The following is a 56,344-nucleotide window of genomic DNA, read 5'->3' on the forward strand; positions in this document are numbered from 1 at the left end:
CGCTAAGCGTGGGGCTCGGCTCCGGCCTATCCAGAGCAACCCCCGAATTCAGCTTACCGCGGGGGCGGCCACCTTCACCCCACGAACATACGGTCTAGTGGCAGCGAGAGGTCTCCGCGCAGCCGATGTTGCCGCTATGGAGAACCTAACCGAAGTGCATCATGTATCATCTGGATTGTGCGCTGCGGCCGATCCTTGAGAATGTGCCGTTTCATCGCGCCGTACTTTCGCGAACCTGAAGCTCGAAGCCCAAGTCGACGATCGGCGATTCAATTGGCCGGCCGGCAAGTCGATCCAGCACCATCTGCACCGAGCGCCGGCCGATTTCATAGCGCGGCGTGCGTACGCTGGTGAGCGACGGATAGGCGACGTGCATCATGTCGAGATCGTTGAAGCCGCAGATTGCCATGCTGTGCGGCACGGCGATACCCGCCCGCTGGCATTCGAACAGCACGCCCATGGCAAGGTCATCATTGTTGCAGAAGACCGCATCAAGATCGGCGACCTTGGCAAGCGCATCGGCCAGGAGCGGCGCACCGAGCGATACGCGTGAAGGCGTCAGCGTGGTGGTTACCAGCTTGGGATCAAAGAGCTGAGCGGTCTCCAGAGCCGAGCGGTAACCGGCGAGGCGACGCTGCGAGCGAGGATCCATTCGCGCGCCGATGAAGCCTATACGGCGATATCCAGCCTCGATCAGATGGTTGGTCGCCGCCTTACCGCCATCGAAGTGGGAGAACCCGACCAGCATATCGACCGGATCGTCGCCATACTCCATGATCTGCACGATAGGGCAATCCGCGCTCTCGAGCAGTTTGCGGGTCGTTTCGGTCTGGTCGATGCCGGACACGATCAGCGCCGATGGCCGCTGGCTCAAAAACATCCGCATCAGCCGTTCCTCTTCCCGGGGCGAATAGTGGGTATTGCCCATCTGTATCTGCAACGGACCGTCGCCGAGCTCGTCATAGATGCCTCTCACCGTGTCGGCGAAGACGATGTTTGTCAGTGACGGCACGAGAACACCGATCACATCGGCTCGGGAGGAGGCGAGCGCGCGCGCATTGGGGTCGGGCGCATAGCCGAGCTGGACCACCGCCGTATCGATCTCCGCGCGCAGTTCGGCCGAAACCAGCGACGGATCGCGTAGCGCGCGCGACACGGTAATCGCGGCAACCCCTGCCAGCTTTGCGACGTCGGCTATGGTTGGCCTCCCACTGCCGCGTCGGCTTGCCTTCCGGCTCTGGTCTTTGGAAGTGATGTCGTCCTTCACGTCGGCTCCTGCTGGCTGCGTGAGCGCAGGGTCCCGACATCGATGCGGCCGACATACCAGTTCCCTGCGTCCACCTCATCGAAGACGACGGAGATTTCGCGCTCGGATAATCCGGTTGCCTCGGCAATCGCGGCAGTGACCTGGCTGCTGATTGCCGCCTTCTTGGCCGCAGGATCGTCGGCGAGGGTCTCGCCCACGATGGTGATCCGCACGAACGGCATGGCTGGCCTCCTGCCTCAGTCGAGTCTTGCGCCGTTGACCATCAGCCGAACGGCATAAAGCGAGCTGGTGGCGCAGATGTAGAGGATGTTTCGCTTAGGCCCGCCGAACACGCAATTGGCGGTGTTTTCCGGCACTCTCACCTTGCCGAGCAAGGTGCCGTCCGGGTGGTAGCAATGGATGCCGTCGCGGGCGCTTGTCCAGATCCGCCCTTCGTCGTCCAGGCGGAACCCGTCAAAGAGGCCTACGGTGCAATCGGCAAAGACCCGCCCGCCCGATATCGCGCCCGGCTCGTTCACATCGAAGACGCGCATATGCGCAGGAAGGTCGGGCCCATGCGTCCGGCCGGTGTCGACGACGTAGAGCTCTTTTTCGTCAAGCGAAAAGGCGAGGCCATTCGGCCGCACCATGTCGGTAATGACGGCCGCAACCGCGCCCGTCGCCGGGTCGACACGATAGACGTGGCAGGCGCCGATTTCACTTTCGGCCTTGTGGCCCTCGTAATCGGACTCGATGCCGTAGGCGGGATCGGTGAACCAGATCGACCCGTCTGATCGCACGACGACGTCGTTCGGCGAGTTGAGCCGCTTGCCGTTCCAGCGATCGGCGACGGTGGTGATGCTCCCGTCATGTTCGGTGCGGCTGACACGGCGGCCACCGTGCTCACAGGTCACCAGACGGCCATGCCGGTCGGTGGTATTGCCGTTCGCGAAGTTCGACGGTTGGCGAAAGATGCTCACATGCCCGTCGGTTTCGTCATAACGCAGCATCCGGTCATTGGGGATATCCGACCACACCAGATAGCGCCCGGCGGCGAAATAGGCCGGCCCTTCGGCCCAGCGACACCCCGTGTAGAGCTGTTCCACTCGGGCGCTGTGGTTGACCAGGCTGGCAAAGCGCTGGTCTACGATCTCGAAATCCTCGGCCATGGGTACCCTCATGCGGCAACGATCGCACTCTGACCGCTGCATGATAGCGCTAACATCACGGAAGTGAATAGCCTTCCTCGATCGGTGTCGACCGTCGCCGAAATTCAACTGAAAATTGGGAAGTTCGGTTCTCGGTAATCCGCAAATGTTACTTTACAATTTTTTGTGGTAGCGCTACCTAATTAAGAGACAGCGGTGTTTTCGGGAGGAGACCAGAGCGCCTCGTCAATGGTTGAAAGCAGGCATCCAGCGTGCCGGTGCCAGAGAAGTTCGTGCCGTTCCGGGGGAAGGAGTTCCCTCTCGAACCGGAGAACAAAATCAGCGGCGCGCCAATGGGAGGAAATGTCGATGGTGAAGTCACTCGCTGGCGGCATCGTTGCTGCCACTGCCTTTTTCATGTTGGGATCGGCCGCCTACGCAGAGCCGGAAGTGGTTTCAGGGCCCGCGGCGGAGCCGGAATGTTTCGCGCCCTGGTCGGCAGACACCAAATTCTTCAAGTTTCCGAAAAAGGACGGCCCATACCGCATCGCTCTTGCGAACGGCTACATTGCCAACACCTGGCGTATCCAGATGGTGCAGACAGCCAAGGCCTATGCCGCTCAGCCCGACGTCGCGGCCAAGCTGAAGGAGTTCAAGGTCGTATCGACGGGTGAGGACGTGCCCGCCCAAATCTCGGCGATCAACAACTTCATCGATTCCGGCTATGACGCCATCGTCGTCAACGCCCAGAACCCGACGGCATTCGCGCCCGTCATCAAGCGGGCGAAGGAAGCCGGCGTGGTGCTGGTTGCCTTCGATAACATCCTCGACACCGAGGACGCGATTAACGTGAACGTCGACCAGAAGGGGCTCGGCGGACTGTGGGGCGAATGGCTCGTCAAACATCTGCCGAATGGCGGCAAGGTACTCGAGGTGCGCGGTGTGGCCGGAACTTCGGTCGACACCGACCGTCACGATGGGATCCATGAGAAACTCCAGGCATCGGGCAAGAAATTCGAAGTCGTCGAGGTCATGGGAAAGTGGGATGACGCGGTGGCCCAGAAGGTGACGGCGGATGCGATCGCCACCAGCGGTCCCTTTGACGGCATTACCGGTCAGGGTGGCGATACCGGCATCGTCCAGGCGATGATCGACGCCAAACATCCGTTCGTGCCGTTTGGCGGCGAAACCGAAAACGGGTTTCGCAAGTTCTGCGCAGCACATGCCGCCGACGGCCTGAAATGCTCGTCGGCTGGAACCGGACCTGCACAGGTGGCCGTTGCCATCAAGACGGCGATCGCCGCGCTCGAGGGACAGGTGGTGCCGCAGTCGGTCAAGTTGCCGTTGGCCATTGTCGAAGATCCGAATTTCAAGGAGGGCCAAGATTACTTCCAGTCCGAATCCGACAATTTCTTCGTCGGTAATTCCTTCCCTACCTGCGGGATTAATTTCTCCGCCCAGGAGATCATGAAGCAGAGCAAGGAAAACAAGTAGGTCGATCAGGAACGGGCACCGCACAGCTAGCCGTGCGGTGCCCGTCGTCCGTAACGGTTTCCCGGAGAGCGCAATGGAAAATGGCGGACCGCTCTTTTGCATGGAGGGGATATCGAAGCGCTATGGTGGGGTTCGCGCGCTTGAAAATGCCGCGCTGTCGGTCAGGGCAGGGGCCATCCACGCCGTACTCGGCGAGAACGGCGCCGGAAAGTCGACGCTCATCAAGATCATGGCCGGCGTCGTGGCTGCGGACGAGGGCCAGATGACGCTCGATGGACAGCCGGTGAAATTCGCTTCGCCGGCTGCCGCCAACGCCGCCGGGATCGTCTGCGTTTTCCAGGAGTTGTCGTTGATCCCAGAACTCAGCGTTGCCGACAATATCGTCATTTCCAATCCGCCGACGCGGTTCGGCATGATCGACCGCAAGGCCCAGAGGCGCCTGGCAGAGGAGGCGCTGGCGCGCGCCGGTGCCGTCGACATCCATCCTCTGGCTCTGGTCAAGGATCTGCCGCTGTCGCGCAAGCAGATCGTCGAGATTGCCAAGGCGCTAGCCCGCAAGCCGCGCATCCTCATCCTCGACGAGGCGACATCGGCGCTGACTGCGGCCGACGTTTCGAAGGTTTTTGCAGTGCTGAAGCGATTGCGTGCGGAAGGGCTGGCGCTTATCTACATCTCGCATCGAATGAACGAGATTGCGGAACTTGCGGACGACTGCACGGTGTTTCGCAACGGCAGCAAGGTCGCGAGCTACGCGGCGGGCTCCAAGAGTGACGGCGAAGTCATCGAGATGATGATCGGCCGTGAGTATCACAGCGTCTACCCTCCTAAACCGGGCCGGCTTGCACAAACTGCGCCAGTGCTTGAAACACGAAATCTGTCCTGGGCGGACCGGCTCCACGACATCTCGTTTTCGCTCCGCTCGGGCGAAATCGTCGGTCTTGGCGGGTTGGACGGGCAGGGGCAGCGTGATCTCCTTCTAGCGCTGTTCGGGGTCCTGCGCGGGCCGCGCGGCACGGTCCTCGTCGACGGCAGCCCGATCAGCATCAGCAGCCCCGCGCAGGCGCGCCGGCACGGTATCGGCATGGCGCTCATCCCGGAGGACCGTAAGACCGAGGGGCTGATGCTGCCGATGACGGTGCGCGACAATCTCTCGCTTGCGTCGCTCGACCGGCTGACGCGCGGCGGGATCATCGACAGCGCGAAAGAGGAGAACGCCATCAATCAGATGATGACGCTGCTCGCCATCAAGGCGGGGAATATTGATGCGCCCGTTGGAGCACTTTCGGGCGGCAACCAGCAGAAGGTCGTCATCGCGAAATGGCTGATGCGGCAGCCACGCATCGTCCTCCTCAACGATCCGACACGCGGCATCGACGTTGGAACCAAGCAGGAGATCTATCTGCTCTTGCGGCGCCTTGCTGACGCGGGCGCGGGCATCCTGTTCTATTCGACCGACTATGCCGAGCTCATCGGCTGCTGCGACCGGGTCCTCGTGCTTTATGACGGGGCGGTGAAGCGGGAACTGGTGGGAGCTGAGATAACGGAGCGCGCCCTAATCGCGAGCGCGCTTAACATCGCGTCCGCGGAACCATTCCATCAGGAGCCCGCGCAATGAACGACTGGCAGTATCGACTGGCCGAGCATCGGGGCACGCTGACTGCGGTTGCGATCTTCGTGGTGATGTTCATCATCTACACAGCGAACCATCCGGCTGGTTTCACAGCCAACGTTATTCAGACGGCTGCCAACAAGGGGGTGCTGCTCGCCTTTGTCGCGATGGCCCAAACCATGGTGGTGATAACCGCGGGCATTGACCTCTCCGTGGGCATGATCTTCCTTCTCACCAACTGCCTGGCCTCATGGTTGGTTGTGGGCTCGCCGCTCGAAACGACCTTCGGCGTCGTTATCGTCCTGGCCGTCGGGGCTGTGTGCGGCGCGATCAATGGAGCCATCGTCATATATGGGCGGCTGCAGCCGATCGTGGCGACGATTGCGACGGGGGCGATCTATTTCGGTGTCGCCCTGTTGCTACGACCTTTTCCGGGAGGTTCCGTTAACGAGGGTCTGGCGGACGCCCTGACGGGACGGATATTCGGAGTCGTCCCGGCGAGCCTCGCGGCACTCGCGGCGGTGGTTGTGCTGATATGGGTGCCCTTCAGCCGGTCGGTCTATGGCCGGGCCGCCTATGCTGTCGGTTCATCCGAAACGGCGGCCTACATGTCTGGCATGCCGATCCGGCGCGGCAAGCTGCTTGCCTATACGCTTTCGGGCCTGGTGGCCGCCCTCGGCGGGCTGTTTCTCACTTTTTTCACGTATACCGGTGACGCGGCTTTCGCCAGCGGTAACGCCTACACGCTGTTCTCGATTGCCGCAGTGGTGCTGGGGGGCGTTTCGCTGTTCGGCGGCAAGGGCAGCGCCATCGGTGCCGTCTTTGGTGCGCTGGCGTTCCGCACGATCGGCGACCTTTTGTTCGTTTTCGATCTCGACCCGCTCTGGCAACCGCTTTTCCAGGGACTGATCCTGCTTGCGGCCATCAGCCTCGGCGCTCTGGCCCTTTTCCGGGTGCGCAATAGATTGGAGTGGTTCCTGTGAGCGAGACGGCGATGACGCACGTAAACGGACGCAAGCCGAACTTCCTGCGCAAACTCGATCCGGCGGTGGTCACCGCGTTCGGCTGCATCCTGCTGCTGCTTGTCCTTGGCAGCTTCTATTCGCGCAGTTTCCTGTCACCGGAGTATCTGCTGCAGCAATTGAAGGTGGCATCCTTCCTCGGCATCATCGCCACCGGCATGATGCTTGTCATCCTGCTCGGGCAGATCGACCTTTCCGTACCGTGGACCGTTGCAACGGGCGCCATGATGGCCTGCGCGGCTGCCGCCTACGGTCCGGTCGGCACTGCTCTTGCCATCCCTTTCGGAATCCTTTGCGGGATCGGCATCGGGCTCGTCAACGGCGTCGGGGTGGCATATCTGCGCATACCCTCGATGATCGTGACGCTGGCGACGAATGCCGTCGCTCAAGGGGTGATGGTGGTCTACACAGGCGGGTTCTCGCCGCAGGATTCCGCCACCGCGGCCATGCGCTATCTCTCCACCGGCGCCTTGATCCCCGGCATCCCGAATGTCGTCTTCATCTGGGGGCTGGTCGGCACGGCGATGGTCTTCCTGCTGCGCCGGACGAGCTTCGGGCGGGCCGTCTACGGCATAGGCAATCGCGAACGGGCGGCCTATCTTTCAGGGATCAATACCCGCCGCATCGTGATGATCGCCTTCGCCGCCTCGGGCGGGCTCTCGGCCTTCGGCGGCGTCCTGCTGGCAGGCTATGCTTCCAAGGCCTCGCAATCGATGGGCGATGCCTATCTGCTTCCTGCCATAGCGGCTGTTGTTCTTGGCGGAACCTCGATCCTGGGCGGCCGGGGATCCTATCTCGGCACTGTCGCCGGCGTAATCCTCATCACACTCCTGCAGTCAATCCTCTCCGTCACGCAGATGCCAGAGGCCGGGCGCCAGATCATCTACGGCGTGATGATCATACTCATGCTTCTGCTCTATGGTCGTGCGCCAGCCAGCCGTTAAGCTTGCTGAGAACAGAGGAAGCGCCACACGCATCCATCTGGCTTCTCGCCAGGACGGCAGTCGATCCGGCAATGGGCTCGAAAGGCCAACCCGCGGGTTGGATGATACATGGGCCGTCAAGGCCTATCGCCAGTCCTCACCTCGCTCTAGTTCGGATCGTACGGACCTGCCGTCCGCCAGGCCGCGGCAGAAAAGTCACGGAAGGATCTACCCTCGGCGATCTGTCCTCGTGGGTCGTGCCGCAAACGATTGACACGCGCGACGACGGGTATCCGTTGGAAGAGCAACTGTGAAGGCCGCAGAAGGATGGAGGCGCTGTCGCTGGTCTCGGCCGGTCTTGGCATCGGCTGTGCGCCGGACGCTGGATCTACCCAACCGCAATTTGGACCTCAGGAAGGTGAGCGGTGTCGACTTCCGCATCGGGCCTGGGGTCGCCGGGAGCAAGGATGATCCGACAGCCGCTCGCGACGACATCCTCGATATCGCCCGGTCGTTGGTCAGGTCGGGTGAGGGATTGGTTCTGGTTCCTGACACTCTGCAGACAGCACATTCAATCCTGAAACACCGAGTGGCGCATGACTTCCTCTACGAAATCGGAAACGATACGAGAGGGTTGCCGATTGGGTGGCAAGAGTAGCAACGTCCTGAAATAGACCGCAGGCTCGAAGGGACGCAAGGAAAGGCCGCGACCCACATAGGGCTCGGCGGTCATGGGATTGACCATTCCAATTCCCATCCCAGCCTGGACCATTGCGCAGATCGTGGTCGAGTAGGGCGTCTCAAGAACCATCTTCGGCTTGATGTTTTCGTTGAAGAAAATTGTCTCTGCCGATCGCCGTGTCGTGTCTTCTGGCGACAGCGCTATGAACGCTTCGCCATCGATATCTTGGGGTCGAATGACGTCGGCTGACTCCAGCCGATGCCCTGAAGGCACGGCGATCGATACCCGATAGCGCGCAAAGGGGCGTACGTCGACGCCTGCAATATCGATCTCATCTGCCGCAAGCCCGACATCGAACTGACCGCTCGCAACGAGGTCTTTCACCACGGAAGACATCTGTGCCTGGAACGTAATTGCGACGTTCGGGTGTTTTTTTTGGAAACCGCTCAACGCGCGTGGCAGCACGTTGGTGCTCAGAGCCGAAAGGCTGGCCACCCGGATTTCACCGGATCCGAAATCGCGGATACGGGCCGCTGCACTCTTGAGGTGGACCAGGCCTGAGAACGAGCCTTCCACCTCTCGGAAGAACATCTGTCCTTCGGAGGTGGGAAACATCCTGCCTTTCTCCCGGCGAAAAAGAGCAAAACCTATATCGCGCTCGAGCTCCTGGATCGCCTTGCTGACCGCAGGCTGCGAGATGCGAAGCACTTCGGCTGCGCGTGACGCGGTGCCGTTGGTCATCACTGCGTAAAAGACCTCGATCTGTCGGATGTTCATCGTACGCAACCTTATAACCAGGAAGAATAAGGTATCACCGTATTGATATTGGACGGAATGGGAATGCCCATGTTTAATCCGATCAAAGAAATCTCTCGGGAAGAAGGCAAGATGAAAGATCTCACCCAGTGCGTGATCACGCCGGACGTTGATATGGACGGTTTTGAAACGCTTGGCGCGGCGACCTATCGCGGCTCCACGATCGTGTTCAAGAACGCTGAAGCCTACAGGACGCGCGGCGAGCGGGGGCATCAGGGCTACACCTATGGTCTGTATGGCACACCCACGACGCGGACCCTGGAAGCAAAACTGACGGCGCTCGAGATGGGCGTGCGAACGTTCCTGGTCCCATCCGGGCAAGCTTCGAACTCGGTCGCCATGCTGTCGTTCTTGAGTACTGGCGATAGGATCCTGATTGCCGACAACTCTTATCCTCCGGTTCGCGACTTCGCCAACCGCGACCTCGCACGCTTCGGAATTGAGGTCGCCTACTATGATCCGGTGGCGATCGACGATCTCGAGCGGCAAATCGATGGCCGCACCAAGATTGTCTGGTGCGAGTCCCCTGGCTCCACGACGATGGAAATCCAGGACCTTCCGAGGATCGCGCAAATTGCCCATCGCCATGGCGCACTCGTCGGCTGCGACAATACCTGGGCAACGCCGCTCAACTACAAACCCCTCACGCTCGGCGCCGACATCGTCACCGAGGCCCTAACCAAATACGTCTCTGGCCACTCCGATGTGTTGATGGGCTCGATTACGGTGCGCGCAGAGGAGCACATCGTTCCCCTTCGCGCGACTCTCGGTCGCCTCGGCATCGGTGTTTCGCCCGATGATGCAACGCTTGTACTGCGAGGAATGGAAACACTTGGGGTGCGCCTCAGGCATGCCGCGGAAGGAGCTGCCGAGATCATTGCCCTGATTCAGCATCATCCCTTGGTCGAACAGGTACTTTACCCCTCGCTGCTGGATTTTCCGGGGCATGACATCTGGAAGCGTGACTTCCTCGGCGTGAGCGGGGTCTTCAGCGTGGTGCTGAAGCCTGAAGCGAGCAAACACGCTGCTGCGGCCCTCGACGTCCTGCGCACCTTTGCCATTGGTGCGTCATGGGGAGGAACGCGCAGCCTCATCGCACCCATGCCGGTCAAACAGAATCGTAGTGCCAGCCAATGGCATGGGGAGGATCTGGTTCTGAGGGTCAGCATCGGCTTGGAAGATCTGGATGACCTCAAAGCCGACATCGAAGCATTCCTCGCCGACATCGCCGAACGATCTGCGCCAGCGAAGGTCTCCAAGGCGAGCTGAAGACGTCTTCCAAAATTCTCACAACCAAAAAAATGGGGAACCAAAATGATACTGAAACTAATGAGCATGACCGCGATCTTCGTCTCTAGTCTAATCGTCGGGTCACCTTCGGCGTCCGCGCAAACGACACTTGCCAGCGTCAAGGCGCGCGGCTTTCTGAAATGCGCCGCGAGCCAAGGTACCGTTGGCTTCGGAGCTCCCGATGAAAAGGGTTATTGGCGCGGCCTTGACGTTGACACCTGCAGAGCGGTGGCGGTCGCAGTCTTCAACGACAAGGACAAGGTGGAGTTCGTGCCCCTGAGTGGCCAGCAACGGGTGCCTGCTCTGCAAACCGGCGAAATCGACATCCTTCCGCGGACGTTCACCTGGACTCTGCGCCGCGATGCGAATGGACTCAACTTCACGACTCCGAACTACTATGAGTTCACCGGCTTCATGATGCCGAAGTCGCTCGGGGTGACGAAAGTCGAGGAGATGGAGGGCGCCTCGGTGTGCGTCCAGACCGGATCGACGACAGAGGTCGTCGCAAACGACGTCTCGAAAGAGCACAATCTTGGGCTTACGCCGGTCGTGTTCGAAAACAGTTCCGCATTGAGCCAAGCCTTCTTCTCCGGCAGGTGTGACGCGCTTATTACCGATGCCGCAGCGCTCGCATCGATCAGAGCCACAAAGGCCGAAAATGCCGACGACTATGTAATCTTTCCCGCTACCAAGTTCATGGACGCGCTCACGCCGGCGGTTCGTCACGGCGACGACCAGTGGCTCGACATTGTCAATTGGTCGATCCAGGCCCTGATCACCGGTGAACAGCTTGGGATCACGCAGAAAAATGTCGCTGAGATGGAAAAGTCGGAAGATCCGCGCGTCAAACGCTTCCTCGGGGTCGAGCCCGGAAATGGCGCCGCAATCGGTCTCGACGAAAAGTTCGCCGGCAACATCATCGCGAAGCTGGGCAACTACGGGGAGATGTTCGATCGCAACCTCGGCAAGGACAGTCCGCTGAAGCTGGATCGCGGTGCCAACCGGCTCTTTAGCGATGGCGGGTTGATGTTCCCGTTGGCGTTCCAGTAACCTTGGAGGCTGGCATGTTCTCGACACTGTTGGACAATCGCCATGCTCGGAGCACCGCTCTCCAGGTCCTGTTGCTCGTGGGCTTTGCCAGTCTTCTTTACTGGCTGTGGTCGAATACCGCGAGCAACCTGGCTGAACGCGGCATTCGCGTAGGATTCGATTACCTGCATCGGCAGGCGAACTTCCCCATCTCGGAAGGCATTCTGCCCTACGATCCATCCGACACCTTCGGCTGGGCCTACCTCGTGGGCCTGGCAAACACAGCCGCTATCGCGGTCCTTGCCATCGTCGCCTCGACCATTTTTGGTCTCTTAATTGCCCTGGTTCGCCTGGCCAACAATCCGATCTCCTCCAAAATGGCCGTCGTTTTTGTCGGTGGTGTGCGCAACATGCCGCTGATCGTTCAACTGCTGTTCTGGTACGCACTCGCGACCACGCTTCTCCCGTCCCCGAGACTTGCGTTTAATCCAATCTCGGGCATCTACCTGTCGCTGCGCGGACTTTACCTCCCGTCGCTTTCTCTCGGACGGCACGGCGTCGCTTTGGTCCTCGCCTTCGCGGCAATCACGATGGTTCTCTGGTGTTTGATGAGGGGCCGTTCCCCGCTCGAGAGAAGAATCTCACTTGGCGGCGTTCTCGTGGCAGCGATCATATTCGGGACAATCGCCATAGAGCCCTCGGTCAGCTTTCCGGAACTCAAGGGTTTCAATTTCGTCGGCGGTATGCGGCTCTCGCCGGAATTTGCGGCGCTGATGGTCGGCCTCGTCATTTACACATCAGTCTTCATCAGCGAGGTAATCCGCGGTGGGATTGAGGCTGTCTCCCGCGGTCAATGGGAGGCCGGCCGAGCCTTGGGTTTGTCAGAGCGGCAGACGGTGTTCCGGATCATCATTCCCCAGGCGCTCCGCATCATCATCCCCCCGATGACCTCTCAGTACCTCTCGACCGTAAAAAACACGACGCTGGCACTAGCCGTCGGGTATCCGGAACTCGGCCTCGTGGTGGGGACCGTGATCAATCAGACGGGCCAGGCCATCGAAAGCATCGCCATCCTGTTGGCAGTCTTCCTCACGATCAGCATCGCGGTATCGCTGTTCATGAATTGGTACAACTCACATGTAGCATTGGTGACCCGATGACGAGCCTTGCGACAATGAACTACGCCATGGCCGCGACCGAGCTGATGGCGCCGCAGAAAGCACCGCCTGCCAAGCGCATGCCGATCCTGAAGCTTCTGTTTGGTGACATGATGAGCGCCCTCCTTTCACTCGGCGCGGTCGGGGTGATCGTTTCGCTGCTTCCGGCCTTCCGATGGGCCGTGACCGATGCCATCTGGGCGACCGATGATCCTTCCGTTTGCAGGTCGGGCGGAGCCTGCTGGGCGTTCATTGGCGCGAAACTTCGCTTCATCATGTTCGGTCTTTATCCACCCGATCAACAGTGGCGACCTGTCGTGGTGATGTCACTCATCCTTCTCATGATCCTCGTCTCGCTTACTCCTGCGCTCTGGGGAAGAAAGCTCGCACTGGCCTGGACAGGCGCCGTCTGTGCGATGCTGGCTCTCATGTGGGGTGGCTTTGCAGGGCTTCCGCACGTCTCCACCGCCAATTGGGGCGGGCTGCCGGTCACGCTTCTTCTTGCACTGCTGTCTCTCGGGCTTGGCTTTCCCTTTGCGATCTTCCTGGCATTGGGGCGCCGATCGACGCTGGCGATCCCGCGCCTTCTTTCGATTGGCCTGATAGAAACGGTACGCGGACTTCCGTTAGTCGGTCTCCTGTTCGTCGCTTCGATCCTGCTGCCTCTGCTACTACCTCCGGGCTTCGACATCGACAAGCTTGGCCGGACGCTCGCTGCCCTTACGATATTCTCCGCCGCCTATCTTGCGGAGGTCATCCGGGGAGGACTGCAGGCAATCCCGCCTGGGCAGAAAGAAGCCGCCAAGGCGCTTGGGATCCCGCATTGGAAGGCGATCCAGCACATAGTCCTGCCGCAGGCGATCCAAAAGGTCATCCCGCCGTTGACCAATACCGCCATCGTCATGGTGAAAAACACCAGCCTCGTCATGATTGTCGGTGTGTTCGATATGCTAAGTGCGGGCCGCTCGGCGGCCATGGATCCGGTTTGGCCGGCTCCCTACACTGAGGCCTATCTGTTCGTCGGCCTGATCTACTTCGCGATCTGCGTCGGTATCTCCTATTACGCCCGTTGGCTCGAGATCCGGGTAAAGGCAAAGGATTATCGCTAATGTCTATCCATGAAGAGCGGGACGTCGATCAACCCGCGATCGTCATTCGAAACTTGGACAAGTGGTACGGAAACTACCATGTCCTGCGCAACGTAGACCTCTTTGTCAAGCCGCGCGAACGGATCGTGATCTGCGGTCCATCTGGGTCTGGAAAATCTACTCTTATCCGCTGCGTCAACCATCTTGAGGAGCATCAGCGGGGCGAAATCATCGTCAATGGTACCGCGCTCAACGAGAGTTTGAAGAACATCGACACGATCCGGCGCGATGTCGGAATGGTGTTCCAGCACTTCAACCTGTTTCCGCACTTGTCGGTCCTGGAAAATTGCGCACTCCCGCAGATACTGTCGCGCCGGACGCGCCGCAAGGATGCGGAAGAGCGCGCGATGCAGTTCCTGGAACGCGTGCGGATTCCGGATCAGGCACGTAAATTTCCAGGTCAGCTCTCAGGTGGTCAGCAGCAACGCGTGGCGATCGCCCGCGCACTGTGCATGGCGCCCAAGGTAATGTTGTTCGACGAACCGACATCGGCGCTTGATCCGGAAATGGTCAAGGAGGTGCTCGACACCATGGTGTCTCTCGCCGAAGAAGGCATGACTATGATCGTGGTGACTCACGAAATGGGTTTCGCTCGGCGGGTGGCCAATCGAGTGGTGTTCATGGACCAGGGGATGATTGTCGAAAGCAACGTGCCGGATGCCTTCTTCGATGCGCCGGCAAACGAGAGGACGAGACGCTTTCTCCAGCAGATTGTCCATTAACTTCCACGTCTGCTTACTGAAGCAGAGGCCCTTGTTGCGACGAGCGACGAGGGCAGGCGGGAGACACATAGAACGCGCTCGGCTTCAGACGTGATTTAAGATCGTGCGGCGAATTTCCTCGAAGCTCTTGATCCGCTCCATAGGGAATAAGTCCTTTCAGGCGGGCCCTCCGCATCGCTACGGAGCAGAGATTCCCACCGTTCCGCTCGACCAATATTATGCGGAATGTGTTATCGGCGGCCACTGGGTGGTTTCACGGTCAGTTGAAGTGACTTTCCGCACAAGACCGCGATCCGATTCCGTTCAAGGCGAGGGATTGGAGACATCGGGCCTGGGCGGCATATTGCCTGTGCGGCCGCTACCGAGGGCGTCGTGGCGATACTGAGATATCTGCTGCTCATTCCGTTCCTAACCTTCTAGCCCGCCGGAGCTAACTTCAATCCTGCAAGGCCCAGTCCGCCACCTCCCAGCGCATCTGCCCACGGTCGGCGACGACACGGCCGAGCCCTGGGAAGGGCATGTGCGTGGCGGCAATCAGCGCGCCTTCCGAGGCTGCGCGGGGGAAAAAGCGGTCGCGCATCGCTTTGGCTGCTGCACGGTCCTGCTCGAACAGGAAGAACACATCGGTCGCTCCCGGATGCACGACCGGAAAGATCATGTCCGACACCATGATGAGGCTCTTCCCTTCATCTTCAACCCGCACGCCGATATGGCCGGGTGTATGACCGGTCAGGTCGACGATCGAGACACCGCGCACAATTTCACGCTCTCCGTCAATCGCCTGGAGTTTCGGGTAGAGGCGCACCACCTCCTGCGCCATCTTAAAGCTGGTCTGCAGATAATCGGGCGCGCCGCTGCGCTTGGCCGGGTCGGTCCAATGCTTGACGTCGCGACGATCGATGTAGAGCTCCGCCTTGGGGTAGTTGCTCTTGCCTCCGGCGATCAGACCGCCCATGTGGTCCTGATGCATATGCGTCACGATCACCGCGTCGATCTGGTCAAGCTGCAGGCCAAGCGCACCGAGCGCCTGCGGCAGTTTGCCGGTCTGCCCGATCGAGCCCGCTGCACCGGCATCGATCAGGATGCGGCGCTCGCCATCATCGATGAGATACTGGTTGAAGAGGAACCGCACCCCACTCGGGCGGGCGGTGAACTGAGCGACTGCCGCCTGCTCCACCTCGGCCGGGGCGCGTCCCGGAAAATAGTCGAAGGGCATATCGGCATACCCGTCTGTCAGTGCCGTCACCGTGAAGCGACCGATGCGGATCTGCGCCAGTGGCGTAATGCTGACCGGCGTTTTGGTGGTATTCTGCGCTGCGGCAAGGGCCGGTGCGCCACTGATCAGTCCTCCCCCGAGGAGGCCGAGAGGAAGAGCGCTGGCAAAGGCACGACGTGAGAGTTGAGGCATGACGTCTTTCTCCTGATCATTGGCAATACGGGGAGCCGGCCGGCGTCCCCTGGAACGCCACAAAAGCTAGGATGTACGAAACCAATAGGGTATCCTGCCATTTCAGGAACTTTCCTCTCAATTTCCGGAAGGATACGATGGATCGGTTTGAAGCGATGTCGGTGCTGCTGGCGGTGGTGGACGCCGGCAGCCTCTCGGCTGGAGCGCGGCGATTGCATGCACCGCTCGCCACGGTCAGCCGCAGAGTCGCGGATCTGGAAAAGCACCTTGGCGTGCACCTGGTCCGGCGCACCCGCCGCGGCCTCACCTTGACGGATGAGGGCCGCAGCTTCGTCGCCGCGTCACGTCGTATTCTGGAGGAACTGGACGCGGCAGAACGGCAGGCCAGCGGCGACTATGGCGCGCTGCGTGGAGGGCTGCACGTGACCGCACCGATTGCCTTCGGCGAGCGCCATCTGCTGCCAATAGCTTTGGAGTTCCTGAAGGAGCAACCCGATATCAACCTGCGCCTGACCCTCGCCGATCGGCAGCTAAGTCTGGCAGATGAGCACGTCGATGTGGCCCTGCGGATCGGACACTTGGCGGACAGCGCGCTGATCGCAACGCGCGTCGGCGCCGTCCGACGGGTGATCTGCGCGAGCCCCGACTATCTTGCCCGCCGAGGCGTTCCGCGTCAGCCGGAAGACCTCAGCCAGCATGACGGCATAAGCTTTCAGGGCTTTGCGACCGCGCCGGAATGGCGCTACCGCCGGGACGGCGCGGCCTTTACCATCGAGCCGCACCCCAAATTCGCGGTCAATACGACGGAGGCTGCCATTCAGGCTGCAATAGCCGGTATCGGCATTATCCGCGTGCTGTCTTACCAGATCTCCGATCAGTTGCGCTCCGGTGCTCTGCACGAATTGCTGACGGACTTTGCACCGGAACCGCTACCTGTGAACGTTATCCATGGACCAGTGGATCCTCTGCCGCTGAAGGTGCGGTGCTTCCTCGACTGGATCGTCCCAAGCCTACGCACGCAGCTGGCTTACTAGCGTCCCGCTCACGCGCACCACCGTTGATGGCAGTGGGGCGCACCGGTGCGAATGCTGCAAGATGCGGTTGTCCTTCCCTAAGCGCCTAACATGTCGTCTTCCCGGAAAGAGCCAAAGCTATCTCTAAGACTGAAATGGGGGCGCAATGCTACCGGGGCCAATTCGGACGCTGGTGACCCGGGCTGCCGTTCGATCCGCGACTAGTGGGAAGCCGCCGTCTGTTGGGATGACGAATACGCGAAACAGCGACTTGCCGAAGTTGGAGCGATCTAAGCGACGATCGCTCATGGCGCATTGATGCCGTCAAAGCTTGGCTTGATCGACGTCTGCTTTCGGGAAGACGCCACTGCGGGCCCTACGACCGAAATGGGCGCGCGTAGTAGCCCGTTGCAACGTCTCGATTGTGGCATGTCAGTCCGCAAATGCGGCCACGCTAACAGCGGAGCCCCACGCTTCTTAGATTTAGGTGTGCTCCGCCAATTCCAGCGCATCTTCGATTTCCACACCCAAATACCTGACGGTATTTTCGATCTTGGTATGGCCCAATAGGATTTGAATAGCGCGAAGATTGCCTGTCGCTTTGTAGATCATTGCGGCCTTCGTGCGCCGGAGCGAATGCGTGCCGTAGTCTTCGCATCGCAACCCGATCGCGGTCGCCCATTCATCTACCAATCGAGCGTACTGGCGAGTACACAGATGATCGGTATGGTCAACCCGACTGGGAAAGGCGTAGTCGTCTACTGTTCCGCCTCGCCGCTCAAGCCACGCAAGCAAACTTGCCCTCACGTCCGCCGTGATTTCGAACTGAACCGGACGGCCGGTCTTTTGCTGAACGACCATAGCGCGGGTTCGAATCTCTCGACCTGACTGTCGATTGCGAGATCAAACAGCGCGCGATCTCTCATACGCTCCTCCCGGTCTAGGAAGAAGCGGATTGCCCAAATCTGACGCTGTTTCAGAGGCTTCTTGACGCCGACCTTTCGGCCGACGTTCCATGCCGGTCGGCCCAAAGCGGCAGGATCCTCGCTTTCCGTGGATACTCATTTCCGTGTAGCCCACTTCGACGCCGGCAGTCACAAAGAAGGATGACGGCTCGATGGAGGTGGAGATCGCCTGGACATTACCTCTTGCCACTTGTTGACTCACCCGCGGTTGAACAATAACTTGCGAACTCGGTCGTTAGGCTTGTCCTCACATGACGGATCAATCTCTTCAGCGTCGCCTTGCTGCCATCGTCGTTGCCGATGTGGTGGGATATTCACGTCTGATGGAGGCTGATGAAGTCGCAACGCTGGCGAACCTCAGGGAACTCCGTTCTGGCGTTATCGAGCCGGCTGTGATGCGCCACAACGGTCGCATCTTCAAGGTCATGGGCGACGGTTTCTTAATCGAATTCGGTAGCGCGGTTGACGCTGTCGCAGCAGCGTTGGAAATGCAACGGGCCACCACTGCTGTTGAGGCTTCCGGAGACCGGCGCCTGCTTTTGCGTATAGGTGTCAATCTGGGAGATGTCATTGACGACGGTTCAGACGTCCTCGGCGACGGCGTCAATGTCGCGGCGCGCCTCGAGACGCAGGCCGCACCGGGAGGTATCTGCATTTCAGCCAAAGTTCACGGCGAGATCGTCGGCAAGATCGGCGACCGGTTCTTTGATGCAGGCGAACGCTACCTAAAGAACCTGACTCGCCCGGTCCACCTGTGGCATTGGCCGGATGCGCTGCAGAGCATATTGCCGCTGCCCGAATGTCCCTCGATTGCTGTATTGCCGTTCACGAATATGAGTGGGGATGAAGCGGACGCGCCTTTCGTCGACGGCTTGACCGAAGACCTGATCACCGACCTTTCCCGTACGGCTGGCCTGTTCGTCATCGCGCGCAATTCCGTGTACGGCTACAAGGGCAAGCCGGTCGACGTACGGCTGGTCGCCCAGGAACTCGGCGTCCGCTACGTCCTCGAGGGGAGCGCCAGACGCGCAATGGGCCGTGTGCGCATCAATGCCCAATTGATCGACGCGCTTGGCGGCCAGCACTTGTGGGCCGACCGGTTTGACAGGACCGTGGAAGATGTTTTCGAATTACAGGATGAAGTTAACGCCAAGATTGTTGAAGCCCTCGTCGGCCGGCTGACCATCCCGACGCAGCGCAATCGGCCGAAGAACTTTGAGGCGTACGATCTGTGTGTGCGCGCCCGCCTCCTGACGGAAGAGTCGCCGCAAACTGAGCGTGAGGCCTATATGCTGCTCCAACGCGCGGTTAAGCTTGAGCCATCATATGCCGAGGCGGTCGGTCTGCTCGCCTATAACCGTTGGCTCGCCTGGACTCATTTCGGCGAACCCGAAGATCCTAACCGTCGGATGGCGGCGACGTTTGCGCAGAAGGCGGTCGACCTAGATCCCAACGATGCCGGCTGCCGTTACGTTCTGGGGACCATTTTGGCTTATGAGCGGCGATGGGAGGAATCGGAGGCCGCCTTCGCCAAGGCCCTGGAGCTGGACCCCAACCACGCCGACACCTGGGCCGCCATGTCGGACATGTCCGTGCTGGACGGCAGGGTTGCCGACGGACTAGCGCAGATCGAAAAAGCTCTGCGGCTCAATCCCTATCCAACCTGCTGGTATCTATGTCATCTTGGGCAGGCGCAATACGCCGCGCGTGACTATGAGGCGGCAACCGCTACACTCCGCAGGAAAGACACGTATCGTACCAACTCACGCAAATTCCTGGCTGCTGCGCTTGCGCAGTTGGGCCAGCGTGAGGAGGCGCGGCGAGAAGCAGAATTGTTCCTGATTGCCCACCCTCATTTCACGATCGGCCATTGGCTCAGCTCCCAGCCGCTGCGCGATGCATCTGTACGAGACCATTTTGTCGACGGCTTCCGAAAGGCTGGCCTGCCGGAGATGTGACAGCGGGTGGGGACAATCCCGACGCGTTCGAGGACTTGATCAACGCATATGCGCTGCGCGACGGCGGTCTGGCGCCGGTCACGATCTCGGCATCAAGCTCGGCCTGTGTCTTGCGCCAGTTTCCGAGCCAAGATCTTGGACGGGTGCGTGGCCTGTAGGCGATTGGATCATCTACTACGAGCCGCGCAAGGTCGCCGCGACCCGCGGTTACTTTGGTGTTGCCAAGGTGACCGAGGTCATCCCGGACCCGAAGGCATCGGGCATGTATCTCGCAATCATCGAACCGGGTAGCTATCTCGACTTCATCAATCCGGTTGAATTCAGTGGAACCGAGGGTGAGGTCGAGAGTGGCGTTCTAAACGAAGAGGGCCGGATATCGGGCAGGGCACAGTCTGCGGTAAGGCCCATTTGGAGCGCGGACTTCAATCGCATCAATTATTCTCGCTCAGGTTAGCGGACCACCACCACCGAGCGAGGCCAAGTTGGGGACGTTGAGCGTCGACGGCCAACGGAAGGCGATGGGTTGGAACCTTCCGGTCCGCATGCGAAGACATATGGCACTGGACGCAGACCAGCGCGACCCGCCCCGGTTTGCGGTCACTGGCGCTGTCCCGAGGGAGGCGCCCGGGGCAGAGGGACCCCAACGGGCAATCCGATGCACTAACGGTGCTGAAGCGGCGCGACGGCCTTCGCCTTGACGTGGGCATTTTTCCCCAACATAGGATCAAGCAAGAAAACGTGGTAAGCGCCAGCCAAAGGGAAAATAATCGTGAGTGAGCCGACCGTAGCAGATGCAACAAACCGCATTTATGAATCGCTCCAGGCGGACAATGCCGACATCGATGTGCATATCGCGACCCTCAAGGAAGCGTTGGTGCGGGCAGGTTTGAAAGAGGCCGTGTTCGACCCTGCTAAGCTCATGCAAAATAATCGTTCTGGCAGGAAGTTTATGCAGGCCTACTTTCGCCAGCGCGGCGTGACGGTGAAGTTCTCGGCTTCGTGAAGCTTCCATTGACGCCAGACAGGTCGCATTTGGACGGCCGGATCACCTTCAATGGCCTGACACCCAAGTTTTGACCCCGCCGCCGTTCCGGGCGGGCTGCCCAAACAATTGGGTAGCGATCGGCCATAAATCAGTCATTCCAGCCCGGCCAAGTTCATATCTTGCCGTAACAGAGGGAAATGGTAAAAAACTGGGTCATTGGTTCTGATCCCATCAAGGCGGGGGACGCACCCGGACGGGGCGATATGTTGCCGGCTTCCGGCCGACTAAGTCGGGTGGAGTTCATTCGCGTTACTGCCTTTGCTCTGAACGCCGAGGAAGCGTCAGGAGCGTAGTCTTGGCCAGCGTGACCCTGCGTCTCAACTGGGGCCGATGGCAGACCGTCTGGTTTCGGTCCCAGTAATAAGATTAGCTGACAAACGCGCAGCGAGGCCACTATGAGCGCAGCGCTTCTGTCGTGCGAGATGGAGTTCTTGTGCTCTACCGGCGCACGCACAACCTTTTAAGCATCGACTCGAACTACGGGACGGGGCCGGGAGCCGCGCCCCCAGCCCCTGCTGTTCTTGCTGAACTCCAGAAGGTCGGCGTTCAGCACATCAGCGTTCACTGTCAGCATCCCGTGCGAGACACCGGGATAGGTCTTCAACGAACCGTTCGGCGGCGATCGGAACGACCGGGTCGTGCTCACCGTGCCGCACCAGCGTCGGCACGGTGATCGCCTTGAGGTCATCGGTCTGGTCGGTTTCCGAGAAGGCCTTGATGCCATCGTAGTGCGCCTTGGCGCTCCCATCATGCCCTGCCGCCACCAGTTCTGGAGCACGCCTTCATGGACCGCCGCGCCCTCGCGGTTGAAGCCGTAGAACGGGCCTGACGGGACGTCGCGGAAGGACTGTGAACGGTTGCAGGCCAGTGCCGTCCGGAAGCCGTCGAAGACCTCCATGGGCGGCCTTCGGGCTTGTCGTCGGTCTTCAGCATCAGCGGCGGAATGGCGGCGACGAGGACGGCTTTGGCCACCCGGCCCGGGTCAGCCTTCGCTCGGCACCGGCGTGTTGAGAAGCTGCTGCTCCCAAAGATACGCGATGCCGCTGCCGCCGAAGTGCTGGATGAGAATCTCGGTCAGCTCCTCGACATGCTCGGTGCGCGCCCAATCGCGTTGCCATTCGCCAGCGAGCGCCATCACGGTCATCACGTTCGCGCCGGCCGCGATCATTCGCTGGATGGCGACTTCGTGAGACTCCTTCGAAATCCCGCCCGACGCGTCGGTGATCACGGTGACGTCCCAGCCTTCGCCGGCGGCGTGGATCACAGGCATGGCAACGCAGACCTCGGTCCACAGTCCGGCGATGATCAGTTGCTTGCGGCCGGTCGCCTTGACGACGTTCACCACATTCTCGTCCTGCCAGGTGTTCACCCAGGTGCGATCGATGACTTCCTGTCCAGGGAACACGTCGGTGATCTGCTTAAAGAGAAGGCCACCGCGCGCCGCGATCACGCTGGTGAGAATGGTCGGAACATTGAAGGCTCTTGCCAGCTTCGCCAGCGCGGTCGTGTTGTTGACCACCATATGCGGATCGTGGCTGTTCAGGTTCGCGAGTTGATAAGGTTGGTGATCGATCAGAACGAGGACGGAATCTTCGGGACGAAGAAGCGAATCGAGGCCGTTACGAGGGGGCATCAAGACTTCCTTTCTCTGCCGCTATGGACGGCGATGGGTTCACGGGAGACATGCGCCAGCGGGTGACGTTGCCTGGACGCAATTTGCTGTTCCTTTTGGTGGTGCGGTAGTGCCATAGTCGGGCAAGCTGTGTCGCGAAATAAGGAACGCCGGAATGGACATCGAAGACCTACAGACATTCGTCGCAGTGGCCGATGCCGGGGGCGTATCGGCCGCCGCGCGCCGGCTTGGCGTCTCCAAATCGATCGTCAGCCGGCGACTCTTCCGGGTCGAAGCGGAGCTTGGCGTCCAGCTTCTTGCACGAACGACCCGCGGCGCCGCGCTCACGGAAGCGGGAATCACGTTCAGGGACCATGCGGCCAGAGCCAGCGCCGAGATCGACACCGCCAAGGAAACGATCCTCCCCACGGGTGAGTTGCGCGGCCGCCTGAGGGTTGCCATGCCGCTTACGTTCGGCCCGACCCACTTCGCCCCCGTGCTTGCGGACATGGCGCGCCAGCACCCGCAGCTTCACATCCATACCTCCTACAGCGATCGCTTCGTCGATCTCATCGCAGAGGGTTTTGATTGCGCGATTCGGGGTGCCTACCTCCAAGATTCAAACCTGATCGCGAAGCGCGTTGGGCCGATCCATGGCAAGCTTGTCGCCAGCCCGGATTACATCAAAGCGCACGGGTCACCTGAGACCCTGGACGAACTCGTCACCCATCAGGCCCTCATGCAGGGAACGGAACCCTGGCAGTTCATGGATGGCGACAAGATCGTCACGGTTCAGCCGCAGGGCAGGTTCAAGGCCGACAGCGCCACGGCGCTTGCCGCTGCGGGGGCGGCAGGTCTCGGCATCGCCTGGCTCCCCGATTGCATCACATATGGATATGTGGCCTCCGGCGCTCTGGTCCCGATCATGACACGCTATCCGGTCCCTCCGGGGGCGGCGTATGTCGTCCGCCCGCCGGGTCAGCATCCCACGCGGAAAGTGCGTGTGCTTACCGAAATGCTGACCGAGTACTTCAAACGGAACCCGGACGTTTGGGGTCTCGACCGTTAAAACACGGGGCGAAGCCTTATCAATGAATTGCGTTCGACGGTCGCTCTACTGCTAGCCGCCGAGCGTGACGACATTGCCCACACGTTCCACTTACTGACCCAGCTTTCGCTGGGCTCCGGAGCCTGGGGCTGCCTTGGTTGATTATGCAATGGTTGACTGGCTGTTTTCGGGGCGAAGCCCAATCGACCTCAACGATTAGCGTGGGCGCGCAAAGCGGCCATCCGCTATGCCGCTAGCGACAGTCAAAAGCGATCAGGAATCCCGTTCAGGCTTTGCGGCGGAAAGGCAGAAAAGGGCCAGCGGATCTGTTCTCACAAGCCCTGTGCGCCACGCCGATGCCCACGCCCAGGAGGTTCAATAGAAACTGGGTAGATGTAACCCAGACGACAGACGCGGACTGGCAAGTGGGCGACAGCGTTGATCTTGGTGAATATCACAGGCGTGTCATCGACACCGCGCGGACGACGATCTCGTCTTGCTTGAAGCGGCGCTCGAGTTCCTTGCGGTAGTCAGCCCACCAATTCTGGTCCAGCTCGACGGCCATCACCTCCGCGATTATAATAACGTCCTTTTCCACCGCCCCTTCGTCTTCCCACAAACCCTCCGCAGGGGCGTTACGGTAGAGCGTGGCTCCGCCAAAACGAGTTGTCAGCTGGTCGCGGACCTCCGCGAATCTCTTCGAAGAATCGCGTTTGTTGCCGACAAGCGGCAAAAATATCTGGATCAAATGCATCGCCTTTTCCTCCGACCCGATGTCCCAGGTTTTCCAAGGCGGACCATCACCCGCCTCGGCGACCCGCGGTGCAATTAGCCTTCGGCGTTTGGGTTCGGCATGGGTCCGTTCGATCCGAAGTTGCTCCCGTCGTTCGTACGATTGTCTTCAACTTCGAACCTCCCTCGACATGGCTGTCCGCTCAGTGAATCCTCGAGACCTGATAAAGTTCCGGTCCGCGACCTATCAGGCGAGAACATGACGCGATGGAAGTAATGGGTTCACATGGTCGCTGTGCACTGGCCAAAAGGGTTATGGTCGGTTCAGGAGCGGCTGGCCTGCGCTTGGCGAGCCTGCGGACATGCGCCCTTCACTCTATACCGCGCGGGTTTGAAGCTGGGCAGGATCGTTCCGAACGTCGAATGGGAATCGGCCTTCCAATATCGCGGAGGAGGGAGGACAAGCTTCGTCTTTATCTGGAGCAGGTAGTCGCAGAACTGTCGAGCGCTAGCGGAAAGCACATCGACGTCGCGATCGATCTGCCGCCTGAGCCATTGTTCGTGGATGCCGGGCGTGTTGGACAGTTGGTCTCCAATCTGCTCGGAAACGCCCTGTCTCATGGAGCGGAACACAAGCCCGTTGAGCTATCTGCGCAAGTGGTCGAAGAAACCGTGATTATTTCCGTCTCAAAAGGTTGCGTTCCCATTCCGCCCGATCTTCCAACCCTTCTTCCATGGCGAAGACCCCGGGGGACGTCACGAGCAGGGGTTGGGTCTTGGAAAACACATCGCTTCCGAGATCGCAAAAGCCCACGGCGGAACGGTTACAGTCTCGTCGTTGAACGAGAAAACCACTTTCGAGGTCAGGATGCCCGTCAGTTCGCAAGCCGAAGAGCCAGGAGCGGAATAATCCGTCAGGTGAAGTGTACCTGAAAACACTCGCGTGAGACGTTTGGAATTGGGTGGAATGCTGCCAGTGGCACTACAGCACCGACCCCCACAGTGATGTGTGGCAATAAAGTGCGGCGTGGCTCCACCTTGAATTCTGCGGGTCGCGTTGGGCCGCTGGCGTGGGCCCGTGGTCAAGCCTTCGGATTGCCATGGCAGAAAGGAATAGGCCGACCCGTCGGAATGAGTAGACCTCGTTCCGCAATGTCAGAATGCGGCGTTCAGCGCCTTTTCCTCATCAGTTCACTTGATGAGCCGCGCCGGCTCGGACACTCAAGACGCTGTCGTTGATATGGTCGCCTACGACGAGCAATGAAGGCCAGATCGAACACGTGTGCCGAGCCTTGCCGGGCCGCCCGTTCGAACAACTGGGGCGCAAGTCGCGTCCTCCAAATCGGGAGACCCGCATGGACAGTGCAAAGGACAAAGTTGGGGGCAAGGCCAATAAGCCCGGTGGTAAGGCAAAGCAAGCCGCAGGCGCGGCACAAGAGGCAAGGCGCGGTGCCCAGCAAGCCAAAGGAAAGCTAAAGGACGCAGTTAAAGTTGCCGTAGACGAGGCTTAAAGCATTGAAGCTGCCGTGCGAACCTGTTCTTGCGCCTGCCGAACAGTATCTCTTGCCGCCCGTTGCGGGCACGGAACATACCATTGGTCCTCGCAAGCGCTTATGACTGACGGACCAGCATGCCGGCACGTGTGCATTCCTCCGGCGGCCGAGTGCCTTCATTCCTTCCCATCGAGGAAGAAGCGCACCATTTGACAAGAGGCATCCGGACCATGCGGGTCCGTATACGTTCCCGAGGGATTGCCGCCGGACCAGGCATGACCGGCGCCCTCTACCAGCCAGTATTCGACCGCCGGGCTTCCACCGGAATCTGCTACGATGGTTCTTGTATAGATCCGCCCGCTCGCGGAGCGGCCGGATTCCTTACGGACCGCGCATCGCGCGTCGGTAGGCGTTGCCTCGGCGACGATCCGATCGGCGTTGGAGGGATGGACCGTCCGATCAGCACCTCCCTGGAAGACGATCGTCCGGAGACGGTGACCATTAGCGAGCCGCTTCGGATCGGATGCAAGACCGCCGTCGCCGCGCATCGCGGAGAAGGCTGACATGACGTCGTTGGCCGATCCGTAGGCCAGGCCGGAATGGATCCCCGCGGCCGAATAGAGATCGGGATAGGTCTCGCCCATGACCGCCGCCATTGCTCCCCCTGCCGATAGGCCTGCCACGAAGACCCGGTCGCGATCGAGGCCGAATTCCGACATGATCTCCTTGGTGATTCCGGCAATGATCGAGGGTTCTCGCCCGTCGCGCATTTGGTCGGTGGGCCTGAACCAATTCCAGCAGGACGACGCATTGTCAGCACCGCTTTGACGGGGATAGGCGACCATGAGACCGTGCGCCTCGGCAACCGCGTTCATGCCCGTTCCTGCAGCAAAATCTTCGGGATCCTGCTTACAGCCATGGAGCATGACGACAAGGCCGCGCGGCCGATCGGGTGCGGACGCGGGAACGTAGAGCCTGTAGCTTCGCGAACCCGCGGGGCAGGTGAAGGATCGTGCCAGGAACTGTGCCCCATCCGAGATGACGGGCTCTCGGACCTGTCTTGCCGTGCCCGGCAGGCCGACGTCGTGTGGCGATCCGAAGACGCCCCGCGCCAGCCGACTCTCGCTCAAAATCCGTACCGTTTCTCGCAAGGGCTTCCGCAACCTCGGCGACGACGTGCCATTGCCAACCTTTTGGGCGGGCTCTTCGGCATCAGACCGTGTCGGTGGCTCGATGATCTCGGCATCCGGATCGACCGGGAAGGGGGCGGAACGCTGGATTGGCCGCGGTGGCGTGATGTCCGATGACGAGATGCGAGTATCGGAAGCCGATCGGCCGGCCAGCGCATCCTGGATCACGCGTGTCGCCTCGGCGACGTTCAAGGCGCGAGTGGACCGTAGCGCACGGCGCATGGCCGTTTCAAAATCGTCATTCATGGAGATGTCCTTCTTGGTCGGGCCGCAGTTTTACCGGATGCGTTCGGCCAGCGCTGATTTCAACTCGGTGCTGGCCTGGAGGGCGCCGAGCACGGTGATGGATTCAATTGTTGCCAGAGCAAGTTCTGGTGTGACGTCGGACGCGATGCGGGCAAGCCCGACCACCTTGATGTGAACTCTTTCACCGGCCGCCTTCAGCGATTCCAGTTCCGCTCTGCTGTAGTCGCGCAAACCCAGTTCCAGCATGTGCCGGACGATCGACTGCTTGACGGCCTCGGCCTCGGCCGTGAGCTGGTTGCGGATCGCAGTGCGGATGAAGTCGCTGCGATTGGAATAGCATCCTTCCCGCACGAGAACGTCAATGCGACCGAGATCGACATAACCGAGATTGATGGTGATCTTCTCAGATTCACCGCCCCTGTCGCGTAGGTGATTGTCTTTCATGCCATCCACTCGCCATCTAGCTGGATGGTATATGGATGTTATCATGGTCTGTTTCAAGAGCTGGTGCTAGGAGGCAGCGCGGTTCGGCTAAGAAAAGCTGCGCCTTTTAACCCAGCTCGGTTCGAGGGCACGATCCATAGAGGCTTGGGGCGGTTTCGGGACTGGTCGAACTCTCTGCTAAATGTCTCTGCGGAGGCGCGCAGGCGTCGGAGTTGATCGTATCATTTCGAGCTCGGCAGTCCGCCGGACGGCCTGTCGTTGATGGAGACGGCCACCGCTGCTCTAAGGCTGCGGTCCGACTTGGAATGAGAACGAGCAATGCCAACCCTCGGGAAGCTTACAACGCTGTACGATGGAGATCGCGTAATGCATTGATTTTGGGACAGCGCTCTGTTGCGTCCGCTAAAGTGAGGACAACATTCTTCGTGTTTATGGCCTCTACTTGAACTGAAAACCGATTGCCCAGAAGTTGCAGCGATGCGTCGTGCGTTTGATCAGTTGCACTTCACAGCGCGTCCTTCGCCGGTCGTCATCAGCAGCCATTTTTCGTAGTATGGCCGCCACATGTCCGGCATCTCCTCCGGAGAGGAAGGCGGCACGAAACGCGTGAATATGGATGCGCACGGTCGGAAAATCGGGTTGCAACCTCAGCAACCTGATCGAACACCTGGGGTATCCAAGCGACCTGCCAAGGGGTACTCTCGGCGAACATGCGTTGCATGTCTATGTAAAGGTCAGCCCATTTTCCTGGATTCATGTCGTGCGGCGCTCAAACGAAATGCCAATCATTTGCTAGGTCGTCTTGCCGGTGGAGTTGGTGTGCCGAAACAGTTTTAGTTTCTCAGTGAGTTCGATAACCGAGACCGGTTTGCCGATCGTTGCGAGCGCTGTCTCCGCATACTCAGCGGCGACCGCTTCCTGATCGGTGACGAAGATGCTCGGAATGCCGCGCTGGCGAAGCCACTTTGCGGCATCCGGGCCGGTGCGCCCGTCGGCCAGATCGATATCCACCGGGCACCCCGTCGACCTCGATTATCTCTATCCTGCCAACCAGATCGGCGAAGCTGCTGGCGGAGCCTGCAAAGACATACCCAGATCCTCGATCATCGCCTCAATGTGAAAGACGATCAGCGGGTTGTCTTCGAGATAGAATATCCGCAACGCCGACGCGGAAGATTCCATGCGCTCAACCTCCTATGCCTCCGGTTGCCTGAGCAACACGCGCGGAAGCGGACCCGATAGGGTGCAACGCAATCCGATGCCAAGAGGATCATGATGCAGGCGACGTCCATTCGGGCTGCCTCTGTCGCGCTCAACCCTGAAGGCGACGGTATGTTCCGGGGAAGCTGTCGAAAGCCAAACGCAGCGCCCGGTAGAGTGAAAAGGAGCGCATCAGTTGGTCGACTTGTGCGATTGTCCGTTAAACCAACACTTCAGAGGAGAACATCCTCCTGAAATAGGAGCGCTCTTCAAACCGCTTGTTGTTGAAATGTTCCTTCAATCGGGTGCAGATCAAGCTCCGCACGGCTGATGCGAGTGATGCCGCTCCCAAACGTGGCCTGCGCACTTAGATAATGACTTGCTCTCCCAGCTCGACGACTCGATTGGCGGGCAGATGAAAGTAATCAGTTGGATCAATCGCCGAGTCGGCCATGGCGATGAAGAGCTTGTCTTGCCAGTGGGGCAGTCCTGACTGGGGGTCGGCTATCAGCTTGCGCCGGCCGAGATAAAAGGACGTCGACATGATCTCGAACTTGAACCCCCCCTTTCGACAGCGCGCCAGCGCCCGTGAGACATTCTGATCGTCCATGAAGCCGAATCTCAGCTCCAGCAGGCTGAACCGATCAGACAGCTGCGTAATTGTGTAGCGGTCCTTCTCGGGCACATACGGGACCCTGGCGGTCTTGATGGTCATGATGACGTTGTGCTGATGAAGGACGTGATTGTGCTTGATGTTATGCAACAGAACTGCCGGCGTTGTCTCGGGCGTAGCGGTCAGGAAGACCGCTGTTCCGGGGACGTCGACAGGAGCGTGCTCGGACTTTCGTTCGACCATGGCCATGAACTGGCTCAGCGGAATGTCGTGACGGGCGGTCTTCTCGCGCAGCAGGCTGACCCCCTTCCGCCAGGTCAACATCATCGTAATCAAGGTGCCGGCGATCAGGATGGGCACATACCCTCCGTGGTGAACCTTCAACAAATTGGCGCCGAGGAAGACCAGTTCGAGACTGAACAGGGGAAGCAAGACAGCTATGGCTGTCAAAGCGGACCAGCCCCATTGGCGCCGAACGAATTCGAAGGCGAGGATCGTATCGATCACCATCGCGCCCGTAATGGATACGCCGTATGCGGGGGCAAGGGCTTCGGAGCTACCGAACATCAGCATGAGGGCGAGAACACCGGTCAAAAGGATGGTGTTGACCAAGGGTAGGTAAATCTGACCCGTTTGCGTTTCCGAGGTGTAGTAGATCTCGAAGCGGGGGAGGAAGCCGAGGTGGATCGCTTGCCGTATAAGCGAAAAGGCTCCGGTGATCACCGACTGGCTGGCGATGATCGTTGCGGCCGTGGCAAGGATCACCATCGGCAACAATGCCCAGTTCGGGAACATCAGGAAAAACGGATTGTCGATGACATTGGGATGGGACAAAACCAGCGCGCCTGTCCCAGATAGTTCAACGCGAGGGCGGGGAACACGACCGTAAACCACGCCGACTGGATGGGCAGCCGGCCGAAATGACCAAGATCGGCATAAAGCGCTTCAGCGCCGGTCACGGTAAGGAAGATGGCGCCGAGTACGATAAAGCCGACGAGGCCGGCATCCCACAAGAAGCCAACCGCATAGAGCGGGTTGAAGGCTGCAAGGATCGCCAAATCGTCGCCTATATGCGCAATGCCAGCAGCTGCCATCACCAGAAACCAAATAAGGGTGATTGGACCGAAGAAAATCGAGACAGCACCGGTCCCGCGAGACTGGACGGCGAAAAGCAGCAGGATTATCACGATAGAGATCGGCAGCACGTAGTCGTCAAGCGCCGGCGTCACGAGCTTCAATCCCTCGACGGCCGACAGCACCGACAGCGCCGGAGTGATCATCGCGTCACCGATGAACAGGGCGGCACCGAGAACGCCGGCAAAAAACATGAGGACCGGATACTTGGTGCCCTTCTTCAGCAACAGGGCGAGCAGGGACAAAGTGCCACCCTCACCATCGTTGTCGGCGCGAAGCAGAAAGAGCACGTATTTAATGGTCACGATGGCGGTCAGCGTCCAGAGTACCAGCGACACGAGACCGATGACTTCGTCCCGCCCGACGCCACCTGGCCCAAACGGGCGCAGTGCCTCGCGGAAGGCGTAGAGAGGGCTGGTCCCGATGTCGCCATAGACCACGCCGATTGCCCCGACGGTCAGCGCCAGAAACTGCGGCAGATTTTTCGCTTGTGCCGGTGCGTGGTCGAGGGAGTCGGCCATGTGTTCTCCCTATCCTTATGGCGACCTGCTGATCTTACTGAAGATGTTAAATGCGGTCCCCTCGAGAGTCGAGCAACTGAATCAACTGAACCACTTTCTTATTTGTTCCTGCTTAACTACTCCGAAAAGCGCGTTGCCAGCGCGGCAAGCGCAGTCGTCTACCCTGAACAGATCGGATCCGTTTGAAAGCTCTGGCGCCGTCGCGAGCCCGTTCGTGGCGTGGAGAGATTCAAGACGCACCTCTTCGACTGCCATGGTATTCTTTTCGCTTCTGGTCTTTTGAATTGGCGTCTTGATCGTGCCGCGTAAGCCACCTTCCTTCTGGTCAGGGGGCGAAGATCTGCTGCCACGCCGGACTTTCTTTGTGCTCGAAAGATCCGCATAAAGTATCGACGGGAACTGGTAGCCCATTAAATGTGGCTGGTCCATTCCGCGGTCGGCAATGGGTATGGCCTGCTTCATTGGCTAGCTGATCCGGTTAAGGCGCGTCAGGAAGAAGTCCCAGCACGCCAATAGGAGACGACAAGTTGCTCGTCGCGCTTTAGCTTCGTCTGCTCGCGGACGAACTGGCGGATCGTCTTGAACGCGCCATGTTCGCACGCAGCCCAGAGATAGATCGACCTGCCATCTTCCGGAAATTCGCTATTCCTGACAGCATCGACAAGCAGACTTCCTGGCTTTGCCCCGTTGCGCACGAGCCAGTGCACGTCGACCGCCGCCGAACTCTCTAAAGCCTGGATTTCTTCGCCGTCAGCCACCTCGATGTAGGCAATCCCCGTCGCAGCAAAAGGCAGGTTGGCGAACATCCGGGCAATCGCGGGAAGGGCGGTCTCATCTCCGGCAAACAGATACCAGTCCGCCACGACGAGTCCGCCGCCGCCAGGTCCGAATACGCCTACTTCCGTGCCGATGACTACTGTCTCGGCAAACCGAGAGCCAGGCCCGACATCGGAGTGGATCACGAAGTCAATCTCGATCTCTTCCGTCTCGACGTCGACGGAGCGGACCGTATATTTACGCAAAAATGGTTTGTGGTCCGGATCCTCCCATTCGATCACGCCACTCGACGCCACCGATGGCCAAACCGGGCTTCGGAGTTCCGGTCTTTGGATCAGAAGATTGAGGTGGAGCGCGTCGAGACCTGCAAAACGGGCGGCGTTCTGGCAGCGAAACCTCAGGCGCCGCATATGGGGCGTCACGTCGTGACTGCCGATGACCGTCAGGACCTGGAAATTGGGTGGCCGTGTCTGACCGTCGCTATCGCCGCTCCAGCGGATCTCGGGGGCCGCCTCTCCGGCGAACTCCAGGATATGGGAGGCGATCGTCATACGCGCGAAATAGAGGTGCTCGAAATCAGGCGCCTCTATCTCGACGCACGTGCGTGCGCCCTCGCCGAAAAAGCGGGCGGTGCAGCCGGATAGTCGCAGCACGACCTCGCCCGCCTGCCTGCTGACCTCTGCGCCGTGCTCGAGCATGTGATGGCAAAGCCGGGTTATGACGGGTTCAGGATTAGGCAAGGCAATCAATGCCTGAGCCGAATAGGTTCTGCCTACCATGGGGACATTCCTGTCATTGCGCGATCCTTGAAACGTCGAGGTCGAGCCAGAAGGTGCCTTCGAGTGGCACGCTCAAGAACCGGTTGTTGATCTCGGCAAGGGTCGCGGCCGGATCAATGTCAGTGAACAGATCCGGATGAATCCATCGCGCGTAGCATTCAAAGGCCAGAACATTGAGAACCGAGATCGACAGTTGATGGGACACTGCGTGGGCACGGCCGCTACGCACTGCTGTCAGACTGGAGCGCAAGTCGCTCGAAACAAGCATGGCGAACGATCTCGATGCCGCATCCGCGGTGATATCATCGCCAAGAACGAGGCCGTTCTGGGCCGCAAGGTGCGGTCCTCCGGTCGCAATGTAGACCTCCGGGTCCTTTACCAGCACGTACTCGGCGCTCAGCCTTCCGTCGTAGCCGGGCACGCCGACGCCAATGCTCTCGCCTCCGGCCAGCTTGAGATATTCAGTCATGCGGTTGTCGCGCCCCGGCGTTGAGCAACAGTCCTCGCCGGCGTGGGCATCGATCAGGACCGAAGGGCGCCTGAGATTGCGCGTGCGATCCGTGATGAGCGCATAACGCGGCCGGACAAAATCGCTAAAGGCATGGGCCTGCGCCTCTCGGCCGATCACCTTTCCAAGAAGTTCGATCGAGGAAATGGTAGTTTCTGCCGGGCCGCGTCCATCGTTGGCGGGGCCATCGAGAAATACCACCGGCACCCCGGCGGCCTCCAGTGTCGCAGCGACCTGTGTCCAGCTTTGGTCCCAGAGAGAGACGACGAAGACGTCCGGCTTGACGGCGAGAATGGCCTCAGGCGAGGTCTTTGAACCGACCACGCCACCCGCCACCGGGATAGAATCGATGCTGGGAAAGCGGGCGCGGAACGACTGGTAGAAACCTCTGTCGATCCTTTGCGGCGCCGCCCAGCCGGCGAGGCGCGAAACCGGATCCGGATCGATAAGCGCCAGCGACAGGAGCAGCAGGCTTTCATTGGTAGCGATGCGCTGGGCGGGGATTGCGAGGCGGACGTCACGCCCTGCGGCGTCGGTGAGCCGGATTTCCGCCGCCGCCGGCACGCCCAGGAAGAGCGCGATGACGAATGCTGCCGCAAGTCGGACCAATGGGACGGTTGTCTGGACAGGCATTTTCAGGATCATGCGGCCTACCACGCGTAGTTCAGGCTGGCCGTAACCGCCCGTCCAGCACCGTAGTTGCAACTTCCGCCGGTAATGTTCAGGCAATGCGAGACATACTCCTCGTCGAACAGGTTGGTGACGTTGACGCGAAATTTCGTGCCTTCGAAAGACTTGTGCAAGGCGTCGAAGTCATACGCGGCGCCGATATCGACCAGTACGCGGCTGGGGATGCGCAAATCATCTCGATAGGTGGCGTCGGTCTGATAAGACGAGGTCATCCGCACCCCGGCGCTCAGCGAAAGGCCCTCGATGGCAGAAGGACGATAGTTTATCCAGGCGCTGCCCTGATGCTCTGGCGATCTCAACATCTCGCGGCCCCTGGCCGCCGCGTTCGTAGACTGGACTACTTCGGAATCCGAATAGGAGTAGGAGGCAAGGACGTCGAATTCGGGGGTGATCTCGTACTTCCCTTCAAGCTCCAATCCCCGCACGCGCTGCTTGCCGGTCTGCACGCTGTAGAGCGAACTGGCAGGATCGGGCGTGAGGCCATTTTCGAGCGTCAAGTCAAACAGTGAGACCGTGATCATGCCCCAGCCGCCCGGCGGCTCGAACTTCACGCCAATTTCGTACTGTTCGGCCCGTTGCGCCTCAAAGGGCATTCCGGGCCGGCTGGCACCCAGGGCCGGCAAGAAGGCGGTGGAATAGCTGACGTAGGGAGCGATACCGTTGTCGAAGAGATAGGAGAGGCCGGCCCGCCACGTCACTTCGCGATCATCGTTGGAGACGGTCGACCGATCCGGAGCCAGGCGGTTTTGGGTATCGATGTCCGAGAGATCGTAGCGCAGGCCGACCGTCCCTACCCAGTTGTCGTAGCGGATCTGGTCCTGGGCATAGAAGCCGACCTGCCGTTGCTTCTGCAGGCCAGTGCGCTGGATGGCCGGGACTGGTATCGGTGCGGTGCCGTAGACCGGGTCGAGATAGTCGAGGGGCGGCACTCCGACAGTGCCGTTGCCGAAATTGGTCGACGAATCGGCCCGGAGGACGTCGATGCCGAAGAGAGCCGTGTGATCGAGGGCACCGGTATCGAACCGGGCTTCCAGTTGGGTGTCGACGTTGAAGCTTGTCAGCCAATCATCCGACACTGCCGAAGCCCGATTGAGGGTATGGCCGTCGGGCCGATAGGCGAAGGCCGGGTTGACGAGGGCGAGGAACATGTTCTGGCTCGCGCGGCCGTAGCGCAGGTTCTGACGCACGCTCCAGGTGTCGTTGAACTCGTGGGAAAATTCGTATCCGAGCGTATAGAAATTGCGTTCAAAGATGCTGGCGTTGGGATCGCCGAGATAGAGCTCTCGTGGGATCTGTCCGAATGAATTGTCGATCAGTGTCCCGATCGCCGGGTAGAAACGGGGGTTGAAGTCCTTCGGGCGATCCTTCTGATAGTAGCCATAAAGAGTGAGTTGTGTCTGGTCGGTCGGCGCCCAGGTCAAGCTCGGCGCAAGCATGAGCTGGCGTTCTTGCTCTCGATCGATCTGGCTGCCCATGTTCTTGCCGAGTCCGGTAAGCCTGTAGGTCCAGTCGCTTCCTTCGCTGACCGGTCCTGTGAAGTCGAACATCCCTTCGATGCCACCGAAAGACGAGGTCTGGATGCCTACCTCGTTATGGCGCTCCGGTTGCGGACGCTTGCTGACCTGGTTGACGAGCCCCCCTGGGACCGCCCGGCCGTAGAGAACCGACGCCGGCCCCTTGATGACGTCGATGCGCTCAAGTGCGTAGGGGTTCACGGCCGGAGTGGCATAGTTGTTGGGGTCGCCCGGAAGCACCAGTCCGTCGAGCCACATCGTACCGTAGGTGTTGAAGCCGCGGATATAGAGCCAGTCGTAACGGATGTCGTAGCCGTTGCTCTCGGTCAACACACCCGGAGTGTATCGCAGCGCCTCCGACACGGTGTTCGCCCCTTGCTCGTCCATCTGGTCACGCGTGACGACGCTGATTGCCTGTGGCGTCTCGAGGAGAGAAGTATCGGTCTTTGACGCGCTGAGGCTTCGCTTGGCGACAATCCCATTGTCCGGCCCCCTTGGGTTGTCCTTAGAAGCAGTTACGGTGATCGCCTCGAGCCGGGTTCCCGGGGCCGCATCCTGTGCCAACACAGGTGCCGCGAGACCGAGGACGCCAGCAAATGTCGAGGCAAAAAGAGTCTCTTTGCGGTGCGCAGCGAACGTGCGTGCACGCTCTTTCGCGTCGCGTCTTTTGCCAAACCTGCCGTCTTCGCTCGTCATGATCCTACCCCAAGTCGATTGCATCTTTTGTTAAACTTGACTGATTAAATCAAGTTAAGTTATTGCTTTAGGGCAATTGTTCCACGACGGGCAACGGCGGGTCCTTTGCGCAACGCGCTGATATCTTTGCGTGACGGCAAATGTCCTGTTCGGACTGCCATCTTCAATGGCGCTGCAAGGTTGCTGGTGAATGCCGTGTGCACTACAAGCCGCGAGGGTTGGAAATGACAACTTCAGTATGCCGGTACGGCAATGGCCTGAAACCTGATGCCGAGGGCGAGGTGCAGGCAGATGAGAGCCGCACGGGGCGGCACCTCCGTGTCCGAGATCTCTTGCGCCAGGACGGGATCGTCCTCGAAAGCCCCGACGGACTTTCTCCCGACGATACATTGATGAGGGGAGAATTCCTGCACCGAGAACTCCGCCGTGGGCTCGTGCTGCATGTCAGCGATGCGATCGAGGAGCGGCCCTTCACCGCCACGTCGCGTCTTGGCGAGGAACTTTCCTGCATCTTCTTTCTGGACGGCAATGTCGATCTCTCAATCGGCGACCGCCACTTTCATTTTGATGCGCATGGCGGCGTCGTACAGGGCGTTGCGATCATGAACGCCTCCCCTGAGAGTTTCAGTCGTGCCTCTCTGGGAGGACAGCACCTGCGCCATCTCGTCGTGTCCGCGACGCCGGAATGGCTGCATCTCGACGCGCTCGATGAAGTCGCCGACACCAAGGGCGGCGAAAGGCTTCTCCGCGAACACCTCTTCGAACATCGCTGGACCGTCACTCCTCGCCTGATAGAGATCGTTCGCCAGATCTTCGCGCCCCCACCGCTTTTGCCCGCAATGCGCGACCTCTATCTCGAAAGCCGCGCCGTGGAACTTGTGGCAGAAACGATGGCAGCGGCATTGCAGGCGAGCCGGCGTGAACCGACCGGCATGATTCTGACGCGGCAGGATGCCATTTGCCTCGATCGCGCCAAGAATTACGTCGCAGCGCGATGGGCCGACCCGCTCAATGTTGAAGTGATCTCGCGTGCCGCCGGTATCAGCGCGAGCGGCCTGCAGCGTCTTTTCCGAATCGCGGAGAACCAGAGCGTGTTCGAATATGTGCGCAAACTGAGACTGGCACAGGCCTTCGCGGCCTTGAGCAACGGCGAAGCCACTGTCCTGGAGGCCAGTCTTGTTGCGGGCTATTCTTCCGCGGCCAACTTCGCGACGGCCTTCCGCCGGCAGTTCGGCATCACGCCAAGTCACCTGATGCGACGGTCCGAAAGCCGCCATTGGCCGAAGTCTTCGCAAGCAGTGTAGTTTACATCATCATCGAAAAAGAACCTCTCGGGCCGGCTTGCCGTGCTTGCGCGCATCTGCCAGCCCCGCAACCGGAGAGTTTGGCTACCTAGTTATGGGAAGGCGGCCGCTCGTTCCGTTCTGGCGATCGGCTATCCCCTCGTCATGGTGATGGCGGCGATACCCGCACTGGTGATGGTTTCCGGCCGATACGATGGTCGTCATGATGAAGCCTTGACTGCCGAACCTTGCGCTGGTCGTTCTCGCTGGAACTGGCCGAACACGTGGTCGGCGATCTCACTCTGAACAGCAAACAAGTCTTTGACGGGCCGATCCCAGCGCTCCGACCAGACGCGGATCCCTGAAGTTGCATTGACAAGCCGCGCGTATACGCGAATGCGCGGGCCTTGGCGTTGGATTGAACCTAAAGAACATAGCCAACTTTCAGGTCCCGCCCGATTTGTCGAATGTCAGCCTTGCCTTGTTAGGGCTCATCGGCCGCTCTAAGACGAGTGAGCAAGCCAGTAATCGCGATGGGCGGAACCGGAGGGAGGAGAGGCGGCACAAACGCCTGTCTAGTTCGCCACCTAGGGCGGTTTCCACGAAGCGACCTAGTCGCCCGTTGGTGTTGGGGTCTTTGTTGACCATGGCTTCCCAAGTCGATTGTTGTGCTGAAGTTAAACAGCACTACGTCTTAATAAGCGAAACGGCATTTTTGTTAATTAACGCATTCGCTTAATTAGCGATAGAGCAATAGAAGCTGGTTCGAATCCGTTCGAGAGCGATAATTTATATTGCTAGACGCAGGTAAGTGATTACAGCGTCCGCGATCATTTTCTTATGCCGTTCGTACGTGGCAGTTTCCGAAAGATTGCGCTGGAAAATCGTACTGAAGGTATGGGCGTTGGAGACCCGGAAGAAGCAGAAGGCGCTGATCAGCAAATGCAGATCGATTGCGTCGATCTCACGCTGAAAACTTCCATCCGCTTTGCCGCGCTCCAGAATGTCCGTCAGCGTTCGAATGATCGAGACGTTGAGGTCGGCAATCTCGGTGGAGCGACGCATGTGCGCGGCCAGGAGAATGTTCTCGCCGCTCACCAGTCTGACGAAGTCCGGATGGTTTTCGTCGTAGTCGAAGGTGTTTGAGATCAGCGTCCGCAGCGCCGCGACTGGCTGCATTTCGGTAAGCTGGAGATCGGCCTCGCGTGAGCGGATCTTGCGGTAGGCCTTCTCAAGGACAGCGAGATAGAGGTCTTCCTTGCTGATGAAATAGTAGTAGATCATGCGCTTGGATGTGCGCGTTCGCTCCGCGATCGCGTCGACCCGGGCGCCTGCTAACCCATGAGCGGCGAATTCCTCCGTCGCGACGGCCAGAATGTTCTCTCGCGTTCTTTCGGGGTCATTTTTGCGCGATACCTGTTCTCGCTTTTCCAATCTCCCGTCTCCGTTGAAGCATTCAGTCAAACCGACCGGTGCGTAGCACGTGATCGATGCCGTGCTCCACGTGTTGGCGCAGCATAGACCTTGCGCCTTCCACGTCGCGGGCCATGGCAAGGTCGAAGAGTTTGCGATGATCGTCCGCAACCGGTTTCCCCCGGAAGCTGCGCGCAAGCAAGTGGTAGCGTAGAAATCGATCGAACGTCGTTGCCAGCGTTTCCATCAGCACCGTAGAGCCGCAAGCCGACGCGAGCGCCTGATGGAACTCCCAGTCGTAGCGCACCCAATCCGGCGTTCGGTCGACGTCGCCGGTTAGCAAACGCTGCTCCACCGCGGCAAGCTTGTGTCTGGCTGCCACAACGCGCGCTTCCCATTCAAGGTCACCCGCGGCGAGAGACAGAGCAAGAGCATGACTCTCGAGCAGAAGGCGCATGTCACCGAGATCCCGCAGCTCCTTCGCGGAAACCGGTGCGACATGGAAGCCGCGCTGCCCTTCGGCAATCACAAGGTTTTCGGTGGCAAGCCGCGATAAGGTTTCTCTGAGGGTGGAGATGCTTACTGAGTATCGATCACGTAGGTCGTCGAGTTTCAGCTTCTGACGCGGAGATAATGTGCCCGCGATGATATCGCTCCGGATTTGGCGAAACGCCATCTCGCTCGCAGTTTCCGATGGTATATTTTGGACGATCATGTTTCCTCCCTTACTCGAATTATATCCTATGAAATGAAAAATCTATGATAAAAATTATTTGACATGAGATATTGAACATCAGAAACTCCGGCTATAGCTGGCCGCTTGTCCGCGCCTTTTTTAACTAACTGGTCCGTGCATGAACGAGGTGCTCTTCCGAGGAGGAAGAGTGAAAGTGGGAAAGAGACCGGCCACTCGACGGTCGGCTAACGGGAGGAAAATCAATGGTTTTTGAAATCGACCGACGCCGCTTTCTTGGCGTTTCCGCGGCGGCGACCGCGGCTTTTGCTTTCCCAGCATTTGCACAGGACAAACCCGTGCTGAAGTTTTCGGCGGTGTTCTCCGAGCAGGACATCCGCGCCGAGATGATGAAATCCTTCAAGGATGCCATCAAGGACAGCTTCACGCTGGAGCCGTTCTATGGCGGAACGCTCTTCAAGCAGGGCACCGAACTGGTGGCTCTCCAGCGCGGCAACCTGCAGATGGGCAATATCGCCCCGCAGGATATCTCAAACCAGATTCCCGAATGGTCTGTGCTGACCTCAGCCTATCTGTTCCGCGATGCCGCCCATCTCAAGGCGTTCTTCGACAGCGATACCGGCGCGGAATTCAAGAAAATGGCGGAAGATCAGCTCGGCGTGCATATTTTGGGTCCGACCTATTTCGGTGCACGTCAGGTGGGGCTTAAACCGGAAAAGAAGATTGCAACACCTGCCGACATGGCCGGTATCAAGCTTCGGATGCCGGGTGGCGACGCCTGGCAGTTCCTGGGGGCTGCGCTCGGCGCAAATCCGACGCCTATGGCCTATGCCGAAGTCTATACCGGTCTGCAGACCGGCGCGATCGACGGACAGGACAATCCGCTTCCGAACGTCAAGAACATGAAGTTCTATGAAGTGATGTCGCAGATCGTGCTGACCTCGCATCTGATCGGTTACGATCTGCTGACTGTTTCCAGCAAGGTGTGGGCCGACATGTCGCCGGAACAGCAGACAGCGTTCCAGGCGGCGGCGGATAGGGCGATGGCCTGGAGCCAGGAACAGCACCTGGCGCAGGAAAAGGCTCTGGTCGACGAGTTCAAGGCAGCCGGCCTCAAAATCTATGAACCGGACATTGCCGCATTCCGGAAGCATGCACAGGAGAAGTATCTCTCCTCCGATCTCGCAAAATCGTGGCCTGAAGGCATCCTCGAGAAAATAGCAGCCCTGTAGTCGTATCAGCGACAAAAAGATGTCGGCCGGGTTCGACCCGGCCGATTGGGTGAGGTGAGGAGGAATTTCGTGTCCGAGAGACTGCTTGCCTTTGGCCGGTGGCTGCGCCGGCGGGCTGAAAACATTTTGGCCCTCATGCTGTTGGGCATGTTCGTCGTGTTTCTGTTGCAGATCCTGTTCCGCTATGTCCTCAATCTCTCCATTGGCTGGACGCACGAAGTCAGCGTTGCTCTGTGGATCTGGATAGTGCTCTTCGGGTCCGCTTTCGTGATCGGCGAGAGTGAAGAAATCCGGTTCGATTTCTTCTGGGCTAGCGCGTCCGCCCGTGCCCGCCGCATCATGACGCTGATTTTTGCCGTGGCTCTTGTCGTCGCCTTCGGCGTCTCGCTGCCGGCCGTCATAGACTACGTCATGTTTATGAAGGTCGAGAAGACAGCCTATCTCAAGATCCGCTTCGACTATCTCTACTCGATCTACGTCGTCTTTGCGGTAGCAATGATCGTGCGCTACATCTGGCTTGCATGGCAGGCAGCCTTCGGCAAGGCGCCGGACGCTTTCGATCCCACGAAAGCGAGCTCCGGCGTATGAATTTCACCAGTCCTTTTTCGCTTACCATTGTCCTCATCACGGCTCTTGCCTTTTTGGGCTTGCCGATAGGGCTGTCGATGATCGTTGGTTCGATCCTGTACCTGTTTCTTGTCGGAGCCGACATGGGAACGGTGGCCGAGCAATTTCTGAACGGCATGTATTCCAACTATATCATTCTTGCAGTGCCGCTGTTTGTGCTCGCTGCCGAATTCATGAACATCGGCTCGATGACGGAGCGGCTTCTCAACTTCTGTAATGTTCTCGTTGGTCGGTTCCGCGGCGGCCTTGCGCAGGTGAACGTGGTGCAGAGCATCGTATTTGCGGGCATGTCCGGCTCTGCGATCGCGGATGCGGCGGGCAGCGGGCGCATGATGCAGAATATGATGACCCGAGACGGGCGTTACACGCCAAGCTATGCCGCCGCGTTGACGGCTGTGACCTCCGTCATCGGCCCGATCATTCCTCCTTCCATTCCAATGGTAATCTACGCGCTCGTTTCGGACGCATCGATCGGCTATCTCTTTATCGGCGGCATGATCCCTGGACTGTTGATGGCACTTCTGCAGATGGTGCAGGTTGCAATCACCGCGCGGCGCAAGAACTTTCCGGTGGAGGACCCCGTACCGCTTCGCGATATCCCGAAGATCACCTGGCAGGCGCTTCCGGCGCTCATGATGCCGGTCGTTCTGCTTGGCTGCATCTATTCGGGCATCACGACACCGACTGAGGCTGCAGCTCTTGCGGCGGCCTACGCGCTGGCCATTTCCGTCGTGATCTATCGCAGTATTTCGTTGGTGGCCTTCTACGACGCATTAAAGACCAGCTCGAAGACGACAGCATCAATCGGCATGCTGATCGCCGGCTCGCTGGTCTTCAACTACGTTGTCACGATTGAGAACATCCCGGAGACACTGCGTGTGCTTTTGACGGGTTGGGATCTGTCACCAATTGGCTTTCTGATCCTCGTCAACGTCCTTCTGCTCCTGCTAGGCTGCGTGCTGGAGGGGACAGCAATCCTACTGATTATCGTTCCCGTATTCATCCCGACCGCGCAAGCGCTTGGTATCGATATGGTGCATTTCGGGGTCATGGTGGTCGTCAACGTCATGTTGGGGCTGGTTACACCACCCTACGGGCTGTTGCTTTTTATCATGACCAACATTTCCGGTGCGCCGGTGCGCGACATCATTCGCGACGCGTTGCCGTTTCTTGGCTGGATGGTGCTCTGCCTGGCGCTCATCACCTTCTTTCCCGACCTCGTACTCTGGTTGCCGCGCCTCACGGGCTACCAGGGGTAACAGGTAAAGCGATCATGACAGACCCCAAACCCCTCTTCATTCTCAACGGACCAAACCTCAACCGGCTTGGAAAACGCGAGCCGGAGATTTACGGCTACACGACACTCGGCGAAATCGAAACGTGGTGCAAGCAGGCGGCTGGAAAGCGGCCGGTGGAATTTCGCCAGACGAACAGCGAGGAACGGCTTATCGAATGGGTGCACGAAGCGATCGATGAGGACGCTGCAGGCATCATCATCAATCCAGCCGCGTTCACGTTCACATCGCTTGCTTTGCTGGATGCGTTAAAGATGTTTCCAGGCCCGATCATCGAATTTCACATCAGCAATGTTCACAGGCGTGAACCGATCTATCACCGCTCCTACGTCTCGATGCGTGCTACTGCGGTAATAGCGGGTCTGGGGGCTACAGGCTATCCCACAGCGGTTCATGCCATTGAAGCGCTCATTGAGCAAAACAAGGTCTGATGGTGCTCGCAATGTCTTGCGCCACTCCCGACACACAGAGCTGTGCTATCGATCCGCGTCGAAAGATCATTGCAGCCTATGTCGACGATGAGAGTCCAGAGATTGTAAGCGCGGCTAAACACGATTATCGACGACAGCTACACTATGCTCCAGCTTGCGAGCAGGCTTCGGCAAGAGGCGATCTTAGCAAGGGGCTCGCATTTGGCGGTCACGCACAGGGCGACACCTTCCGGGAGTTCGAATGGCGGGGACTCAGGCCTTTTTTTTAGATGCTTGTTGTTTAACGCGGATCCGTAGCGGCTTGCCTTCCATTTGCTCGATATCGAAGGCGTTTGTCTTGCGCACGAGATCGCTGAGCTTGCGAAAGCCGTAGGTTCGCGGATCGAAGTCCGATGCCAGGTTCGCCAATTGCGTGCCGATGGACCCAAGCGGGACCCATCCGTCTTCGCTTTCCATCTGGGAGATGACCTTCTTGATGATGGGGGTCGCGGCCTTCGGCTGCTGAAGCGGAGTGGGCGTCTGAGCCGATTCCGCACCATTTGACGCGACGATCGGTAGGAGGTTTTCCGTGTAAATGAATCTGCGGCATGCCTGACGGAAGCTTTCCGGCGTCTTTTGCTCGCCGAAGCCGAAAACATCGGTGCCTTGCTCGCGGATCCGCGACGCCAGACGTGTGAAATCACTATCGGACGAGACCAGACAGAAGCCATCGAAGCGACCGCTGTGCAACAGATCCATTGCGTCGATCACGAGGGTGATATCAGACGCGTTCTTTCCGGTGGTATACGCAAACTGCTGCTGCGGTATGATTGCGTGACGCGACAGCACTTCGATCCATGCTTTCGATCGTCCACTGGCGAAATCTCCGTAGATGCGCCTGACGCTGGCCTCTCCGATCTTGGCGATTTCCTCAAACAGGCCATCGGCAATTTTAGCCGAAGCATTGTCGGCATCGATCAGGACGGCGAGACGAGGAGACCGTGCTTCACCAGACATTGAACTCTCCTTTCACTTCCGCGACGGCTCGAATGTGTTCCCAGCTGTTCCAGCTTTGAGAGGTCAGTTCCGGCTGGAGGCGGTATGAGCCCTAAGCCTGCTCTAATGAGAGGCCTGCTTCGCTCACCTGAAAAGCAACCGATCACTCAATCCCCCATAAAGCCCTTGCCACAAGGCGTCCATGTATGAAGCATACAAACGCTACTTTGGGAATCCTTGCACTTCCTAACACGTGCCAGCTCGGGGCGAGAAATGGCATCAGAAAGGCATGAGGCTGGCAGATGGTTAAAGCTAATTCCACACGAGCTACCAGCGACTTGGTGCAGCAGGTTCTGGAACGTCCGCGAGCGCTCAAGAAGAAAGTGTTGCCCTCCGACGGTTCCACGACGAAACTCACCCTCAACGTCGATACCGACGTGGTCGACTGGTTCAAGTTATCCGGTGCCCATTGGCGCTCAAGGATGCAAGAGGCTCTTCGAAACGCCACCGAACTCGACAAGGATGTTTGATCCCGACGGATCCGTCTCGAATTTCCTCGGCAACAACCGGGTATCCTTCTCTTTGGCGTGCGAAACCGCGAGTTTGACGGCGGAGCCAATCCCACGCTGCTGCCCACAGTCAACGTGGCTGCCGCCTCGCATTGGGGCAAAGGAGAAAAACCGACGGCCGCGTCTGGCCTCTCCGTTGGCGCGTTGAGGTCGCTCTCGATCGGTGAGGAGCCCTATTGGTAGGAGACGATGTCGGCGGAATATGTATTTTGGCACTCCTATCTATCGAGTGCCAAAGGTGCTATGTAAGGATTGCAGCCGCCCTATGTGCAGGCCGCAGAAAGAATCCCTATGAAAATCCGTCCACTGCATGACCGCGCCGTCATCCGGCGCGCGCAAGGCTATCTCAAATCCAAGGGCGGGATCATCACTCGCGACATTGCCAAGGAAAAGCCGCAGGAAGGCGAAGTGATCGCCGGCTGTCGAGGCACCCGTAATGAATGCGGCAAGCTGATTCCGCTCGACGCCACGTTCGGTGATAGGATCTTGCTCGGCAAGCGGTCCGGTACCGATTTCAGGATCGACGGTGAGGCACCCCTGATCAAGAACGAGCCCGACATCATGGACGTTGTCGAAAAGACCGTCGCGGCCAAGAAAGCTGCCTGGCCGTCGATTTCCGACCGCAATCTCAAGACCGAACTGGACGAACACAATGTCTGCCAAGGAAATCAAATTCTCCACTGATGCGCGCGATCGCATGCTGCGCGGTGTCGAGTTGCTCAACAACGCCGTCAAGGTGACGCTGGGCCCCAAGGGCCGCAATGTTGTCATCGACAGGGCCTATGGCGCGCCGCGCATCACCAAGGACGGGGTCGCAGTTGCCAGGGAAATCGAGCTGGCCGACAAGTTCGAGAACATGGGCGCGCAGATGGTGCGCGAGGTGGCCTCTAAGACCAACGACCTCGCCGGTGACGGCACCACGACGGCGACTGTGCTCGCTGCCTCCATCCTGCGCGAAGGCGTCAAACTCGTCGCCGCCGGCATGAATCCCATGGATCTCAAGCGTGGCATTGACCTTGGTGTCGCTGCTGTCGTCAAGGAAATCCAGGCGCGCGCCAAGAAGGTAGAGTCTTCGGGCGAGATTGCGCAAGTCGGAACCATTGCCGCCAATGGCGACGCGACGGTCGGCGAGATGATCGCCAAGGCGATGGACAAGGTCGGTAATGAAGGCGTAATCACCGTCGAGGAAGCCAAGACGGCCGAGACCGAGCTCGACGTTGTCGAGGGCATGCAATTCGACCGCGGCTATCTCTCGCCCTATTTCGTCACCAATGCCGAGAAGATGCGCGTGGAGCTGGAGGACCCCTACATCCTCATCCACGAAAAGAAGCTTGGCAATTTACAAGCTATGCTGCCAATACTCGAGGCGGCCGTGCAGAGCGGCAAACCGCTGCTGATCCTCTCCGAGGATGTCGAGGGCGAGGTTCTGGCGACGCTGGTTGTAAACAAGTTGCGCGGTGGCCTGAAGGTCGCGGCCGTCAAGGCCCCGGGCTTCGGCGATCGCCGCAGGGCCATACTGGAAGACATTGCCGTCCTCACGGCCGGTCAGATGATCTCCGAGGATCTCGGCATCAAGCTCGAGAACGTCACGCTCGACATGCTCGGCCACGCCAAGCGCGTGCTGATCGAGAAGGACACCACCACGATTATCGACGGCTCCGGCGATAAAGCGACAATCCAGGCGCGCATCCAGCAGATCAAGGCACAGATCGAGGAGACGACCTCCGACTATGACAAGGAAAAACTCCAGGAACGCCTGGCGAAACTCACCGGCGGCGTCGCGGTAATCCGCGTCGGCGGCGCGACCGAAATCGAGGTCAAGGAAAAGAAGGACCGTATCGACGATGCGCTGAACGCCACGCGCGCAGCGGCTGAGGAAGGCATCGTTCCTGGCGGTGGTGTTGCCCTGTTGCGCGCGAGGTCGGTCCTGGTGGGACTGACCGGAGCGAATGCGGACGCCACGGCGGGCATCTCGATCGTGCTCAGGGCGCTGGAAGCTCCGATCCGGCAGATCGCCGAGAACGCCGGTGTCGAAGGCTCGATCGTCGTGGGAAAACTCACCGACAGCAGGGATCACAACCAGGGCTTTGACGCGCAGACGGAGACCTATGTCGATATGATCAAAGCCGGCATCATCGACCCTGCGAAGGTTGTGCGGACCGCTTTGCAGGACGCCGGCTCAATCGCGGCACTTTTGATCACTGCCGAAGCGATGATCGCCGACATTCCCTCAATACAATCTGCCCGGCCGGCCGGCAACGGCGGCATGGGCGGGATGGGATACTGAGAACAGTCTGAACGGCGTTGGTGCGCGGTTCGTTTGTTGGTGTGGGTTGGCTTCCGATGTAGCAATTGTAGTGCAGCCATGCCTTTTAAACACAACTCCTGCCGCCGCCATCATCTTGAGAAGATGAAGTTGAGGGTGACGAACCCGGCCAACGGCACCAGCATATCGCCGTAATCAGCAGATACTGCCGGATGAATTGGCAGGCCTCCAACGGTTACGGCAAACGCTCGCTGTCGAGACCGCCATCGGACGATACAATCGATCGTCGGGCGGCGTTTGCGGCCCGGTCGCTTCCCGTTCAGCAGACCGAAGTCGCCATCGGCTGCGCAGTCTTCAACCGAAAGCTTGCCGGGCGCACGCCCGAAATCCGTCCGCAAGGCAGCCACAGCATAGTATGCCATTTCAAAGATGCCCATCCGCTCAAGTCCGGATCTCTGCACCAAACCTGGGCAGCGGGCTTCGCGTCGCGCTCAGTATGTATTGAGAACGTCGAGGGCTTGGTCTGCATTCTCACGATTGAGGCCAGTCATTCTCCACGCATCGACCTGCGCAGGCTTGCCGCTAAAGACGTGGTAGATCGTCCAGGATCCGTCCACTTCAACACGTCGGCCGAATTGATAGCGGCCGTGAATTTGGTGTGGCGCGTGGCCCTCGTTCTTCCAGCGTATAATCGTGCGTGCATGCTCTCGGTGGGGCATCGTCGTTCTCCCGTTCTTCGTATCGCCGTGATACCGCTCGGTTACACCCAGCGGTACCTTCAAGCGTGTGGCTGCGAGTGAGGAATGTTCCCGGCACCATCCAATGTGATGATGCGTTCAAGTTCGTCGGGTTCGATCGCGATCAAGCGCATGCGATACTGATTTTCTATCGTTGCCGGCACTTTGATAAAGGTCGCAACGCGTCGGGAGGCAAGCCAGGAGAAGCCTTCGATGAGGACCTCGTCTTCGTCCACGTCGTAGTCGCCGGCCGCGAACGTTTCCTCGGTGTCGGGCAACTGGAAGGGCCGATTGAAGTGGATGGATCGATGGTTGGTTCGATTGAACATGATGTCTCCTTCCGACGCCGGCGTATGCGCGGCGGCGCGGTCCTGCCTGTCGAGCGCTATGCTTTTGACGAAGACGGGATCATTGATTGCTCTGTTGGACCTTGCAGATCCCGAACGAGCCTTGTCTGATATCTAGCATTCAGCCGGGCGCACGAGTGAGGAGGGCGTTTGGCTCCGTGCCGCGCCATCACAAGATCCGGCCGAAGAGGATCGTGGTGATGACCACAAAGACCGCGACCGAAAGAGCAATCCAGGCAAACAGACCGCGATAGTCGAAGAGATAGATCTGAGCCGGTATGTGGTAGTTCATGATCGCCTCCCGTGGCTGATCTGTTTGGCCGGTTTGGCATGGTCGTTATAGGATATGTGCCGTTCTGAAGGCTCGCTCGGCCAATGCCATCCCATCCTTGCCGGCACTGACAATCACTTCGAGATTGACTTCATCCGNGTCGAAGAGATAGATCTGAGCCGGTATGTGGTATTCATGATCGCCTCCCGTGGCTGATCTGTTTGGCCGGTTTGGCATGGTCGTTATAGGATATGTGCCGTTCTGAAGGCTCGCTCGGCCAATGCCATCCCATCCTTGCCGGCACTGACAATCACTTCGAGATTGCCTTCATCCGTCACACGCTCATGGGTTTCGCGGCTGCTGCGGATGCGATACTGGAGCGCATTGTCGCGGATCGGCAGCGTCGCAATGATGCGATACGTTTCTCCAGATGTTGACTCTCTCGTCAGCGCGCCCTTGGAGCGGACAAGTTGGCCAACATGGAAGCGGTGGATCGGTGACGTGTCGCGCGGGCCGCGGATGATACGTTTCGTGAAAGATAGAGCGTTCATAGTGGCCTCGGTCCTCCTCAAGCGTTGGTAAGAGTAATTCGGCTGCAACAGCCGTTTCGCGGTTTTCGCGCCGGCTGTCGCCGGATCAATGATGCGCGTTGCACTGGCTCGGACGAACAGACGGCTCGAGATCTGTTTCGAGACGCGTTGGCCGCAAGCACTGACGCCGAGCCTGCCTGTCTGTCGAGAATTTAGGGGATTGGGGCGGTTCGAAGGGGATTGGGGCGGTTCGAAGTTCTACCGCGAAAGCCACATCGGCCAAATCAACTTACCTATAGCATAGCGCGTCGATTGAGTTTCAATTGAGGCGGTTGTGCCTGTCGGCCTGAACTCTCCTATTCGTCCAGCTTCATCGATGTTTCTCTGGAGGTTGCGGCTCCTGTCCCACCGAGCGATCGCCAGGTGCCATCGTGCGGGGATAAAGCTCCCGTATCCGCGCGAATGTGGTAAGCTCTTTGTTTGGAATTGGGGACTGCCATGTCCGAGCCGAACAAGCTCTACGAAAGCGACATCATCACCCTCCATAAGGCGCCGCTGATCGGCACGCTCTGCCTGGAATGCGACGAGGGCCCGATCGAAGTGGCCCTGAACCGAACGGCTGCCGAGACGTTGCAAAAGGCGCTTCTGCGGTTTCTTGCCCGCGATTGATAATCTGACCATGCGGGCTCCCGACCGTCGCTGGTCGCCTTCGATGAAGGAGAGCAACGGTATGATCTGAAGATCGAAGCCAACAATGTGTGGACGGTGATCGATGTCTTCACCGGACAGCCGGTTGTTTTAGACGGTTATCTAATCTCGCATTTGCCGCGCGATGAAGCGGACGATCTTCTTGATATTCTCAATCTGAAAGACGCCATGCGCAGGGGCCTCATCCAAATTTGGCGCCGACCACCGGAAGATAAAGACTAGGGTCAGGACCTGTTGACCCGTTCCGCGTCTTAGTTGCTGGTCGGGCATTTATCCTGTGGCAGCTATGACCGTTCCCGCGCTCAGTGGTGTTCCAGCCATCGCGGTAGTTTCGATCGATTAAGTGAACCTGCTCTCGATATTCGTGGTAGTATGCGTTCGGATCAGTTCCCCTCCCAATCATAACCCGTCTACGTCCATGCTGGGGATGGCTCTTGCACCGCGAGCCTCTGGCCGCAAGGACACGACAATGACCAGGGACACGCCTCTCCATCCCGAAACCTCGCTCAGCCTTGCGCTTGCGGTCATTGCATCCTCGAGCGCGCCGATCGTGCTTCTCGATGGCGATCTCCGCGTGGTCGCGGCCAGCACCTCCTTCTACAGGGCCTTTCGGATCGACGCCTCTACGGCCACGGCAAAGCGCTTCACCCAACTGGGCGATGGAGAGTGGAACCTCGCCCAATTATCGGTGTTGCTTGAGGCAACTGCGGCAGGAGTTGCCGATGTGCGTGGTTATGAGATGGATCTGAAACGCCCGGACCATGATACCCGGCGGCTGGTCCTTGACGCTCAATTGCTTGACTATGCCCATACATCGCAACTCCGCCTGCTTTTGACGGTTACCGACGTCACCGATGCGCGGGTCGCCGAGAAGGTGAAGGACGACCTGCTGCGAGAAAAGGCGATCCTTCTGCAAGAGGTCCAGCACCGTGTCGCCAACAGCTTGCAGATCATTGCGAGCATACTTTTGCAGAGCGCTCGGAAGGTTCAGTCCGAAGAGACCCGCAACCATTTGAAGTCCGCGCACAGCAGGGTCATGTCCATCGCTGCGGTCCAACAGCAGCTCGCCACATCCAGTGTCGGTGAGGTCGAACTCCGCTGCTATTTCGAGCAGCTTTGCAGAAGTCTCGGAGCTTCGATGATCTACGACCCCGAACAGCTCTCGATCGAAGTCGACGTGGACAAGACCTTTATCGAGGCAAACACCTCGATAAGCCTCGGTCTCATCGTTACCGAGCTGGTGATCAATGCGCTCAAACACGCATTCCCGAAGCACCGCGAGGGCAAAATCACCGTCGACTACCACGCCAAAGGAAAAGACTGGACCCTCCAGGTCGGCGATGACGGCGTAGGTATGCCGACAGGGGGAATTGAAGTGAAGCCCGGCTTGGGCACGGGGATCGTGGAAGCGCTCAGCAACCAGCTGGATGCACGGGTCACCGTGGCAGATGCAAGGCCCGGCACACATGTTTCAATTGCACACCGGCATCACGTTGCGGAAGTCGACAGGACAGCAGCTTGACCTTCGGGGACTCGGAATGACCCTGTTTGAAAGATCGCTACCATGCATCAGATTCCGCGCGGTAGCATTGGTTGCGGATAACGAGGTCTTTGCCGCAAACCAGTAGCTGACGAGGGGAATTTGCGCCGGACCTCGCGCGGATCGTCTTGCCGCCCAGGAACCGCTCACAGCTTCCGGTCTGTCCTTGCCGTGTTGCCGTTCGCTTCCACTCAGGCACAATCGCGAGCACGATCTCAAAACCCGTTGCTTTGCCGCTTGGCTAAGCACAAAAATTGGCTGCGGCAAACGTTGGGTGGTCGCGTTTGCCGTACCGAGGTCGTCGCATCCGCAACGTGTCTCAAAAAGAGTGGGGGATCCATTGACTGATTCAAAGCCGGAAATCTTGGATCTGGTCCTAGCCGATTTGATCAGCGACCAAATTGAGAAACACCATGCAAACGAGCTTCGAGCCGTGCTCTCAACCGGTAACGAGATCACCATGCATGGAAAGTTCACCATCGGCCGTGACTTCATCATTTACAGAACAGCCAAGGATAATAACGGCAGGTGGGCGATGACGCCTTTCTCCCACATCGTGCAATTGATCGTTTGACGCGGCGGTTCCGCCGCGTTTGCAAGCAAGAACTGTGATACACTTGCTTCCGTTGCCATGCGGCGACCGGATCCCTCAAACTGCTCCCGAACCGCACGGACCGCGAGGCCACAAGGAAGGCTTCCGCGCGTCTCCTTGCCAGAAATGTTCGACCTGACAACGGCGACGAATGCTGTAGCCCGCATTCACAGCGCTCCAAATATGGAGGAAGGCGCCATGTCAAATCGTCTCGTTTTCTCTCTGATCATCGTCACCACGAGTATTCTGCTGGTCTGGGCATTTAGACCCGCAACGATTATGTTTACAGGGTCGGCGCAGACAACACAGTCCGACGCCCTGACCCAGTGACTCATCAAGCGCTGCCGACCTATCGCTCGCCTGGTTTGTCATTATCTGCCGACAGATGCAGCGCACTTCGAGCCCGTTCAGTTGGTGTGTCAGGGAACTGCTACTGAAGCTGCGCGTTTCTGTGCGTTAGACTTCGGGCACTACTGGCATTCCGCCGGCATCCCCGATGGGAAAAAATAATGAAAATCTCTCTAATTGCATTGGGCGTAGCCGCCGCCACGTCATGTTCGGCCTTTGCCGCTGAACCGGCCAAGATGGTCGATACCAAGGTGGGCAAGGTCATGACCACGGATAGCGGCATGACCCTCTACACGTTCGACAAGGACACCAAGGGCAAGTCGAACTGCGACGCCGATTGCCTGAAGATTTGGCCCGCGTTCCACGCCGCGGCAAAATCCAAGGCGGCAGGCGAATGGTCACTTGTCAAGGATACGGCCGGCAAGGAGATGTGGGCCTACGACGGCAAGCCGCTTTACACCTATGCCGAAGACAAGCAGGCTGGAGACGTTAAGGGTGACGGCGTCAACGGTGTCTGGCGCCGCGCCAAATAGCGCACCCAGTCGATGATGGGCGGCTTCTGGCCGCCCTCTATTCGAGCTGGAACGAAGACACGTTTGGCGCGTTATGTTACGTCGGAGTACAGCACGAAAACAGCATCGTCCATCATCGTGATTGACGATAACCAGGGTACTCCCAGGAGACCCAAATGGATATCACCACACTACTCATCATAGTTCTCATCGTTCTAGTGCTCAGCGGTGGCTGGTACGGTCGCGGGCGCTGGTATTGAACATTCGTCAATGGACGGACACTCGTCCATGCCCTTCTTGGACCGATCGGGTTATCCCGAGGAGGTCCTCGAAGGGGCAATTACCCAACATCGCGCGATACGGGTTCGCAAGCGCACATCGTTGCGGCCACTCAGATCTCCCTGCTTTAAAAAGCGGCGCAGCGAATTCTGGTTTGCGATGCACGTCGGTCCCGTGCAAACAGTCCATCGTATTGCCGGCACCAGGGGTGTCGTTTGCACGATCGGCTGGCACTGATCTAAGGGTGAAGCTTCGACGTCGCCGCGTGGCGATGAAGCGAAACGGCAGCGCAACCGCCGTGCAACCACCGGCGTGTGCGTATACTCCGGCCGTTCTTAAGCTGCCAGCATTTCCGCGTGTTCGCGTGCAATTCGGCTTGCCATACCCACTCGGCGTTCGCGCAGAACGGCGAGTGGGTATAGAGCCGTCGTGGAAAGGCGCTACAGAAGGAGGCGGATCGGGCAATGTCAGATCTTCGCAGATGGATTGGGCCTGTTCTCGGTATCAGTACGCTTGCCCTGCTGGTTGTTGCTTGTGCCCTGGTCCTTTGGCCCTTCCTGTCGGCCATATTGTGGGCTGCGGTGATCTGTTACTCGACGTGGCCGCTCTACCGCCAATGCGAGCGTGCGGTCGGAGGATACCGCGCAGTTGCCGCAGCAATAATGACGATGCTGGTTATCTTTGTTTTGGCTGCACCGCTTGCCTTCCTTGTGACCGCGCTCGCCGACGACATGAAAAATCTGGCCGAGGGAATTACGCACGTCTTGGAGGAGGGGCCTTCGGCTCCGCCCAACTGGATTAAAGGTCTGCCGATCGTCGGCGAAGGCGTGGCGGCCTACTGGGAAAACCTCGCTCATGATGCCCCAGCGTTTATCGTCGAACTCAAGAAACTAACAGGCCCTGTCACCGATATTGCTCTTGCAGGCGGAGCCGCCTTCGGTGGCGTCGTCCTTGAACTCGCGCTCAGCATATTCATCACCTTCTTTTTGTTCCTGCACGGTCGCCGCATGATCGGCTTCATGCGCCAGATCAGCGAGCGCGTTGCCGGTCCCCGGGCCAAGAGATTGCTGGCGGTCATCGGTATGACCGTCAAAGGTGTCGTCTACGGGATGATCGGAACCGCACTTGCGCAGGGCCTGCTGGCCGGCATCGGTTTCTGGATTGCCGGAGTGCCTCAACCTCTATTGTTGGGCTGCCTGACCTTCGCGCTGTCATTTGTGCCGGGGGGGCCTCCCTTCGTGTGGGGGCCCGTTGCACTTTGGTTGCTTTCTCAGGGTTCCATGGGCTGGGCGATCTTCATCGCCATCTGGGGCCTGCTTCTCGTCAGCAGCATTGACAACTTTCTTCGCCCGTACCTGCTCAACCAAAACAGTAACCTGCCGGTGTTGCTGGGCTTGTTTGGGCTCGTTGGTGGTGTGCTGGCCTTTGGGTTGATTGGACTTTTTCTTGGACCCACCTTGTTGGCCGTCGCATACAATTTGTTTCTCGAGTGGGTCGCAGCTGAACTCGAAGAGCGGACGCAATCGGCGTCGCGCTCCGCGCTGCCCGAGGACATCGGAGCCGGCCCAAAGGGCTGACTTGCCAACTAAGATAAAATCGATGGCGTTGACGCCCCGCTTGACGTTGTCGAATTTCACTTGCTGTGTATCGTCTCAAGAGCAGGTTTGCTTCATCAACCAGGCGCCGAGCCTTGTCGCGAGAATTGGTGCTCAATCCGGTCAATGGATTGTTTCGTGGTTGCGGAGCGACCAAACGCCTTGCCGCCACCTTCGTTTTCCCACCGATCCAAATCGTCATTCGAAAAAGGCGAGGAGAGCATCTCGATCTGGCTCAACAGAATGGTGACGAGCGCTGCCTCGGAGTGAACGCCGCCTTGAAATGCCGTGATCAGAAATTGAGCTGCGGCGCGTCTCTTCGCTCGGTGCCAGGCGCTTCTGACATTGAACATTCCGGCGGTGTAGATCTGCCGGACACCACTGTGGTCTCCTTCCCGACAAATACAATCGATAACCGCGTGATTTGGCCACAGTGTCGCGCGCCGGGGCGGGACATAATCTATGGTCCATCTCGGATTCTCGCACGCGTCGGCCGAGACTGCCTTTGCCCGGCTTGATAGGATCAAGCCGGGCCGATATTCACGTAGAGCTTTTCCGGTTGAGTCAGAGCCGCGGAAGCGCTCTATCTCTTTGCTTTGCTTTCACGCATGTCCTGACGGAAAATCATCGCACTTTTACTGGAAATGCTTCAGGCCGCTTTTTCTGCGGTCTGATTCACGACCTTCGTGGCGATCGCGGTCAGAGCTATGTCTGTCGCCTGCTCTTCGTCGAGCGTCGTCTGGAGGAGCTTAGCGGCATCTTTCATGCCCAGTTCCAGGGCCCACGTCCGCAAGGTGCCATAGCGTGACATTTCGTAGTGTTCGACAGCCTGCGCAGCCGCGAGCAATCCGGCGTCGAGCGCGGGCGAGCCTTCATACTCGTCCATGATCGAGGCGCCTTCCTTGGTGATGCCCATGATCGCGTCACATGTCCTCTTTTCCGGCTTCTTGCCGATGATCTTGAAGACCTGGTCCAGTCGCTCGACATGAACCTTTGTCTCGCCGAGATGCTTGATAAATGCATCCTTGAGCTGCTTGCTCTTGGCGGCATCGCGCATCTTCGGCAGTGTGTCGACGATCTTGTTTTCGGCGAAATAGACGTCCTTCAACGTATCGTGAAAAAGCACGTCCAGTGTTTTGATTTCCTTGGCCATGATGGCTCCTGTGGTTAGAGGGTTCTCTGTCATGTTCCAGGCGACGACGCGCCTGGTCGTGCTGGCTGCCCATGAGGCGGCCAGGTATTTGACGTCAGAGGGTTGGCGGACGTAGCTGTCGGATGGGGTGAGACGGCTAGCGAGCGACTCGATCGTGAGGATTGCCGGTTTTGGGTGCTTGGCTGGAATCACGACCCTCGCGCGTTCTTGCCGTTCGCATGTCAACGATAGAATGGTTCTTCGCTTTGGGCGGAGTACGTCGCGTCTCGTACCATAGAGCACATTCCAAAAGGGACGCTTCATCCGTGTTGCCGAACCGGAATTCATCCAGGATGAACCTCGCCAGGCGATCGGCCTGTATGCCGCGCCCATCGAGCCGTGTCTTCAAACAGGTCGCTTCAAAAACCCTGCGCACTGCTGAAAGATCGCGGGGGCTGAGATGGTGGCCTGTCAGGCTGGGCAGTGTATGCATCGAATTCTCCCGTTTGGAACATAAGAAGGGCTGACGGCCGATCGGTAGCCGTTCAAGCCGGCGGTCACGCAGAGGACTTCGCGTAGATAGCGCCGCCTTCGTCATCCCATCGGTCAATCGCCTCGGCTTTCGTCTGCTGAGGCGTCTGATGTTCTCCGCTTGAAGCATCGCCACGTTCGACAAGGGCTGCAGTCAGCCTTTCGCGGCTATTGATACCGTTTTCGAGCGCCGTCATCAGGAAACGCGTGGCAGCAAGCCGTCCACTTGGATCTGCCTTGGCTGTCGTTCCGTAGAAACCCGCAGCGGTAAGCACCTCGACCAATAGGCTGAGGTCGTCGGCATCAAGATAGTGTTCTGGGTGGCTGGAAGACATGACGTCCTCCTTTGGTTGGGGCACAGGTACATGACGACCCGTTCGCGACAGCGCCCGCTTCAATCGCTGTCGACGAAGTATCCTGCGCGCAATATTGCACTGAGGCAACAGACTTCCGTCAAACGTCAGACATAAGTGCATTAGCGACTAATGTGCCTTGCTGCAACTTTCGTGCATCCATGGCATTTGCTAGATCGAGCCTGCGGGGGCCGGCTTTTGCAAAGATCTCG

At 59.1% G+C, this 56,344-nt stretch carries 51 protein-coding genes and 9 pseudogenes (1 of these 60 cut by a window edge); 31 read left to right on the forward strand and 29 right to left on the reverse strand.

The genetic code is table 11. From position 1 onward, the window contains the following. Positions 1 to 211: 211 nt before the first annotated feature. Genes ASD00_RS26540 through ASD00_RS26550 form a run of 3 tightly spaced genes read right to left on the reverse strand, consistent with a single transcriptional unit; the run spans position 212 to position 2,415 of the window. Entirely contained in the window at positions 212 to 1,267 is a 1,056-nt protein-coding gene (locus ASD00_RS26540) for a LacI family DNA-binding transcriptional regulator (protein ID WP_225968559.1), read from the reverse strand. Further along, positions 1,264 to 1,488, reverse strand: a complete 225-nt coding sequence (locus ASD00_RS26545; RefSeq protein ID WP_057210132.1) for a tautomerase family protein — start codon at positions 1,486 to 1,488, stop codon at positions 1,264 to 1,266. The genes ASD00_RS26540 and ASD00_RS26545 overlap by 4 nt, the downstream gene beginning before the upstream one ends. A gap of 15 nt (positions 1,489 to 1,503) precedes the next feature. Next, on the reverse strand, positions 1,504 to 2,415 hold the full coding sequence (locus ASD00_RS26550) for an SMP-30/gluconolactonase/LRE family protein (RefSeq protein ID WP_057210133.1): 912 nt from the start codon (positions 2,413 to 2,415) through the stop codon (positions 1,504 to 1,506). 348 nt (positions 2,416 to 2,763) lie between these two features. Here ASD00_RS26550 and ASD00_RS26555 point away from each other — a divergent pair, with 348 nt between their 5' ends. The 5 genes and pseudogenes from ASD00_RS26555 to ASD00_RS41960 all read left to right on the forward strand — a co-directional run. After that, positions 2,764 to 3,888, forward strand: a complete 1,125-nt coding sequence (locus tag ASD00_RS26555; protein ID WP_057210211.1) for a sugar ABC transporter substrate-binding protein — start codon at positions 2,764 to 2,766, stop codon at positions 3,886 to 3,888. Between the two features lie 73 nt (positions 3,889 to 3,961). Continuing rightward, entirely contained in the window at positions 3,962 to 5,503 is a 1,542-nt protein-coding gene (locus ASD00_RS26560; protein WP_057210134.1) for a sugar ABC transporter ATP-binding protein, read from the forward strand. After that, positions 5,500 to 6,480, forward strand: a complete 981-nt coding sequence (locus tag ASD00_RS26565; RefSeq protein ID WP_025430850.1) for an ABC transporter permease — start codon at positions 5,500 to 5,502, stop codon at positions 6,478 to 6,480. Before ASD00_RS26560 ends, ASD00_RS26565 begins: the two co-directional genes overlap by 4 nt. Continuing rightward, entirely contained in the window at positions 6,477 to 7,463 is a 987-nt protein-coding gene (locus ASD00_RS26570; RefSeq protein WP_057210135.1) for an ABC transporter permease, read from the forward strand. The genes ASD00_RS26565 and ASD00_RS26570 overlap by 4 nt, the downstream gene beginning before the upstream one ends. Positions 7,464 to 7,778: 315 nt before the next feature. Beyond that, positions 7,779 to 7,971 (forward strand): annotated as a pseudogene (locus ASD00_RS41960) (hypothetical protein); the annotation flags it as partial. A 42-nt stretch (positions 7,972 to 8,013) separates the two neighbouring features. On the opposite strand, the gene ASD00_RS26580 reads toward ASD00_RS41960, so the two are convergent. Beyond that, positions 8,014 to 8,901 carry a LysR substrate-binding domain-containing protein gene (locus ASD00_RS26580; protein WP_057210137.1) on the reverse strand — a complete coding sequence of 296 codons (888 nt, stop codon included), beginning with the start codon at positions 8,899 to 8,901 and terminating at the stop codon, positions 8,014 to 8,016. Between the two features lie 111 nt (positions 8,902 to 9,012). Between ASD00_RS26580 and ASD00_RS26585 the strand changes: the two genes are divergently transcribed. Genes ASD00_RS26585 through ASD00_RS26605 form a run of 5 tightly spaced genes read left to right on the forward strand, consistent with a single transcriptional unit; the run spans position 9,013 to position 14,286 of the window. Beyond that, positions 9,013 to 10,209, forward strand: coding sequence for a PLP-dependent aspartate aminotransferase family protein (locus tag ASD00_RS26585; RefSeq protein WP_057210212.1), 1,197 nt, complete (start codon positions 9,013 to 9,015; stop codon positions 10,207 to 10,209). A gap of 45 nt (positions 10,210 to 10,254) precedes the next feature. Beyond that, entirely contained in the window at positions 10,255 to 11,280 is a 1,026-nt protein-coding gene (locus ASD00_RS26590) for an amino acid ABC transporter substrate-binding protein (RefSeq protein WP_057210138.1), read from the forward strand. A 14-nt stretch (positions 11,281 to 11,294) separates the two neighbouring features. Continuing rightward, positions 11,295 to 12,419: an ABC transporter permease subunit gene (locus ASD00_RS26595; protein WP_057210139.1), complete on the forward strand. Its 1,125-nt coding sequence runs from the start codon at positions 11,295 to 11,297 to the stop codon at positions 12,417 to 12,419. Continuing rightward, positions 12,416 to 13,525: an amino acid ABC transporter permease gene (locus ASD00_RS26600; RefSeq protein ID WP_057210140.1), complete on the forward strand. Its 1,110-nt coding sequence runs from the start codon at positions 12,416 to 12,418 to the stop codon at positions 13,523 to 13,525. Before ASD00_RS26595 ends, ASD00_RS26600 begins: the two co-directional genes overlap by 4 nt. Next, a complete protein-coding gene (locus tag ASD00_RS26605) occupies positions 13,525 to 14,286 on the forward strand; it encodes an amino acid ABC transporter ATP-binding protein (protein ID WP_057210141.1) in 762 nt (253 codons plus the stop codon). Before ASD00_RS26600 ends, ASD00_RS26605 begins: the two co-directional genes overlap by 1 nt. Positions 14,287 to 14,722: 436 nt before the next feature. On the opposite strand, the gene ASD00_RS26610 is transcribed toward ASD00_RS26605, so the two are convergent. Continuing rightward, positions 14,723 to 15,694, reverse strand: a complete 972-nt coding sequence (locus tag ASD00_RS26610; RefSeq protein WP_057210142.1) for an MBL fold metallo-hydrolase — start codon at positions 15,692 to 15,694, stop codon at positions 14,723 to 14,725. Positions 15,695 to 15,831: 137 nt separating this feature from the next. Here ASD00_RS26610 and ASD00_RS26615 point away from each other — a divergent pair, with 137 nt between their 5' ends. Beyond that, positions 15,832 to 16,728: a LysR family transcriptional regulator gene (locus ASD00_RS26615; RefSeq protein ID WP_200951498.1), complete on the forward strand. Its 897-nt coding sequence runs from the start codon at positions 15,832 to 15,834 to the stop codon at positions 16,726 to 16,728. Positions 16,729 to 17,190: 462 nt separating this feature from the next. Here ASD00_RS26615 and ASD00_RS26620 read toward each other — a convergent pair. Beyond that, positions 17,191 to 17,738: pseudogene (locus tag ASD00_RS26620) on the reverse strand (tyrosine-type recombinase/integrase). A 185-nt stretch (positions 17,739 to 17,923) separates the two neighbouring features. On the opposite strand from ASD00_RS26620, the gene ASD00_RS26625 reads away from it, so the two are divergent. The 3 genes and pseudogenes from ASD00_RS26625 to ASD00_RS26630 all read left to right on the forward strand — a co-directional run bounded on the left by ASD00_RS26625 (position 17,924) and on the right by ASD00_RS26630 (position 20,633). Then, a complete protein-coding gene (locus tag ASD00_RS26625; protein WP_057210144.1) occupies positions 17,924 to 19,630 on the forward strand; it encodes an adenylate/guanylate cyclase domain-containing protein in 1,707 nt (568 codons plus the stop codon). A gap of 116 nt (positions 19,631 to 19,746) precedes the next feature. After that, positions 19,747 to 20,063 (forward strand): annotated as a pseudogene (locus tag ASD00_RS39265) (restriction endonuclease); the annotation flags it as partial. Between the two features lie 333 nt (positions 20,064 to 20,396). Next, positions 20,397 to 20,633 carry a hypothetical protein gene (locus tag ASD00_RS26630; protein ID WP_107027993.1) on the forward strand — a complete coding sequence of 79 codons (237 nt, stop codon included), beginning with the start codon at positions 20,397 to 20,399 and terminating at the stop codon, positions 20,631 to 20,633. A 502-nt stretch (positions 20,634 to 21,135) separates the two neighbouring features. Here the strand turns inward: ASD00_RS26630 and ASD00_RS26635 are convergent. Beyond that, positions 21,136 to 21,653 (reverse strand): annotated as a pseudogene (locus tag ASD00_RS26635) (alpha/beta hydrolase); the annotation flags it as partial. Between the two features lie 4 nt (positions 21,654 to 21,657). After that, positions 21,658 to 22,308, reverse strand: coding sequence for a hydrolase (locus ASD00_RS26640; RefSeq protein WP_057210146.1), 651 nt, complete (start codon positions 22,306 to 22,308; stop codon positions 21,658 to 21,660). A 154-nt stretch (positions 22,309 to 22,462) separates the two neighbouring features. Here ASD00_RS26640 and ASD00_RS26645 point away from each other — a divergent pair, with 154 nt between their 5' ends. After that, positions 22,463 to 23,356, forward strand: coding sequence for a LysR family transcriptional regulator (locus ASD00_RS26645; RefSeq protein WP_057210147.1), 894 nt, complete (start codon positions 22,463 to 22,465; stop codon positions 23,354 to 23,356). Between the two features lie 433 nt (positions 23,357 to 23,789). On the opposite strand, the gene ASD00_RS26650 is transcribed toward ASD00_RS26645, so the two are convergent. Beyond that, positions 23,790 to 24,089, reverse strand: a complete 300-nt coding sequence (locus tag ASD00_RS26650; RefSeq protein ID WP_057210148.1) for a hypothetical protein — start codon at positions 24,087 to 24,089, stop codon at positions 23,790 to 23,792. A 1,333-nt stretch (positions 24,090 to 25,422) separates the two neighbouring features. On the opposite strand from ASD00_RS26650, the gene ASD00_RS39270 reads away from it, so the two are divergent. Continuing rightward, positions 25,423 to 25,578, forward strand: coding sequence for a CsbD family protein (locus tag ASD00_RS39270; protein ID WP_082523738.1), 156 nt, complete (start codon positions 25,423 to 25,425; stop codon positions 25,576 to 25,578). A gap of 158 nt (positions 25,579 to 25,736) precedes the next feature. Here the strand turns inward: ASD00_RS39270 and ASD00_RS26660 are convergent, their stop codons facing one another. The 9 genes and pseudogenes from ASD00_RS26660 to ASD00_RS26700 form a co-directional block, all read right to left on the reverse strand. Then, positions 25,737 to 26,996 (reverse strand): PHB depolymerase family esterase, encoded by a 1,260-nt coding sequence (locus tag ASD00_RS26660; protein ID WP_057210150.1) that lies wholly within the window; start codon positions 26,994 to 26,996, stop codon positions 25,737 to 25,739. Between the two features lie 30 nt (positions 26,997 to 27,026). Next, positions 27,027 to 27,440, reverse strand: a complete 414-nt coding sequence (locus ASD00_RS26665) for a hypothetical protein (RefSeq protein ID WP_057210151.1) — start codon at positions 27,438 to 27,440, stop codon at positions 27,027 to 27,029. Positions 27,441 to 27,861: 421 nt separating this feature from the next. Further along, positions 27,862 to 28,197 (reverse strand): annotated as a pseudogene (locus ASD00_RS41965) (hypothetical protein); the annotation flags it as partial. 35 nt (positions 28,198 to 28,232) lie between these two features. Continuing rightward, a pseudogene (locus ASD00_RS42555) lies at positions 28,233 to 28,622 on the reverse strand (response regulator). A 385-nt stretch (positions 28,623 to 29,007) separates the two neighbouring features. Continuing rightward, a pseudogene (locus ASD00_RS26680) lies at positions 29,008 to 30,908 on the reverse strand (potassium transporter Kup). 81 nt (positions 30,909 to 30,989) lie between these two features. Then, on the reverse strand, positions 30,990 to 31,370 hold the full coding sequence (locus tag ASD00_RS26685) for a hypothetical protein (protein ID WP_057210153.1): 381 nt from the start codon (positions 31,368 to 31,370) through the stop codon (positions 30,990 to 30,992). Between the two features lie 26 nt (positions 31,371 to 31,396). Beyond that, entirely contained in the window at positions 31,397 to 32,464 is a 1,068-nt protein-coding gene (locus ASD00_RS26690) for a siderophore-interacting protein (protein WP_057210154.1), read from the reverse strand. 13 nt (positions 32,465 to 32,477) lie between these two features. After that, positions 32,478 to 33,617, reverse strand: coding sequence for an ABC transporter substrate-binding protein (locus ASD00_RS26695; RefSeq protein ID WP_057210155.1), 1,140 nt, complete (start codon positions 33,615 to 33,617; stop codon positions 32,478 to 32,480). Between the two features lie 5 nt (positions 33,618 to 33,622). Beyond that, positions 33,623 to 35,872, reverse strand: coding sequence for a TonB-dependent siderophore receptor (locus ASD00_RS26700; RefSeq protein WP_082523739.1), 2,250 nt, complete (start codon positions 35,870 to 35,872; stop codon positions 33,623 to 33,625). Positions 35,873 to 36,096: 224 nt separating this feature from the next. Between ASD00_RS26700 and ASD00_RS26710 the strand changes: the two genes are divergently transcribed. Continuing rightward, entirely contained in the window at positions 36,097 to 37,176 is a 1,080-nt protein-coding gene (locus ASD00_RS26710) for an AraC family transcriptional regulator (protein WP_162249756.1), read from the forward strand. Between the two features lie 472 nt (positions 37,177 to 37,648). On the opposite strand, the pseudogene ASD00_RS42560 reads toward ASD00_RS26710, so the two are convergent. From ASD00_RS42560 to ASD00_RS26720, 3 genes and pseudogenes are all read right to left on the reverse strand, one after another. After that, positions 37,649 to 37,803 (reverse strand): annotated as a pseudogene (locus ASD00_RS42560) (Fic family protein); the annotation flags it as partial. Positions 37,804 to 37,944: 141 nt separating this feature from the next. Then, the gene (locus ASD00_RS26715; RefSeq protein ID WP_057210159.1) at positions 37,945 to 38,589 is read right to left on the reverse strand and encodes a TetR family transcriptional regulator; all 645 of its coding nucleotides are present in this window, start codon (positions 38,587 to 38,589) and stop codon (positions 37,945 to 37,947) included. Positions 38,590 to 38,611: 22 nt separating this feature from the next. Continuing rightward, the gene (locus tag ASD00_RS26720) at positions 38,612 to 39,283 is read right to left on the reverse strand and encodes a GntR family transcriptional regulator (RefSeq protein WP_057210161.1); all 672 of its coding nucleotides are present in this window, start codon (positions 39,281 to 39,283) and stop codon (positions 38,612 to 38,614) included. Positions 39,284 to 39,507: 224 nt separating this feature from the next. Here ASD00_RS26720 and dctP point away from each other — a divergent pair, with 224 nt between their 5' ends. From dctP to ASD00_RS26740, 4 genes are all read left to right on the forward strand, one after another. Then, entirely contained in the window at positions 39,508 to 40,494 is a 987-nt protein-coding gene (gene dctP, locus ASD00_RS26725) for a TRAP transporter substrate-binding protein DctP (protein WP_057210162.1), read from the forward strand. 69 nt (positions 40,495 to 40,563) lie between these two features. Beyond that, a complete protein-coding gene (locus tag ASD00_RS26730) occupies positions 40,564 to 41,082 on the forward strand; it encodes a TRAP transporter small permease subunit (RefSeq protein WP_057210164.1) in 519 nt (172 codons plus the stop codon). After that, positions 41,079 to 42,380 (forward strand): TRAP transporter large permease, encoded by a 1,302-nt coding sequence (locus ASD00_RS26735; RefSeq protein ID WP_057210166.1) that lies wholly within the window; start codon positions 41,079 to 41,081, stop codon positions 42,378 to 42,380. The genes ASD00_RS26730 and ASD00_RS26735 overlap by 4 nt, the downstream gene beginning before the upstream one ends. Before the next feature lie 14 nt (positions 42,381 to 42,394). Next, positions 42,395 to 42,847, forward strand: a complete 453-nt coding sequence (locus ASD00_RS26740) for a type II 3-dehydroquinate dehydratase (RefSeq protein ID WP_057210168.1) — start codon at positions 42,395 to 42,397, stop codon at positions 42,845 to 42,847. A 252-nt stretch (positions 42,848 to 43,099) separates the two neighbouring features. On the opposite strand, the gene ASD00_RS26745 is transcribed toward ASD00_RS26740, so the two are convergent. Continuing rightward, positions 43,100 to 43,843: an NYN domain-containing protein gene (locus ASD00_RS26745; protein ID WP_057210170.1), complete on the reverse strand. Its 744-nt coding sequence runs from the start codon at positions 43,841 to 43,843 to the stop codon at positions 43,100 to 43,102. Between the two features lie 281 nt (positions 43,844 to 44,124). Between ASD00_RS26745 and ASD00_RS26750 the strand changes: the two genes are divergently transcribed. The 4 genes and pseudogenes from ASD00_RS26750 to ASD00_RS41980 form a co-directional block, all read left to right on the forward strand. Beyond that, entirely contained in the window at positions 44,125 to 44,352 is a 228-nt protein-coding gene (locus ASD00_RS26750; protein WP_057210172.1) for a BrnA antitoxin family protein, read from the forward strand. Positions 44,353 to 44,682: 330 nt separating this feature from the next. Further along, positions 44,683 to 45,075, forward strand: a complete 393-nt coding sequence (locus tag ASD00_RS26755) for a co-chaperone GroES (protein WP_063963350.1) — start codon at positions 44,683 to 44,685, stop codon at positions 45,073 to 45,075. Further along, a complete protein-coding gene (gene groL / locus ASD00_RS26760; RefSeq protein WP_057210173.1) occupies positions 45,044 to 46,678 on the forward strand; it encodes a chaperonin GroEL in 1,635 nt (544 codons plus the stop codon). The genes ASD00_RS26755 and groL overlap by 32 nt, the downstream gene beginning before the upstream one ends. Before the next feature lie 134 nt (positions 46,679 to 46,812). After that, positions 46,813 to 47,028, forward strand: a pseudogene (locus ASD00_RS41980) (IS5/IS1182 family transposase); the annotation flags it as partial. 407 nt (positions 47,029 to 47,435) lie between these two features. On the opposite strand, the gene ASD00_RS26775 reads toward ASD00_RS41980, so the two are convergent. The 3 genes from ASD00_RS26775 to ASD00_RS26780 all read right to left on the reverse strand — a co-directional run bounded on the left by ASD00_RS26775 (position 47,436) and on the right by ASD00_RS26780 (position 48,563). Next, complete coding sequence (locus tag ASD00_RS26775; RefSeq protein WP_057210177.1) at positions 47,436 to 47,723, reverse strand: hypothetical protein; 288 nt, start codon at positions 47,721 to 47,723, stop codon at positions 47,436 to 47,438. A gap of 187 nt (positions 47,724 to 47,910) precedes the next feature. Then, positions 47,911 to 48,033, reverse strand: coding sequence for a hypothetical protein (locus ASD00_RS42370; RefSeq protein ID WP_255569953.1), 123 nt, complete (start codon positions 48,031 to 48,033; stop codon positions 47,911 to 47,913). A 221-nt stretch (positions 48,034 to 48,254) separates the two neighbouring features. Beyond that, a complete protein-coding gene (locus ASD00_RS26780) occupies positions 48,255 to 48,563 on the reverse strand; it encodes a hypothetical protein (protein ID WP_063963351.1) in 309 nt (102 codons plus the stop codon). A 477-nt stretch (positions 48,564 to 49,040) separates the two neighbouring features. Between ASD00_RS26780 and ASD00_RS40390 the strand changes: the two genes are divergently transcribed. From ASD00_RS40390 to ASD00_RS26805, 6 genes are all read left to right on the forward strand, one after another. Next, on the forward strand, positions 49,041 to 49,211 hold the full coding sequence (locus ASD00_RS40390) for a hypothetical protein (RefSeq protein ID WP_156408472.1): 171 nt from the start codon (positions 49,041 to 49,043) through the stop codon (positions 49,209 to 49,211). 96 nt (positions 49,212 to 49,307) lie between these two features. Beyond that, the gene (locus ASD00_RS39280; protein WP_225968560.1) at positions 49,308 to 49,472 is read left to right on the forward strand and encodes a hypothetical protein; all 165 of its coding nucleotides are present in this window, start codon (positions 49,308 to 49,310) and stop codon (positions 49,470 to 49,472) included. Between the two features lie 247 nt (positions 49,473 to 49,719). Beyond that, a complete protein-coding gene (locus tag ASD00_RS26785) occupies positions 49,720 to 50,772 on the forward strand; it encodes a sensor histidine kinase (protein ID WP_057210215.1) in 1,053 nt (350 codons plus the stop codon). 358 nt (positions 50,773 to 51,130) lie between these two features. Beyond that, positions 51,131 to 51,364, forward strand: coding sequence for a hypothetical protein (locus tag ASD00_RS26790; protein WP_057210179.1), 234 nt, complete (start codon positions 51,131 to 51,133; stop codon positions 51,362 to 51,364). 527 nt (positions 51,365 to 51,891) lie between these two features. Then, on the forward strand, positions 51,892 to 52,263 hold the full coding sequence (locus tag ASD00_RS26800; protein WP_057210183.1) for a hypothetical protein: 372 nt from the start codon (positions 51,892 to 51,894) through the stop codon (positions 52,261 to 52,263). A gap of 722 nt (positions 52,264 to 52,985) precedes the next feature. Beyond that, on the forward strand, positions 52,986 to 54,098 hold the full coding sequence (locus ASD00_RS26805; protein WP_057210185.1) for an AI-2E family transporter: 1,113 nt from the start codon (positions 52,986 to 52,988) through the stop codon (positions 54,096 to 54,098). A 95-nt stretch (positions 54,099 to 54,193) separates the two neighbouring features. Here ASD00_RS26805 and ASD00_RS26810 read toward each other — a convergent pair whose 3' ends face one another. The 4 genes from ASD00_RS26810 to ASD00_RS26825 all read right to left on the reverse strand — a co-directional run. After that, positions 54,194 to 54,469 carry a hypothetical protein gene (locus ASD00_RS26810; protein ID WP_057210187.1) on the reverse strand — a complete coding sequence of 92 codons (276 nt, stop codon included), beginning with the start codon at positions 54,467 to 54,469 and terminating at the stop codon, positions 54,194 to 54,196. A gap of 296 nt (positions 54,470 to 54,765) precedes the next feature. Then, complete coding sequence (locus ASD00_RS26815; RefSeq protein WP_057210188.1) at positions 54,766 to 55,269, reverse strand: DUF892 family protein; 504 nt, start codon at positions 55,267 to 55,269, stop codon at positions 54,766 to 54,768. Between the two features lie 536 nt (positions 55,270 to 55,805). Continuing rightward, positions 55,806 to 56,114 (reverse strand): hypothetical protein, encoded by a 309-nt coding sequence (locus ASD00_RS26820; RefSeq protein ID WP_057210190.1) that lies wholly within the window; start codon positions 56,112 to 56,114, stop codon positions 55,806 to 55,808. A 118-nt stretch (positions 56,115 to 56,232) separates the two neighbouring features. Then, positions 56,233 to 56,344, reverse strand: the 3' portion of a protein-coding gene (locus ASD00_RS26825; RefSeq protein WP_057210191.1) for a hypothetical protein. Its footprint extends 110 nt past the window's final position; the window shows 112 of its 222 coding nt (coding positions 111-222); its start codon lies beyond the right edge, outside the window; the stop codon is at positions 56,233 to 56,235.

The organism is Ensifer sp. Root31, assembly GCF_001424825.1.
GTDB lineage: Bacteria > Pseudomonadota > Alphaproteobacteria > Rhizobiales > Rhizobiaceae > Ensifer > Ensifer canadensis.

Bases quoted from the DNA above. Each gene is read 5' to 3' on its own strand.
- ASD00_RS26565 (WP_025430850.1), top strand. From the start codon at position 5,500: ATGAACGACTGGCAGTATCGACTGGCCGAGCATCGGGGCACGCTGACT.
- ASD00_RS26645 (WP_057210147.1), top strand. From the start codon at position 22,463: ATGGACATCGAAGACCTACAGACATTCGTCGCAGTGGCCGATGCCGGG.
- ASD00_RS26800 (WP_057210183.1), top strand. From the start codon at position 51,892: ATGAAAATCTCTCTAATTGCATTGGGCGTAGCCGCCGCCACGTCATGT.
- ASD00_RS26690 (WP_057210154.1), bottom strand. From the start codon at position 32,464: ATGGTAGGCAGAACCTATTCGGCTCAGGCATTGATTGCCTTGCCTAAT.
- ASD00_RS26720 (WP_057210161.1), bottom strand. From the start codon at position 39,283: ATGATCGTCCAAAATATACCATCGGAAACTGCGAGCGAGATGGCGTTT.
- ASD00_RS26810 (WP_057210187.1), bottom strand. From the start codon at position 54,469: ATGTTCAATGTCAGAAGCGCCTGGCACCGAGCGAAGAGACGCGCCGCA.
- ASD00_RS26735 (WP_057210166.1), top strand. From the start codon at position 41,079: ATGAATTTCACCAGTCCTTTTTCGCTTACCATTGTCCTCATCACGGCT.
- ASD00_RS26640 (WP_057210146.1), bottom strand. From the start codon at position 22,308: ATGCCCCCTCGTAACGGCCTCGATTCGCTTCTTCGTCCCGAAGATTCC.
- ASD00_RS26560 (WP_057210134.1), top strand. From the start codon at position 3,962: ATGGAAAATGGCGGACCGCTCTTTTGCATGGAGGGGATATCGAAGCGC.
- ASD00_RS26555 (WP_057210211.1), top strand. From the start codon at position 2,764: ATGGTGAAGTCACTCGCTGGCGGCATCGTTGCTGCCACTGCCTTTTTC.
- ASD00_RS39270 (WP_082523738.1), top strand. From the start codon at position 25,423: ATGGACAGTGCAAAGGACAAAGTTGGGGGCAAGGCCAATAAGCCCGGT.
- ASD00_RS42370 (WP_255569953.1), bottom strand. From the start codon at position 48,033: ATGAACTACCACATACCGGCTCAGATCTATCTCTTCGACTATCGCGGT.
- ASD00_RS26750 (WP_057210172.1), top strand. From the start codon at position 44,125: ATGGTTAAAGCTAATTCCACACGAGCTACCAGCGACTTGGTGCAGCAG.
- ASD00_RS26805 (WP_057210185.1), top strand. From the start codon at position 52,986: ATGTCAGATCTTCGCAGATGGATTGGGCCTGTTCTCGGTATCAGTACG.
- ASD00_RS26820 (WP_057210190.1), bottom strand. From the start codon at position 56,114: ATGTCTTCCAGCCACCCAGAACACTATCTTGATGCCGACGACCTCAGC.
- ASD00_RS26685 (WP_057210153.1), bottom strand. From the start codon at position 31,370: ATGAAGCAGGCCATACCCATTGCCGACCGCGGAATGGACCAGCCACAT.
- ASD00_RS26625 (WP_057210144.1), top strand. From the start codon at position 17,924: ATGACGGATCAATCTCTTCAGCGTCGCCTTGCTGCCATCGTCGTTGCC.
- ASD00_RS26650 (WP_057210148.1), bottom strand. From the start codon at position 24,089: ATGCATTTGATCCAGATATTTTTGCCGCTTGTCGGCAACAAACGCGAT.
- ASD00_RS26605 (WP_057210141.1), top strand. From the start codon at position 13,525: ATGTCTATCCATGAAGAGCGGGACGTCGATCAACCCGCGATCGTCATT.
- ASD00_RS26695 (WP_057210155.1), bottom strand. From the start codon at position 33,617: ATGATCCTGAAAATGCCTGTCCAGACAACCGTCCCATTGGTCCGACTT.
- ASD00_RS26785 (WP_057210215.1), top strand. From the start codon at position 49,720: ATGACCAGGGACACGCCTCTCCATCCCGAAACCTCGCTCAGCCTTGCG.
- ASD00_RS26615 (WP_200951498.1), top strand. From the start codon at position 15,832: ATGGATCGGTTTGAAGCGATGTCGGTGCTGCTGGCGGTGGTGGACGCC.
- ASD00_RS26745 (WP_057210170.1), bottom strand. From the start codon at position 43,843: ATGTCTGGTGAAGCACGGTCTCCTCGTCTCGCCGTCCTGATCGATGCC.
- ASD00_RS26780 (WP_063963351.1), bottom strand. From the start codon at position 48,563: ATGAACGCTCTATCTTTCACGAAACGTATCATCCGCGGCCCGCGCGAC.
- ASD00_RS26610 (WP_057210142.1), bottom strand. From the start codon at position 15,694: ATGCCTCAACTCTCACGTCGTGCCTTTGCCAGCGCTCTTCCTCTCGGC.
- ASD00_RS26580 (WP_057210137.1), bottom strand. From the start codon at position 8,901: ATGAACATCCGACAGATCGAGGTCTTTTACGCAGTGATGACCAACGGC.
- ASD00_RS26710 (WP_162249756.1), top strand. From the start codon at position 36,097: ATGACAACTTCAGTATGCCGGTACGGCAATGGCCTGAAACCTGATGCC.
- ASD00_RS26660 (WP_057210150.1), bottom strand. From the start codon at position 26,996: ATGAATGACGATTTTGAAACGGCCATGCGCCGTGCGCTACGGTCCACT.
- ASD00_RS40390 (WP_156408472.1), top strand. From the start codon at position 49,041: ATGTCCGAGCCGAACAAGCTCTACGAAAGCGACATCATCACCCTCCAT.
- dctP (WP_057210162.1), top strand. From the start codon at position 39,508: ATGGTTTTTGAAATCGACCGACGCCGCTTTCTTGGCGTTTCCGCGGCG.
- ASD00_RS26775 (WP_057210177.1), bottom strand. From the start codon at position 47,723: ATGTTCAATCGAACCAACCATCGATCCATCCACTTCAATCGGCCCTTC.
- ASD00_RS26700 (WP_082523739.1), bottom strand. From the start codon at position 35,872: ATGACGAGCGAAGACGGCAGGTTTGGCAAAAGACGCGACGCGAAAGAG.
- ASD00_RS26585 (WP_057210212.1), top strand. From the start codon at position 9,013: ATGAAAGATCTCACCCAGTGCGTGATCACGCCGGACGTTGATATGGAC.
- ASD00_RS26600 (WP_057210140.1), top strand. From the start codon at position 12,416: ATGACGAGCCTTGCGACAATGAACTACGCCATGGCCGCGACCGAGCTG.
- groL (WP_057210173.1), top strand. From the start codon at position 45,044: ATGTCTGCCAAGGAAATCAAATTCTCCACTGATGCGCGCGATCGCATG.
- ASD00_RS26740 (WP_057210168.1), top strand. From the start codon at position 42,395: ATGACAGACCCCAAACCCCTCTTCATTCTCAACGGACCAAACCTCAAC.
- ASD00_RS26665 (WP_057210151.1), bottom strand. From the start codon at position 27,440: ATGAAAGACAATCACCTACGCGACAGGGGCGGTGAATCTGAGAAGATC.
- ASD00_RS26755 (WP_063963350.1), top strand. From the start codon at position 44,683: ATGAAAATCCGTCCACTGCATGACCGCGCCGTCATCCGGCGCGCGCAA.
- ASD00_RS26815 (WP_057210188.1), bottom strand. From the start codon at position 55,269: ATGGCCAAGGAAATCAAAACACTGGACGTGCTTTTTCACGATACGTTG.
- ASD00_RS26545 (WP_057210132.1), bottom strand. From the start codon at position 1,488: ATGCCGTTCGTGCGGATCACCATCGTGGGCGAGACCCTCGCCGACGAT.
- ASD00_RS26550 (WP_057210133.1), bottom strand. From the start codon at position 2,415: ATGGCCGAGGATTTCGAGATCGTAGACCAGCGCTTTGCCAGCCTGGTC.
- ASD00_RS26595 (WP_057210139.1), top strand. From the start codon at position 11,295: ATGTTCTCGACACTGTTGGACAATCGCCATGCTCGGAGCACCGCTCTC.
- ASD00_RS26590 (WP_057210138.1), top strand. From the start codon at position 10,255: ATGATACTGAAACTAATGAGCATGACCGCGATCTTCGTCTCTAGTCTA.